The 57,671-nt window shown below is 67.3% G+C and carries 47 protein-coding genes (2 of these 47 only partly in view); 36 read left to right on the forward strand and 11 right to left on the reverse strand.

Annotation, left to right across the window (positions count from 1 at the left end):
* On the forward strand, positions 1-679 hold the 3' portion of the coding sequence (locus BMX32_RS13095; RefSeq protein WP_089979434.1) for a sodium:calcium antiporter. The gene continues 329 nt to the left of window position 1, outside the view; only the last 679 of its 1,008 coding nucleotides appear in the window; the start codon falls outside the window, past its left edge; the stop codon is at positions 677-679.
* A gap of 145 nt (positions 680-824) precedes the next feature.
* On the opposite strand, the gene BMX32_RS13100 is transcribed toward BMX32_RS13095, so the two are convergent.
* Positions 825-1,508 (reverse strand): 2OG-Fe(II) oxygenase family protein, encoded by a 684-nt coding sequence (locus tag BMX32_RS13100; RefSeq protein ID WP_170843650.1) that lies wholly within the window; start codon positions 1,506-1,508, stop codon positions 825-827.
* A gap of 218 nt (positions 1,509-1,726) precedes the next feature.
* Between BMX32_RS13100 and carA the strand changes: the two genes are divergently transcribed.
* From carA to greA, 3 genes are read left to right on the forward strand one after another with little or no spacing between them, the layout of a single operon-like run.
* The gene (carA, locus tag BMX32_RS13105; protein WP_089979437.1) at positions 1,727-2,869 is read left to right on the forward strand and encodes a glutamine-hydrolyzing carbamoyl-phosphate synthase small subunit; all 1,143 of its coding nucleotides are present in this window, start codon (positions 1,727-1,729) and stop codon (positions 2,867-2,869) included.
* Positions 2,870-2,918: 49 nt separating this feature from the next.
* Positions 2,919-6,146, forward strand: a complete 3,228-nt coding sequence (gene carB, locus BMX32_RS13110; protein ID WP_089979438.1) for a carbamoyl-phosphate synthase large subunit — start codon at positions 2,919-2,921, stop codon at positions 6,144-6,146.
* Positions 6,143-6,625, forward strand: coding sequence for a transcription elongation factor GreA (gene greA / locus BMX32_RS13115; RefSeq protein ID WP_049808644.1), 483 nt, complete (start codon positions 6,143-6,145; stop codon positions 6,623-6,625). The genes carB and greA overlap by 4 nt, the downstream gene beginning before the upstream one ends.
* A 116-nt stretch (positions 6,626-6,741) precedes the next feature.
* On the opposite strand, the gene BMX32_RS13120 is transcribed toward greA, so the two are convergent.
* From BMX32_RS13120 to BMX32_RS13130, 3 genes are all read right to left on the reverse strand, one after another.
* On the reverse strand, positions 6,742-7,653 hold the full coding sequence (locus BMX32_RS13120; protein ID WP_244511521.1) for an RNA polymerase sigma-70 factor: 912 nt from the start codon (positions 7,651-7,653) through the stop codon (positions 6,742-6,744).
* 127 nt (positions 7,654-7,780) lie between these two features.
* Entirely contained in the window at positions 7,781-8,239 is a 459-nt protein-coding gene (locus BMX32_RS13125; RefSeq protein ID WP_170843651.1) for a cupin domain-containing protein, read from the reverse strand.
* Positions 8,240-8,266: 27 nt separating this feature from the next.
* The gene (locus tag BMX32_RS13130; protein ID WP_089979440.1) at positions 8,267-8,794 is read right to left on the reverse strand and encodes a carboxymuconolactone decarboxylase family protein; all 528 of its coding nucleotides are present in this window, start codon (positions 8,792-8,794) and stop codon (positions 8,267-8,269) included.
* Between the two features lie 94 nt (positions 8,795-8,888).
* Between BMX32_RS13130 and BMX32_RS13135 the strand changes: the two genes are divergently transcribed.
* From BMX32_RS13135 to BMX32_RS13170, 8 genes are all read left to right on the forward strand, one after another.
* Complete coding sequence (locus BMX32_RS13135; RefSeq protein ID WP_139206733.1) at positions 8,889-9,224, forward strand: sigma factor-like helix-turn-helix DNA-binding protein; 336 nt, start codon at positions 8,889-8,891, stop codon at positions 9,222-9,224.
* Between the two features lie 4 nt (positions 9,225-9,228).
* A complete protein-coding gene (locus tag BMX32_RS13140) occupies positions 9,229-10,236 on the forward strand; it encodes a LysR family transcriptional regulator (RefSeq protein WP_089979441.1) in 1,008 nt (335 codons plus the stop codon).
* A gap of 75 nt (positions 10,237-10,311) precedes the next feature.
* Positions 10,312-11,070 (forward strand): SDR family oxidoreductase, encoded by a 759-nt coding sequence (locus tag BMX32_RS13145; RefSeq protein WP_029213514.1) that lies wholly within the window; start codon positions 10,312-10,314, stop codon positions 11,068-11,070.
* Between the two features lie 15 nt (positions 11,071-11,085).
* Positions 11,086-11,577 carry an Ohr family peroxiredoxin gene (locus tag BMX32_RS13150; RefSeq protein ID WP_089979443.1) on the forward strand — a complete coding sequence of 164 codons (492 nt, stop codon included), beginning with the start codon at positions 11,086-11,088 and terminating at the stop codon, positions 11,575-11,577.
* A gap of 166 nt (positions 11,578-11,743) precedes the next feature.
* Positions 11,744-12,046 (forward strand): hypothetical protein, encoded by a 303-nt coding sequence (locus BMX32_RS13155; RefSeq protein ID WP_049808641.1) that lies wholly within the window; start codon positions 11,744-11,746, stop codon positions 12,044-12,046.
* A gap of 4 nt (positions 12,047-12,050) precedes the next feature.
* Positions 12,051-13,850 carry a GGDEF domain-containing protein gene (locus tag BMX32_RS13160; protein WP_029213512.1) on the forward strand — a complete coding sequence of 600 codons (1,800 nt, stop codon included), beginning with the start codon at positions 12,051-12,053 and terminating at the stop codon, positions 13,848-13,850.
* 43 nt (positions 13,851-13,893) lie between these two features.
* Complete coding sequence (locus BMX32_RS13165) at positions 13,894-15,024, forward strand: saccharopine dehydrogenase family protein (protein ID WP_211664214.1); 1,131 nt, start codon at positions 13,894-13,896, stop codon at positions 15,022-15,024.
* Positions 15,021-15,563 carry a DUF4166 domain-containing protein gene (locus tag BMX32_RS13170; RefSeq protein WP_139206734.1) on the forward strand — a complete coding sequence of 181 codons (543 nt, stop codon included), beginning with the start codon at positions 15,021-15,023 and terminating at the stop codon, positions 15,561-15,563. The genes BMX32_RS13165 and BMX32_RS13170 overlap by 4 nt, the downstream gene beginning before the upstream one ends.
* 119 nt (positions 15,564-15,682) lie before the next feature.
* Here the strand turns inward: BMX32_RS13170 and ykgO are convergent, their stop codons facing one another.
* From ykgO to BMX32_RS13190, 4 genes are all read right to left on the reverse strand, one after another.
* Positions 15,683-15,808 carry a type B 50S ribosomal protein L36 gene (gene ykgO, locus BMX32_RS13175; protein WP_029213509.1) on the reverse strand — a complete coding sequence of 42 codons (126 nt, stop codon included), beginning with the start codon at positions 15,806-15,808 and terminating at the stop codon, positions 15,683-15,685.
* 88 nt (positions 15,809-15,896) lie between these two features.
* Positions 15,897-16,811, reverse strand: coding sequence for a LysR substrate-binding domain-containing protein (locus BMX32_RS13180; protein ID WP_089979446.1), 915 nt, complete (start codon positions 16,809-16,811; stop codon positions 15,897-15,899).
* A 301-nt stretch (positions 16,812-17,112) separates the two neighbouring features.
* Positions 17,113-17,748 carry a 3-oxoacid CoA-transferase subunit B gene (locus BMX32_RS13185; RefSeq protein WP_029213507.1) on the reverse strand — a complete coding sequence of 212 codons (636 nt, stop codon included), beginning with the start codon at positions 17,746-17,748 and terminating at the stop codon, positions 17,113-17,115.
* Between the two features lie 10 nt (positions 17,749-17,758).
* Positions 17,759-18,478, reverse strand: coding sequence for a CoA transferase subunit A (locus BMX32_RS13190; RefSeq protein WP_029213506.1), 720 nt, complete (start codon positions 18,476-18,478; stop codon positions 17,759-17,761).
* Positions 18,479-18,677: 199 nt separating this feature from the next.
* Between BMX32_RS13190 and gndA the strand changes: the two genes are divergently transcribed.
* Both gndA and gspD read left to right on the forward strand, forming a co-directional pair.
* A complete protein-coding gene (gene gndA, locus BMX32_RS13195; protein ID WP_089979448.1) occupies positions 18,678-20,090 on the forward strand; it encodes an NADP-dependent phosphogluconate dehydrogenase in 1,413 nt (470 codons plus the stop codon).
* 169 nt (positions 20,091-20,259) lie between these two features.
* Positions 20,260-22,593, forward strand: a complete 2,334-nt coding sequence (gene gspD, locus BMX32_RS13200) for a type II secretion system secretin GspD (protein ID WP_049808639.1) — start codon at positions 20,260-20,262, stop codon at positions 22,591-22,593.
* 77 nt (positions 22,594-22,670) lie between these two features.
* On the opposite strand, the gene BMX32_RS13205 is transcribed toward gspD, so the two are convergent.
* On the reverse strand, positions 22,671-23,018 hold the full coding sequence (locus tag BMX32_RS13205; protein WP_089979449.1) for a hypothetical protein: 348 nt from the start codon (positions 23,016-23,018) through the stop codon (positions 22,671-22,673).
* A 182-nt stretch (positions 23,019-23,200) separates the two neighbouring features.
* Between BMX32_RS13205 and BMX32_RS13210 the strand changes: the two genes are divergently transcribed.
* The 17 genes from BMX32_RS13210 (at position 23,201) to BMX32_RS13290 (ending at position 51,674) form a co-directional block, all read left to right on the forward strand.
* Positions 23,201-23,890 carry an STN domain-containing protein gene (locus tag BMX32_RS13210; RefSeq protein WP_089979451.1) on the forward strand — a complete coding sequence of 230 codons (690 nt, stop codon included), beginning with the start codon at positions 23,201-23,203 and terminating at the stop codon, positions 23,888-23,890.
* Positions 23,887-24,435 (forward strand): RNA polymerase sigma factor, encoded by a 549-nt coding sequence (locus BMX32_RS13215; RefSeq protein ID WP_244511522.1) that lies wholly within the window; start codon positions 23,887-23,889, stop codon positions 24,433-24,435. The genes BMX32_RS13210 and BMX32_RS13215 overlap by 4 nt, the downstream gene beginning before the upstream one ends.
* Before the next feature lie 5 nt (positions 24,436-24,440).
* Positions 24,441-25,412, forward strand: a complete 972-nt coding sequence (locus BMX32_RS13220; protein WP_089979452.1) for a FecR family protein — start codon at positions 24,441-24,443, stop codon at positions 25,410-25,412.
* Positions 25,413-25,568: 156 nt separating this feature from the next.
* Positions 25,569-27,179 (forward strand): ShlB/FhaC/HecB family hemolysin secretion/activation protein, encoded by a 1,611-nt coding sequence (locus BMX32_RS13225; protein ID WP_089979454.1) that lies wholly within the window; start codon positions 25,569-25,571, stop codon positions 27,177-27,179.
* 38 nt (positions 27,180-27,217) lie between these two features.
* Positions 27,218-28,993, forward strand: a complete 1,776-nt coding sequence (locus BMX32_RS13230) for a DUF2341 domain-containing protein (protein WP_089979456.1) — start codon at positions 27,218-27,220, stop codon at positions 28,991-28,993.
* Positions 28,994-29,006: 13 nt separating this feature from the next.
* Positions 29,007-29,414, forward strand: a complete 408-nt coding sequence (locus BMX32_RS13235; RefSeq protein WP_029213500.1) for an ExbD/TolR family protein — start codon at positions 29,007-29,009, stop codon at positions 29,412-29,414.
* A gap of 5 nt (positions 29,415-29,419) precedes the next feature.
* Positions 29,420-30,103: an energy transducer TonB family protein gene (locus BMX32_RS13240; RefSeq protein ID WP_211664216.1), complete on the forward strand. Its 684-nt coding sequence runs from the start codon at positions 29,420-29,422 to the stop codon at positions 30,101-30,103.
* A 50-nt stretch (positions 30,104-30,153) separates the two neighbouring features.
* Positions 30,154-31,860, forward strand: a complete 1,707-nt coding sequence (locus tag BMX32_RS13245; protein ID WP_089979459.1) for a putative porin — start codon at positions 30,154-30,156, stop codon at positions 31,858-31,860.
* A gap of 9 nt (positions 31,861-31,869) precedes the next feature.
* Entirely contained in the window at positions 31,870-32,496 is a 627-nt protein-coding gene (locus BMX32_RS13250) for a hypothetical protein (protein WP_089979460.1), read from the forward strand.
* 105 nt (positions 32,497-32,601) lie between these two features.
* Entirely contained in the window at positions 32,602-33,093 is a 492-nt protein-coding gene (locus tag BMX32_RS13255) for a hypothetical protein (RefSeq protein ID WP_029213497.1), read from the forward strand.
* Between the two features lie 58 nt (positions 33,094-33,151).
* Entirely contained in the window at positions 33,152-45,202 is a 12,051-nt protein-coding gene (locus BMX32_RS13260) for a filamentous haemagglutinin family protein (protein ID WP_170843652.1), read from the forward strand.
* Positions 45,203-45,409: 207 nt separating this feature from the next.
* Complete coding sequence (locus BMX32_RS13265; RefSeq protein ID WP_089979463.1) at positions 45,410-46,774, forward strand: PstS family phosphate ABC transporter substrate-binding protein; 1,365 nt, start codon at positions 45,410-45,412, stop codon at positions 46,772-46,774.
* Between the two features lie 110 nt (positions 46,775-46,884).
* The gene (locus tag BMX32_RS13270) at positions 46,885-47,862 is read left to right on the forward strand and encodes a YVTN family beta-propeller repeat protein (protein WP_089979464.1); all 978 of its coding nucleotides are present in this window, start codon (positions 46,885-46,887) and stop codon (positions 47,860-47,862) included.
* Between the two features lie 102 nt (positions 47,863-47,964).
* Positions 47,965-48,399, forward strand: a complete 435-nt coding sequence (locus BMX32_RS13275; RefSeq protein ID WP_089979466.1) for a type IV pilus modification PilV family protein — start codon at positions 47,965-47,967, stop codon at positions 48,397-48,399.
* Positions 48,399-49,058, forward strand: a complete 660-nt coding sequence (locus BMX32_RS13280) for a prepilin-type N-terminal cleavage/methylation domain-containing protein (RefSeq protein ID WP_089979467.1) — start codon at positions 48,399-48,401, stop codon at positions 49,056-49,058. Before BMX32_RS13275 ends, BMX32_RS13280 begins: the two co-directional genes overlap by 1 nt.
* The gene (locus BMX32_RS13285; protein WP_089979468.1) at positions 49,055-49,915 is read left to right on the forward strand and encodes a type II secretion system minor pseudopilin; all 861 of its coding nucleotides are present in this window, start codon (positions 49,055-49,057) and stop codon (positions 49,913-49,915) included. The genes BMX32_RS13280 and BMX32_RS13285 overlap by 4 nt, the downstream gene beginning before the upstream one ends.
* Positions 49,916-49,967: 52 nt before the next feature.
* Positions 49,968-51,674: a putative bifunctional diguanylate cyclase/phosphodiesterase gene (locus BMX32_RS13290; RefSeq protein ID WP_089979469.1), complete on the forward strand. Its 1,707-nt coding sequence runs from the start codon at positions 49,968-49,970 to the stop codon at positions 51,672-51,674.
* On the opposite strand, the gene BMX32_RS13295 is transcribed toward BMX32_RS13290, so the two are convergent.
* Complete coding sequence (locus BMX32_RS13295) at positions 51,659-52,291, reverse strand: hypothetical protein (RefSeq protein ID WP_089979471.1); 633 nt, start codon at positions 52,289-52,291, stop codon at positions 51,659-51,661. The two genes, BMX32_RS13290 and BMX32_RS13295, sit on opposite strands and share 16 nt — an antisense overlap.
* A 240-nt stretch (positions 52,292-52,531) precedes the next feature.
* On the opposite strand from BMX32_RS13295, the gene BMX32_RS13300 reads away from it, so the two are divergent.
* From BMX32_RS13300 to BMX32_RS13320, 5 genes are all read left to right on the forward strand, one after another.
* The gene (locus BMX32_RS13300) at positions 52,532-54,085 is read left to right on the forward strand and encodes a protein adenylyltransferase SelO (RefSeq protein WP_089979473.1); all 1,554 of its coding nucleotides are present in this window, start codon (positions 52,532-52,534) and stop codon (positions 54,083-54,085) included.
* 383 nt (positions 54,086-54,468) lie between these two features.
* Positions 54,469-55,527, forward strand: a complete 1,059-nt coding sequence (locus BMX32_RS13305; RefSeq protein ID WP_089979474.1) for a class I SAM-dependent methyltransferase — start codon at positions 54,469-54,471, stop codon at positions 55,525-55,527.
* Complete coding sequence (locus tag BMX32_RS13310; protein WP_089979476.1) at positions 55,524-56,231, forward strand: pseudouridine synthase; 708 nt, start codon at positions 55,524-55,526, stop codon at positions 56,229-56,231. The genes BMX32_RS13305 and BMX32_RS13310 overlap by 4 nt, the downstream gene beginning before the upstream one ends.
* A 112-nt stretch (positions 56,232-56,343) precedes the next feature.
* Positions 56,344-56,874, forward strand: coding sequence for a superoxide dismutase family protein (sodC, locus tag BMX32_RS13315; RefSeq protein WP_029214094.1), 531 nt, complete (start codon positions 56,344-56,346; stop codon positions 56,872-56,874).
* Positions 56,875-56,881: 7 nt separating this feature from the next.
* Positions 56,882-57,505: an alpha-ketoglutarate-dependent dioxygenase AlkB family protein gene (locus BMX32_RS13320; RefSeq protein WP_049808788.1), complete on the forward strand. Its 624-nt coding sequence runs from the start codon at positions 56,882-56,884 to the stop codon at positions 57,503-57,505.
* 45 nt (positions 57,506-57,550) lie between these two features.
* On the opposite strand, the gene BMX32_RS13325 is transcribed toward BMX32_RS13320, so the two are convergent.
* A protein-coding gene (locus tag BMX32_RS13325; protein ID WP_049808789.1) for a GGDEF domain-containing protein crosses the window boundary here: on the reverse strand, positions 57,551-57,671 show its end. The gene runs 938 nt beyond the window's last position; the window shows 121 of its 1,059 coding nt (coding positions 939-1,059); its start codon lies off the right edge, out of view; its stop codon occupies positions 57,551-57,553.

Consider the following 57,671-nt stretch of genomic DNA (forward strand, 5'->3'; position numbering starts at 1 on the left):
GCGCGTGGACAATCGGCGCCTCGCTCGCGACCAGTCCTGGTTCCTCGGCATCTTCGTGGTGAAGGTGGGGCTCGGTCTCGTCGCGTTCGCCTGGAAACCGTGGCTGGGCGTGCTGTTCCTCGCGGCCTACGCGTTCTACGTCTGGCGGGAAATGCGCGACGACACCAGCGGCCCGGACGACGAAGAGCTCGAGCCGCTCACCTTCCGTCGACACGAAGCCAATCCGGCGATGGGCTGGGTCGTCCTGCAGACGGGTCTCGCGTTGCTGGTCATCGCCATCGCTTCGCGCACCTTCGTCTGGCAGCTGGAAGCGCTCGGTACGCATTTCGCGATGTCGCCGCACCTTATCGCGCTGGTGCTCAGCCCGGTGGCCACGGAGCTGCCGGAGACGGTCAACGCGTTGATCTGGGTGCGACAAGGCAAGGAACGCCTCGCGCTGGCCAACATCTCGGGGGCCATGATGATCCAGGCCACCATCCCGAGCTCGCTGGCGCTGTTCGCCACGCCGTGGCTCTTCGATACGCCGCTGATCGTCGCCGGCCTGATCACGATGGTCGCCGTGGTGGCGCTCTGGGCGATGTTCCGCCGCGGTTCGGTCGAAGCCCGCTGGCTGATGCCGATCGGGCTGCTCTATGGCGTGTTCGCGGTGTTCGTGGGGTGGTATTTCGGCACTGCCTGAGCGCCGTCGCGGGCCCTTCGCCAGCAGGCTGGCTCCCACCCGAAGTCAGGCCCTTTCCCGAAGTCGGGTTGGCTCCCGGCAGGAGGCGGCCTGGTGGGAGCCAGCCTGCTGGCGAACCCGCGGGAGCGGGCCAGCCGCCGAAGCCTCAATCCGGATGCGAGGCGTTCCGGTCCCGGTCGGCGCCGACCTTGCGATCCAGCTTGCCGAAGATCTTCTTGAACACCCGCGAGAACTTGCCGCGCTTGGTCTTGCGGGCCTTCTCCTCCTCGGACGTGAGCCAGGCGACCTGGATCACGCGACGCTCGCCTTCGTATGGCAGGTGGCCGTGGAACGAATTCTCTGCGCGGCGGAACACGGCGAACTCGCCGTAGAGCGGCTTCAACTCGGGTGCGACGATGTCGTCGATGTCGTTGATCGACTTCAGGAAACGCAGGCAGCCGTCACTGGTGTCGGGCCACATCGGGTTGAGGTAGATCAACGCCGTGGCGATCTTGGACTTGCTGTCGGTGTGGATCGTGCCGTGGCGGCGATTGAGCAGGCGGCACAGCGTGACCAGCGTCGGGTAGTTCTCGAGGCCGGGAATGCCCAGGTGACGGCCGATGGCCGCGGAAAACTCCCGGGAAGTCATCTGTTCGACGAGTTCGTTGACCGACGGGCCGCAGTCGCTGGCGTCGTAGGGGAAGAACCCCGCGCTGCTGTACTGCGGGAAGTCCCGGTCCAGCTCGCCGCGGGCGTCGTCCGGCAGCTGGCCGTGGGCGATCATGAACGAAAACGGCTCGTGCCTGATGTCGGTATCGGGACGTTCCAGGCGGGCGGGGTCGAGCAGCATGCGGGCGGTTCTCGGATAGGTACCTCGGCGCGCATTGTATCGCGCCCGGCGACATTCCCCGCGTCCCATGAAAACGCGACCCGTTCATCGTTTTCCGGTGGACAGAACGCCTCTTCGCACCTATCATTCTTACCCGCCCTACGATTCCTTATCCCCAAGGCCCACGAGCCGCTTCACGCTGGCTTGCGGGCTTTGCTGCACCTGAAGGCGGCCATCCCATGCGTACTCCTGCTCTGCTTGCTCTCGAAGACGGCAGCGTTTTTCACGGCCACGCGGTCGGTGCCCGCGGTGAGACGGTTGGCGAGGTGGTGTTCAACACCGCCATGACCGGTTACCAGGAAATCCTGACAGACCCGTCGTATTCCCGCCAGATCGTCACCCTGACGTACCCCCACATCGGCAACACCGGCACCAACGACGTCGACGTCGAAGCCGACCGCGTCCACGCGGCCGGCCTGATCGTGCGCGACGTGCCGCGCCTGGCCAGCAACTGGCGCAGCGTCGAGCCGCTGCCGCAGTATCTCGAGCGCCACGGTGTCGTCGCGATCGCGGGCATCGACACGCGTCGCCTGACGCGCATCCTGCGCGAGAAGGGCGCCCTCAACGGCTGCATCGTCGCGGGCGACGCCATCGACGTCGACGCGGCGGTGGCAAAGGCGAAGGGCTTCCCGGGCCTCAACGGCATGGATCTGGCGAAGGTCGTCAGCACCACGAAGACCTACCAGTGGAGCGAGGGCGTCTACGACCTCGACAAGCAGGCGTTCTACAACGCGCCGAAGAAGTTCCGCGTGGTCGCGTACGACTACGGCGTGAAGCAGAACATCCTGCGCCTGCTCGCCGGCCGCGGCGTCGACATCACGGTGGTACCGGCACAGACGCTCGCCGCCGACGTGCTCGCGATGAATCCCGACGGCATCTTCCTCGCCAACGGCCCGGGCGACCCGGCAGCGTGCGACTACGCCATCGAGGCGACGAAGCAGATCCTCGACACGAAGATCCCCGTCTTCGGCATCTGCCTCGGGCACCAGATCATGGCGCTGGCCATCGGCGCGAAGACGCTGAAGATGAAGTTCGGCCACCACGGCGCGAACCACCCGGTGAAGGATCACGACACCGGCCGCGTGCTGATCAGTTCGCAGAACCACGGTTTCGCGGTCGATCCGGCCACGCTGCCGGGCAACGTGCGCGTGACGCATACCTCGCTGTTCGACGGCTCGCTGCAGGGCTTCGCCCTGACGGACCGCCCGGCCTTCTGCTTCCAGGGTCACCCGGAAGCGAGCCCGGGCCCCGAGGACGTCGGCTACCTGTTCGACCAGTTCATTGCCGCGATGGAAGAGGGCAAGGCGAAGAAAGCGTCCTGACGCCGACCGCCGCCCACCCACCATCCGCCAACGTTTAGCGAGAGAAACCATGCCAAAGCGCACCGACATCAAGACCATCCTCGTCATCGGCGCCGGCCCGATCGTCATCGGCCAGGCCTGCGAGTTCGATTACTCCGGCGCGCAGGCCTGCAAGGCGCTGAAGGAAGAGGGTTACCGCGTCGTCCTGGTCAATTCGAATCCGGCGACGATCATGACCGACCCCGAGACGGCCGACGCCGTCTACATCGAGCCGATCAACTGGCAGACGGTCGAACGCATCATCGCGAAGGAGCGCCCGGACGCCGTGCTGCCCACGATGGGCGGCCAGACCGGCCTCAACTGCGCGCTCGACCTCGCCGACCACGGCGTGCTCGAAACCTACGGCGTCGAACTGATCGGCGCGTCGCGCGAAGCCATCCGCATGGCGGAAGACCGCGACCTGTTCCGCAAGGCCATGGCCGACATCGGCCTGGAATGCCCGAAGGCCGCCGTGGCCCGCTCGATGGAGCAGGCGCTCGAGATCCAGACCACGGTCGGCTTCCCCACCATCATCCGCCCGAGCTTCACGCTGGGCGGTTCGGGTGGCGGCATCGCGTACAACAAGGAAGAATTCATCGAGATCGTCGGCCGCGGCCTCGAGCTCTCGCCCACGCACGAAGTGCTGGTCGAAGAGTCGGTGCTTGGCTGGAAGGAATTCGAAATGGAAGTGGTCCGCGACTCCGCGGACAACTGCATCATCGTCTGCTCGATCGAAAACTTCGATCCGATGGGCGTGCACACTGGCGATTCGATCACCGTCGCGCCGGCGCAGACGCTCACCGACAAGGAATACCAGCGCCTGCGTAACGCATCCATCGCGGTGCTGCGCAAGATCGGCGTCGACACCGGCGGTTCCAACGTGCAGTTCGGCATCAACGCCGAAGACGGTCGCGTGGTCGTCATCGAGATGAACCCGCGCGTGTCGCGTTCGTCGGCGCTGGCCTCCAAGGCCACCGGCTTCCCGATCGCGAAGGTCGCCGCCAAGCTCGCGGTGGGCTACACGCTCGACGAACTCAAGAACGACATCACCGGCGGCCTCACGCCGGCGTCCTTCGAGCCGTCGATCGACTACGTCGTCACCAAGATCCCGCGTTTCGCGTTCGAGAAGTTCCCGGCCGCCGACGCCCGCCTCACCACGCAGATGAAGTCGGTGGGCGAAGTGATGGCGATGGGTCGTACTTTCCACGAATCGATGCAGAAAGCCCTGCGCGGCCTCGAGATCGGCAAGACGGGCCTCAACCCGACCGGCCTCGACATCGGTAGCGAAGAAGGCTTCCTCACGCTCAAGCGCGAGCTGCGCGAGCCGCGCCCCGATCGCGTGTTCCATGTCGCCGACGCGTTCCGCGCCGGCCTCTCGCTGCAGGAAGTGCACGACCTCACGCGCATCGACCCGTGGTTCCTCGCCGCGTTCGAAGACATCGTGATGACCGAAGGCGAAGTGCAGCGCCAGGGCGTCACCGCGCTGGACGAGCCGCGCATCCGCGAGCTGAAGCGCATGGGCTTCTCCGACGCGCGTCTGGCCGAGCTCGTCGGTACCGACGAGGGCGCGATGCGTCACCTGCGTCGCACGCTCGGCGTGCGCCCGGTGTACAAGCGCGTCGACTCCTGCGCCGCCGAGTTCGCCACCACCACCGCGTACATGTACTCCACGTACGAGGAAGAGTGCGAGGCCAGCCCGACCAACCGCGACAAGATCATCGTGCTGGGCGGTGGCCCGAACCGCATCGGCCAGGGCATCGAGTTCGACTACTGCTGCGTGCACGCCGCGCTCGCCCTGCGCGAGGATGGTTTCGAAACCATCATGGTCAACTGCAACCCGGAAACCGTCTCGACCGATTACGACACCTCCGACCGCCTGTACTTCGAGCCGCTGACGCTGGAAGACGTGCTGGAGATCGTCGACCTCGAGAAGCCGAAGGGCGTGATCGTGCAGTACGGCGGCCAGACCCCGCTGAAGCTCGCGCGCGCGCTCGAGGCCGCCGGCGTGCCGGTGATCGGCACCAGCGCCGACTCGATCGACCTCGCAGAGGATCGCGAGCGCTTCCAGAAGATGATCCAGAAGCTCGACCTCAAGCAGCCGCCGAACCGCACGGCGCGCAACGCCGACGAAGCGCTGGCGCTGGCACGCGAGATCGGCTATCCGCTGGTCGTGCGCCCGAGCTACGTGCTCGGTGGCCGCGCCATGGAGATCGTTCACGCCGACTCCGACCTCTCGCGCTACATCCGCGAGGCGGTGCAGGTGTCCAACGAGTCGCCGGTGCTGCTCGACCGCTTCCTCGACCACGCGGTCGAAGTCGACGTCGACATCGTGGCCGACGCCGAGGGCAACGTGCTCATCGGCGGCATCATGGAGCACATCGAAGAAGCGGGCGTGCACTCGGGCGACAGCTCGTGCTCGCTGCCGCCGTATTCGCTCAGTCAGGAAGTGCAGGACGAAATGCGTCGCCAGGTGAAAATGATGGCGCGCGAGCTGAAGGTCGTCGGCCTGATGAACACCCAGTTCGCGATCCAGGGCGACGACGTCTTCATCCTCGAGGTGAACCCGCGCGCATCGCGTACCGTGCCGTTCGTGTGCAAGGCCACGGGCATGTCGCTGGCGAAGATCGCCGCGCGCGCCATGGCCGGCCGCACGCTGGTGGAGCAGGGCGCGACGAAGGAAATCATCCCGTCGTACTACTCGGTGAAGGAAGCCATCTTCCCGTTCCTGAAGTTCCAGAACGTCGATCCGATCCTCGGCCCCGAGATGCGTTCGACCGGCGAGGTGATGGGCGTCGGCCGCACCTTCGGTGCCGCCTTCGCGCGTGGTCACGAGGCCGCCGGTATCAAGGCGCCGCCGAAGGGCAAGGTGTTCATGTCGGTGCGCGATGCCGACAAGGACCGCCTGCTGCCGATCGCCCGCGACGTCGCCGCCCGCGGCTACGTGGTGGTCGCCACCTCGGGTACCGCGACGTTCCTGCAGAACAACGGCGTGCCGTGCGAGCGCATCAACAAGGTGCTCGAAGGCCGTCCGCACATCGTCGACCTGATCAAGAACGGCGAGGTGGTCTACATCGTCAACACGACGGAGGGCAAGCAGGCCATTTCCGATTCGTTCTCGATCCGTCGCGAGGCCCTGCAGCAGCGCGTGACGTATTCCACCACCGTCGCAGGTGCGCGTGCCCTGGTGCACTCGCTCGATTTCCACGCGGACCCGGAAGTGAACAGCCTGCAGGACCTCCACAAGGAGCTGAACGCATGAGCGCAACCCGTCCTCCGATGACCCAGAAGGGTGCCGATCGCCTGCGCGACGAACTCGAGTACCTGAAGCGCGTGAAGCGTCCGGAGATCGTGGCGGCCGTGGCGGAAGCCCGGGCGCATGGCGATCTGAAGGAAAACGCCGAGTACCACGCGGCGCGCGAGATGCACGGCTTCAACGAGGGTCGCATCAACGAGCTCGAAGCGGCGTTGTCGAACTCCGAGGTGATCGACACCGAGCGCCTGACGGTCGGTTCGCGTATCGTCTTCGGCGCGATCGTCGAGCTGGTGGACCTCGATAGCGAAGCCGAGGTCACCTATCAGATCGTGGGCGACCTCGAGGCCGACATCAAGCAGAACCTCATCGCCGTCTCCTCGCCGATCGCGCGCGCGCTGATCGGCAAGAACGAAGGCGACGAGTTCGATTTCACGGCCCCCAATGGCGTGAAGACGTACGAGATCAAGAGCGTGCGCTACCGTTGATCGCAAGCCGGTGGGAGCCAGCAGGCTGGCTCCCACCCGTTAGCTGCAGCCTGGCTCTTGTGGGAGCCGGCTTGCCGGCGAACCCGCGGCAGCGGGCAATCTCGCCACACTGTCTATCACGAAACCCGGTCGAACCCCTGCACGCCCTGCACGATGCGCTCCAGCTTGTCCGGATTGCGCTGCACGTGGATGTGGTGGATCTTCTCCCCATCCGTGACATAGGTCTGCGCCGACTCGAGCTCGCCGTCGATGAAGCGCAGCAACGACCACTCGCCGTTGATCCGCACGACGCGCACGTCGACACCTTCGCCATAACGCAGGTGCGCCGCATAGAAGAGCTGCGCGATGCGCTGCCCGCCGAGCAGCGGTTTCGGGAAACTCGTGACCTTGCCGCCACCGTCGCCCGACAGGTCGGCGTCCACGGCGAGCATGGAACGGATCGCGTAGAAATCGCCCTTGGCCATGGCGTCGGCGAATCGCCGCATCAGGGCGAGGTGCTGCTCGCACGGTACGCGCTGACGCGCGCGCTCGTTCCGTAGCTGATCCTTCGCGCGGTGCACCAGCTGCCGGCAGGCGGCCTCGCTCTTGCCGATGGTCTCGGCGATCTCGGGATAGTCGACATCGAAGACCTCGCGAAGCAGGAACGCCGCGCGCGCCTCCGGCGACAGCCGCTCGAGCAACAGCAGGAATGCCACGGACACGTCGTCCGCCAGCTCCTGGATGTCCTCGGGGGAGGCACCTTCATCGGTCAGCACCGGCTCGGGGAGCCAGATGCCGACGTAGTCCTCGCGGCGCGCCTTCGCGGCGCGCAGCCGGTCGATCGACCGCCGCGTGGTCGCGGCGACGAGCCACGCCTCGGCATTGTCGATGGCGTCCTGGCAGGCGCCGTTCCAGCTCAGCCAGATATCCTGCACCACGTCTTCCGCTTCGGCGACGGAGCCGAGCATGCGATAGGCGATGCCGTGCAGACGGGGCCGCAGGGCGGAGAACGTGGTCGTGGCGTCGGTCATTCCCATCAAGACGATCATGACGGGCGTTTTGTGACGGGTCTTGTGGAAAAACGGCAAGACAGGCCGATCGTCCTGTCGCAGCGACCCCGCTCATGCAGGAGCCGCCATAGCGGCTCCTGCAGAAAGCAACGGGCGGCAACCGGAGTCAGTGACCCGGCATCGCGACCGGTGCGCCCTTGTCGTCCGTCGGCGTCAGGATCGGTGCGCCCTTGTCCTTCAGCAGGAACACCACGAACTTCGCCGGCTTCGTCTTGCTGGCGTTGCGGCCGACCGTGTGCACGTCGTCGGGGCCTTCGTAGTACGTGTCGCCCGGGTTGAGCGTCTTGTCGGGCTGGCCCTTCACGCCCATGACGATCTGGCCCGAGATCACGTAGACCACGGTCTGGGCGTAGTGCTTGTGCACGGGATCCACGGCACCGGGCGGGTAGTCGACGGTGATCAGCGTGATCTCTTTGTTCGGGTTATCGGCAACGGCTTTCGTGAAAAGCTCGTTGACCTTGGCCATCGGGGCGCCGCCGTTGCCGCCGTGGTCGGCACCATGGGCGAAGGCCGCCGGAGCCATTGCCAGGCCAAGGATCGCAGCCAGTGTCGTCATCTTCTTCATGGTCGATTCTCCAGTCAGGGCGGGCGGTTACGAAAGGTTAGCCTTGTCGAGGTGCCATTCCTTGTCGAAAGCGCCCGGCACGGGGCGGAACGCGACGTTCACGCGGTTCCAGGCGTTGATGATCATGATCGACCAGGTCAGCTCGGCGATTTCCTTCTCCGACAGCTGGCCGCGCACGCGCTGGTAGATGTCGTCCGGCACGCCGGCCGCCGGGATGTGCGTGAGTACTTCCGTCCATGCGAGGGCGGCGCGTTCCTTCGGCACGAACATGTTGGACTCCCGCCACGTCGCGATGTGGTGGAGGCGCAGGGCGCGCTCGCCGTGGATGGTCGCCTGCTTCACGTGCATGTCGACGCAGAAGCTGCAGCCGTTCAGCTGCGAGGCGCGGATCTTCACGAGGTCGTGGATGGTCTCGCCGAGCGAGGTCTTCGCATCGAGCATGCTGAGTTCCATGAGCTTCTTCGTGAGCTCCGGCGTCTCTTTCATGTAGTCGATGCGGGTGACCGGAGCGACGGGTTGCTGCGCGGCGTCGGCCGGGGCGGTCTGCGTATTCATGGCGGGGATCCTCTCGTGGGCGATGCGTGGTCCGCCGTGTGGCGGGACGTCCACAAGCTAGGTCGCCGGCCACGACGGCGGTAGGTCCGCGAGCGTGATCACGGTGTTGCGCAACGCGCACCAATGCCACGCGTCACAAACGGACAGGCTGGCGCGTCTGTTGGATATGGAGCCGATGCATTCCACCTACGAGCGACTGCGCAGTCGATGGGCCGCCGAGCGGCAGCCGGATCAGGCCGTCTGGCTCGGGCTCCTCGACGCGCTCGACCAGCTGCCGGCGGACGCGCGCCTGGCGGTGCTGCTCAGCGATGTCTTCGAAACCAGTATCGACGTCGTCGCGTCCCTGCTCAACCGCGATACGGAAGCCTGCCGTCGGCTGGTCGACGACGCGCACGCACGTATCCACGCGCACGCTGCGATGAGGAAGTAACCCCATGTCCATCCATTCCCTCCATCCGTCGCCGGCACCCGCGCCGGACGCCCTGGCCACGTCGTTCTCGGCGAGTTACGCGGGCGTCATCGCCTTCATCGCCGTCGTGACCGAAGGCAGCTTCGCGCGTGCCGCCGACCGCCTCGGCATCGGCCGTTCCGCCGTCAGCCGCAGTGTGCAGAAGCTCGAACTGCAGGTCGGTGCGCGCCTCTTCTCGCGAACCACCCGAAGCACGTCGCTCACCGCCGAAGGCGAGATCTTCTTCGAGAACTGCCATCCCGGTGTCGAGCGCATCGCGCAGGCGCTCGACGACATGCGCGAGCTTCGCGACGGACCGCCGCGCGGCCAGCTGCGCATCGGTACGCCCGTCGGATTCGGCCGGCAGGTCGTGGCGCCCCTGCTGCGTCGGTTCCGCGACGCGTACCCGGAGATCGCGCTCGATCTGGTGCTGGACGATCGCGCCGTCGATTTCACCGGCGATCGCATCGACGTCGCGTTCCGCAACGGCCGCATGGAAGACAGCCAGGTGATCGCGCGCCAGATCATTCCCATGCAGATGTTCGTCGTCGCGACGCCGGCGTTCCTGCGCGAGCACGGCGACATCGAACAGGTGGACGACCTGCTTGCCCGCCGCGCCGTGCATTACCGACTCGCGTCGGGCCGCGTGGCGGACTGGGAGTTCAAGGTGGAGGGGCGCCTGCGCAAGCTGCTGCCGCCCTCCATGGAGGCCTTCAACGACGCCGATCTGGTACTCCAGGCGGTGCTCGACGGCCGCGGCGTGGCGCAACTGCCGGGCTACCAGGTCTGCGAGCACCTGCGCTCCGGCGCGCTGGAGGCCTGCCTGCCCGAATTCGCGCCCGACGATCGCGGCCACTACATCTGCTACCAGAGCCGGCAGCAGCTGCCATCCCGCATCCGCGTCTTCATCGATTTCATGATCGCCGCCATCCGCGACATGGACCTCGAATGCGGCTCCGATCTTCCCATTGTTGCCTCTTCGGCAACACGGTGAGCCCGGCTGCGCGGCTACCGGCCGCGCGGCCAGGCGCCTACGCTTTTCCATACGCACGAACAGAGGACACACGTCATGAAATTTCTCGTCATCGGGGCCACGGGCCTCATCGGTTCGCGGGTCGTCCAGCGGCTTGCCGCGAAGGGTTACGAGGTGGTCGGCGCGTCGCCGTCCAGCGGCGTGGACACGCTCACGGGCGCCGGCCTCGACGAGGCGATGAAGGGCGTGGACACGGTCATCGACCTCTCCAACTTCCTGGTGTTCGTGAGGGCCGAGGTCGAGGACAAGTTCGCCCGCGCCGGTGCGAACATCGCCGCGGCGGAAAAGAAGGCGGGCGTGAAGCATCACGTGGCCCTTTCGGTCGTGGGTACCCAGGAGCTGGCCGAGCTGGGCAGCGACTATTTCTGGGGCAAGGTCGCGCAGGAGAAGGCCATCAAGGCGTCCGGCGTGCCGTACACCATCGTCCATTCGACGCAGTTCATGGAGTTCCTGGCGGGCATCGTGCAGTCCGGCGAGAAGGCCGACGGCATCCACGTGACCACGCAGAACATCCAGCCCATCGCGTCGGACGACGTCGCCGAGCTGGTCGCCGAGATCGCCATCGAGCCGCCGACCAACGGCATCGTGGAAATCGGTGGGCCGCGACGGATCGGCATGGCTGCGCTGGTGTCGGACTTCCTGCGGAAGAAGGGTGATCCCCGGAAGGTGGTGGGCGACGCGAACACGCTGTACTTCGGCGCGAAGCTCGGCGAGAACACGCTCGTGCCGAAGGGCACCGCGCGCCTGGGCAAGATCGACTTCGATGCCTGGTTCGCCAGTCAGCCCACGACCTGAGGAAAGGATCGCGCGGTGAAACCCACACGTCCGCCGCTTTCCTTCCTCGACAGGTACAGCGGCGAGGACTTCCAGCCGCTGTATACCGCCACCGTCGCCGTTACCGGCGGCGAGGCGAAGCACGGGCGGGCCTCGGGCGTCGCCCGGTCGCACGACGGCGAGCTGGAGCTGGCGCTGCGCCTGCCGACGGAGCTCGGCGGGCCGGGCGGCGGCACCAATCCCGAGCAACTGTTCGCGGCCGGGTTCGCCGCCTGCTTCCATGGTGCGCTGAGCCTTCTGGCCGCACGCGAACGAATCGAGATCCCCGACGCCGAAGTCACCGCGCAAGTGACCTTCGGGCGCGATCCGATGGATGGCCTGTTCACCCTGACGGCCACGGTACGCATCGCGCTGCCGGGCGTGGAACGCCGCCTGGCCGCCACGCTGGTACGCCATACGGAACGTCTCTGCCCGTACGCGAAGATGGCCCGGCAGGGCATTGAGTGCATCGTCTATCTCGACGACTGAATTGGCTGTCATGCCAGCTAAGGCCGGCGGCGCATCGTCCGTTCGACCCAGCCGAGTGGCCTACTACTCCGAAGGGACGGGGAGGGCTATGATCCGCACGCAGGCGGCCTCGAGGGGAGGCTGGCGGGACGGGTCCGGGCGCATCCGCCGGCCCAGGGGCAGGGTCATGGGCAAGGTCATCGAATTTCTCGAGCGCGTCGGTAGCGACGCGACGCTGCGTCATGCCGACGCGGAGACGCTCGCGGCCGCCCTTGCCGATACCGATATCGACGATGCGACGCGAGCCGCCCTGATGGACGGCGATCGCGAGACGCTGCATCGCCTCCTGGGCGAACGCCCGTTCATCGTCGCGCAGATGCAGATCGGACCCGACGAGGTCGAGGTCCCCGGCGACGACAAGGAAGAAAACGACAAGGAAGACGATGGCCCTGCGATTTCGCGTACCCCGGTTTCGGACGAGTCGCGCTGACGCCGTGACGCGACTCGCGCGCCACGCGCTCCGTCTGTGGGCTGCCGCGATGCTCGCGGGGGCGGCGACGGCGGCGCAGGCGGACGAAGCCGCGGCCAATCCGTCGTCGCCTGCGGCGATCCTCTCCCGTGCCGATGCGATCAAGGGTTCCGATCCCGCGACCGCCGGCCGGCTCATCGACCAGTTGTTGCCCATCGAGGCGAAGCTCGCGCCGGAGGATCGGTGGCGCCTGCATTACATCCAGGGGTGGCGCGCCACCTGGCTGGGCGACTACGAGCTGGGCAGGAAGGCGCTCGAAGATGTCGCCGACAATGCGACCAACAACGTGCTGCGGTTTCGTGCGACGGCCACGCTCGTCAATCTCCTCGGCGTCGCGCATCGCTATGAAGAAGCGTTCAAGCGACTGAACCAGCTGCAGGAAATGATGCCCTCGATACGCGACCGCAAGGCGCGCTTCATGGGGCTCGGCGAAGCGTCGCAATTGTTGAGTTCGGCAGGACAGTTCGAGCAGGCGGAAGCGTACGCGCAGGAAATGGTCGACAACCCGCCACCCGGGGACACCATCTGCAAGGGCGCCGAACATCTCCTGCGTGCGCGACGCGAGGCCAACCGGCTGCAGGCGATCGATCCGATGTTCCAGCGCGCCATCGAAGTCTGCATGAACGTGGGCGACGACGTGTTCGGGCAGACCATGCGCGCCGACATCGCGGCGTTCTACGTCGACAAGGGACGCCCCGCCGAGGCCGTGGCGTTGCTGACGGCGAATCGCGAGGCGATGCGGTCGCTGAGCTACCCCGTGCTGCTCGCCGAGTTCGATGCGACGCTCGCGAAGGCGTACCTCCAGCTTGGCGACCTCCCCAACGCACGACGTTACGGTCTTTCCGCGGTCGCCAACGCGAGCCGCGAAGAGTTCATGGATTCGCGACGCATCGGCTACGAGGTGCTTTACGAAACGGAACAGCGCCTGGGCAACACGGCGGCGGCGCTGGCGTACCACAAGCAGTACATGGCGGCGGACAAGGCCCACCTGGACGACGTCAGCGCCCGGAGCCTCGCCTATCAGATCGTCGACCAGCAACTGACCGCGCGAAAAGCGGAAGTCGATGCGCTCAACCGGCAGAACGAGATCCTGCGTCTGACCGGGGCGCTCGATCGCAAGGAGGCGGAAACCGGCCGGCTTTACATCGTCGTGTTGCTCGCGAGCCTGGCGGCCATCGCGTGGCTCGTGTTGTGGCTGCGCCGGTCGCAGCTGCGCTTCATGAAGCTGGCGCGGCGCGACGGCCTGACCGGCATCTGCAATCGCGAACACTTCGTGGAGCAGGCCGAGCGCGTGCTTGCGTACGGCGCACGTTCGGATCGCGGCGTGTGCCTCATCCTGTTCGACCTCGACCATTTCAAGAACGTCAACGATACGCACGGCCACGCGGTGGGCGACGAGGTGCTCAAGCGCGCCGTCGACGTCTGCCGGCGGGCATTGCACGCGTGCGACGTCTTCGGGCGGCTCGGTGGCGAGGAGTTCGCGGTACTGCTGCCCGATTGCAGTCCGCCGCAGGCGAGGGCGCGCGCGGAGCAGCTGCGTCTGTCGATCGCGGCCACCTCGGCCACGCAGACGCATCCCGATCTGGTGGTGACCGCCAGTTTCGGCATCGCCAGCAGTACACCGTGCGGGTTCGAGCTGCACCGTTTGCTGGTCGTGGCCGACGCGGCGCTGTATCGCGCCAAGCGCGCGGGCCGCAACTGCGTGTTCATGGGCGACACGGGCGACATCCCCGATTCACCCTACCTGACCGAAGCACGCGGCTGAGCGACACACTACAATCCGCCGGACATCATCCGAAAGGGACATCATGGCGGACGGCATGGAGCGGTTTCGCGTACTCGTCATCGGCGGCTACGGTTTCTTCGGCCGGCGGCTCGCCAACCGGCTGGCACGGATCGCAGGCATCCACGTTATCGTCGCGGGCCGCGACGCGGCGAAAGCACAGGCCATGGCCGCCAGCCTGCTATCGCCCGGGGGCGACATCACGTCCGAAGGCATCGCGCTCGACATCGACGCGGCCGACGTCGTCACGCGATTGCGAGCGATCGCACCGGCGGTGATCGCGCATACCGGCGGACCCTTCCAGTCGCAGGATTACCGCGTGGCCGAGGCCGCGATCGCGATCGGTGCCCACTACGTCGACCTCGCCGATGGCCGCCGCTTCGTCTGCGACATCGGTCGCCTCGACGCCGCCGCGAGCGCCGCCGGCGTACTCGTCGTCAGCGGCGCCAGTTCCGTGCCGGCCCTCTCGGGCGCGGCGGTGGAGCGCATCGCCGCGGACCTCGATCACGTGGACGCGATCGACATCGGCATCAATCCGGGCAATCGCACCGAGCGGGGCCTCGCCACGGTCAGGGCGATCCTCGGGTATTGCGGCTCCACGTTCGACGTGCGGCGCGATGCGCGTGTTCAGCACACCACGGGCTGGCTGCGACCGCGGCGCGTGACGTATCCGGCACCGGTCGGGCCGCGCTATGTCTCCGACTGCGACGTACCGGACCTGGAGCTGCTGCCGTCGCGTTACCCGTCGGCTCGCGACGTCTCGTTCGGCGGCGGACTGGAACTGACGGTGCTCCACTGGGGCATGAGCGTCCTCGCATGGCTGCGGCACGTCGGTGTAGTACGCGACTGGCGTCGGCACGCCGGATGGCTGAAACGGGCGAGCGACCTTTTTCTTCCGCTTGGCACCGCCGGCGGAGCGATGCACGTCGTGGTAAGGGGGCGCACGGGCGGCATGGCCGTGGAGCGACGCTGGTTCCTCGTCGCCCTCGATGGCGACGGCCCCTACGTGCCGACGCTCGCGGCGGCGGCGATGGTGCGTGCGATGAAAGAAGGCCGGCTTGCCCGGCGTGGTGCCATGCCGTGCCTCGGCATGCTCTCGCTGGACGACATCCTGGCCGAATCGCACGGACTCGCCATCGACACGGTGGGCCTGTGAGGCACGAGCGCTCGTTGTACGCACAGGCGATGGGTGCCGAGTTCGATCGCCTCGACGACGTGGTGCGCCGGTTCCATTCGCTGCGCGGGCGCGTGCGCCTCGCGGGACGCTGCACGGTCGACGGTCCGACGTCATGGGTCGGGCGGTGCTTCGGGCGGATCGTCGGGGTGCCGGTCACGCGCGTGGAGGACGATTTCGTCTTCGAGCTGGACGCCGACGCAACGCAGGAACGCTGGACGCGGCGGTTTCCGCACATGACGATGCGTTCCCGCATGCGTCTGGCCGACGGTCAGCTCGTCGAACGACTCGGCCCGGTCGCGTTCCGTTTCCGGCTGCATGTCGTGGACGGTGGGCTCGACATGGCGCTGGTCCGCATGACGGTGCTCGGCCTGCCATGGCCGCGGTGGCTCGCACCTTCGATCACGGCGCGGGAGACCGGGCGGGAAGGGCACTTCCATTTCGAAGTAGCGGCCTCGCTGCCGATACTGGGTCGTGTGACGGCTTACGAAGGCTATCTGGTGCTGCCAACCGCGCCATAAGCGGCTCGGTGGAAGCCAGCCTGCTGGCGGCAAGCACCCATCGCCAGCAGGCCGGCTTCCACCGACGCAAAAAAAAAGGCCGCTTTCGCGGCCTTTTCTTCAGACACGTCGCGGCTGGATCAGCGCTGACGAGCCTTGAAACGCGGGTTGCTCTTGCAGATCACGAACACCTTGCCGCGACGGCGAACGACTTTGCAGTCACGGTGACGCGACTTCGCGGACTTCAAAGAGGAAAGCACCTTCACGGCCAGCTCCTGATACTTTACGAACGGGGAAAAACGGGATTGTAACGATCCGGCCGGGGTAACGCAAGCGCCCGACGCCGTTCGTCTTTCAGGTGAGTCCGAGCTTCGCCCGGGCTTCGCGGACGGTGCGAAGGAAACTCTCCAGCACCGGCGACGTATTGTCCACGCGGGACGCCACCGCGAGCAACAGGTGGGCGTCCGGATCGTCCACGGGCACGAAGGCGACCCCGTCCAGATGCACGGCCCGCAGCGAGGCTGGAACCAGCGCCACGCCCAGCCCGGCGGCCACGAGCGGCAGCAGCGACGGGATCTGCTGCGCTTCCTGCCGGAGGTTCGGCCGGAACCCTGCCTTGTCGGCCAGGAGCGCGAGGCGGTCCGTGAGGGTTACCGCGTGGGCGCGCGGCGGCGCGACGAAGCGCTCGGTGGCGAGCTCGGTCATGCGAACCGACGGACGCTTCGCGAGCCGGTGCGTGGCGGGCAGGGCGATCACGAGCGGCTCTTGGTCGATGACCTCCACGTTCAGCTGCCGCGCGTTGGCCACGCCTTCCGGGTGGGCACGCAGCAGGCCGACGTCGATCTGGCCGGAAAGGATGGCGTCGTACTGGTTGCCCGTGAGCATCTCGCTCAGATGCAGGCTCACGCCGGGTGCCGCATGTGAGAACCGGAGCAACGTTTCCGGCAGCGCGCGATGGAATGATACGGACACCGCATAGGCCAGTCTCAGCTGGCCGGTGAAACCCGCGGCCGCCTCGGCGACCACGGTCCGCGCGCTTTCCGCCCGCGCCAGGATCGCCCTGGCCTCGGCCAGGAACAGCCGGCCGGGCTCCGTGAGCGCGACGCGGCGGCGGTTGCGGTCCAGCAGGCGCACGCCGAGGTCGGCTTCGAGCGACTGGATCTGCTGGGACAACGGCGGCTGCGAGATATGCAGACGCTGCGCCGCCTGGGTGAAGCTCAGGGTTTCCGCTACTTCCACGAAGTAGCGCAGTTGGCGCAGGTCGAACATAGTCGTTTTTCGTATAAGTGGCCGCTGAAAGATATATTGGCCGGAAATTCCTAGGAATTCTATGATTCGTCTCGACCTACCACCAACCCCTCCCCCTGGGTCGGTAGGTCCCTCGCCCCGCATCGACGCTAACTACCGGCATCTGGCCTACCTCCCCCCCCGAGGCCCATGCTGAGGCGTCCTCTGCGGGGCGACTTTATTCCGAAGCCCCGGTCGTGAGACCGGGGCTTTTCGTTTTCGGTGGCAAGCCAGCCTGCCGGCTTCTCTGGTGGGAGCCAGCAGGCTGGCTCCCACCGAGCGCTCAGACGCGCGACGTGTAACCGCAGCCCGTCCGCTCGCGCACCGTCGCCTCGTCGACGTCGGGTGCCAGCTCGATCAGCACAAGCCCTTCCGCCGTCACGTCGAACACCGCCAGCTCGGTGATGATGCGGTTGACCACGCCCTTGCCCGTGAGCGGCAGGGTGCACTGCTCCAGGATCTTGGGCGAGCCGTCCTTCGCGGCGTGTTCCATCACGACCACCACGCGCTTCACGCCGGCCACGAGGTCCATCGCGCCGCCCATGCCCTTCACCATCTTGCCGGGCACCATCCAGTTGGCGATGTCGCCTTCGCAGGTGACCTGCATGGCGCCGAGGATGGAGATGTCGATGTGCCCGCCGCGAATCATCGCGAACGAGTCGGCGCTCGAAAAGAACGACGCGCCCGCGCGGGCGGTGACGGTCTGCTTGCCGGCGTTGATGAGATCGGCGTCGACTTCGTCCTCGGTGGGAAAGGGGCCGATGCCGAGCAGGCCGTTTTCGGACTGCAGCCATACGTCGACCCCGTCGGGAAGGTGGTTGGCCACCAGCGTGGGCAGGCCGATGCCGAGGTTCACGTAATCGCCGTCGGAGAGTTCCAGGGCGGCGCGTTGCGCCATCTGATCGCGGGTCCAGGCCATGGTGGTCTCCTTAAGCGCGCACGGTGCGCTGTTCGATGCGCTTGGACGGCGCGGGGTTGTGCACGATGCGGTCGACGTAGATGCCGGGCGTGTGGATCTGGTCGGGATCGAGTTCGCCGATCTCCACCATGATCTCGACCTCGGCGATGCAGACCTTGCCGGCCGTGGCGGCCATCGGGTTGAAGTTGCGCGCGGTCTTGCGATAGACGAGGTTGCCCGACGGATCGGCCTTCCATGCCTTGACCAGCGCCACGTCGGCGACGATCGAGCGTTCCATCACGTACATGTGCCCGTCGAACTCGCGGGTCTCCTTGCCCTCGGCCACCTGCGTGCCGTACCCGGTGCGCGTAAAGAAGGCGGGGATGCCGGCGCCGCCGGCGCGCAGCTTCTCGGCCAGCGTACCCTGCGGAGTGAACTCCACCTCGAGTTCGCCGGCGAGATACTGGCGTTCGAATTCCTTGTTCTCGCCGACGTACGACGACACCATCTTGCGGATCTGCCGCGTCGCCAGCAGCTGGCCGAGGCCCACGCCATCGATGCCGGCGTTGTTGGACACGGCGGTGAGCCCCTTGACGCCGGAATCGCGGAGCGCTTCGATCAGCAGCTCGGGGATGCCGCAGAGGCCGAAGCCGCCGACGGCGATCGTCTGTCCGTCGGCCACGAGGCCGGCCAGTGCTTCGTGAGCGGAGGCGACACGTTTGTCGCGGGAGTGCGACTTCACCTGGTTCATGCGTCATCGATCCTTCCGGACGGTCCGGCCGCCGGTTCGCCGGCCATCATAGCGGAGCGCGGCCGGGGCCGAGGCTGCCCTTTGGTCCAATCGCAGGCGGGAGCCCGCCGGTGTGGTTTCCTGCAATCACTGGCTCGTGGACGGCGTTTTGATGGGCGGACTTTCATCCTTGTCCCATCGCCCCCCGGAGAGCCCCCACGTGAGCAAGCAGAAGATCGGTGTGATCGGCATGGCCGTCATGGGCCGCAACCTCGCCTGGAATATCGAGAGCCGCGGCCACGCGGTGTCGATCTACAATCGCAGCAGGGAGAAGACCGACGAGGTCATGGCCGAAAGCGGCGGCAAGAAGCTCGTGCCGTCGTACAGCCTGGAGGACTTCGTCGATTCGCTCGAAAAGCCGCGCCGTATCCTGCTGATGGTGCAGGCGGGCGCCGGCACCGACGCCGTGATCGAGCAACTGCGGCCGTTGCTGGACAAGGGCGATATCCTGATCGATGGCGGCAACACCTATTACAAGGACACGGTGCGCCGCGGCGACGAGCTCGCGGCGGCGGGCCTGCACTTCATCGGCACCGGCGTCTCCGGCGGCGAGGAGGGCGCGCTCAAGGGGCCCTCGATCATGCCGGGCGGTCCGCGCGATGCGTACGACCTCGTGGCGCCCATCCTCACGGAAATCGCCGCGCGCGCCCCGGACGGCGAGCCCTGCGTCACCTATATCGGCCCGGGTGGCTCGGGCCACTACGTGAAGATGGTGCACAACGGCATCGAGTATGGCGACATGCAGCTCATCGCCGAGAGCTACGCCGTGCTGAAACACGTGCTCGGCCTCTCCAACGAGGAGCTGGCCGACGTCTATCGCGAGTGGAACGAGGGCGAGCTCGACAGTTTCCTGATCGAGATCACCTCGAAGATCTTCCGCCGCAAGGACGAGAAGACCGGCAAGATGCTCGTCGACGTGATCCTGGACCGGGCGGCGCAGAAGGGCACCGGCAAGTGGACCAGCCAGAGCGCGCTCGATCTCGGCGTGCCTCTCACGCTGATCACCGAGTCCGTTTTCGCGCGCGTGCTCTCGTCGATGAAGGACGAGCGCGTCGTGGCGAGCAAGGCGCTCGCCGGACCGGAGACGGGCGCGTTCTCCGGAGACCGCAAGGCTTTTATCGAATCCGTGCGTCGCGCGCTTTACATGAGCAAGATCATTTCTTACGCCCAGGGCTTCGCCCAGTTGCGTGCCGCGTCCGACGAAAACAAGTGGGATCTCCAGTACGGCGCCATCGCGAAGATCTTTCGGGCGGGCTGCATCATCCGCGCTCGATTCCTCCAGAAGATCACCGAGGCTTACGAGCACGACGCCGCCCTGAAGAACCTGCTGCTCGATCCCTACTTCCGCGACATCGCCCAGAACTACCAGGCGGCGCTGCGCGAGGTAGTGACGGCCGCCATCGGCAAGGGCGTTCCCGTGCCGGGCTTCTCGGCCGCCGTCGCGTACTACGACAGTTACCGTGCCGAGACCCTGCCCGCGAACCTGATCCAGGCGCAGCGCGATTTCTTCGGCGCCCACACCTTCGAACGCGTGGACGAGAAGGGCAGCTTCCACGCTGAATGGGCGTCGTAAGAACCTGAACAGGGCACCCGGCGGGTGGGCCGCCGGGTCTTCCATGCGATCTGTCGCACATCGTCTTCACGCGACGCTGGCGCTGTAACAACCCTCCCTTTAGAGTTGGCGCATTCGGCGGCACCCCACGGTGTGCCGGGCCGAGTCCAACGAGGGAGTACGTTGTTTCATGTTCAGAAGTTCGCTGATCGGCGCCACGGCGCTCGCGGTCGCTCTTGCCGGATGCTCGACGCTGCCGCAGCCCCGCGACGATGGTGCTCTGCAGCGCGAGGCGCTGGCCGGCACCGAAAAACCCGTCCCCCGACCCATCGTGGTCGGCACGACGAACCCGCCGGTGCAGCCGTCCCCCCAGCCCGACATCACCACGGGCACGGGTGAATTCGTCAAGGCGGTGGGCCTGCCGAAGCCGAAGCCGGTCGAGGCCGGCGCGGGTACGGTCACCTTCAATTTCGAGAACCAGCCGGTCGAATCGGTCGTGAAGGCCATCCTGGGCGATCTGCTGCACGAGAACTACTCGATCGTGCCCGGCGTGCAGGGCAACGTGTCCTTCTCCACGTCGCAGCCGGTGACCGCCGAGCAGGCGCTGCCGATCCTCGAGACCCTGCTCTCTTGGACGGGAAATGCGCTGGTCCGCTCGGGCGACCGCTACGTGGTGCTGCCGTCCAAGGACGCCGTCGCCGGCAACCTCGTACCGAGCATCGGGGCGTCGGCGCCTCCGGGGGGCCTGCAGGCACGTCTGTTCCCGCTGCACTTCATCTCGGCCACCGAGATGCAGAAGCTCATCAAGCCTTTCGCGCGTCCCGACGCCACGCTGCTCGCCGATCCCACGCGCAACGTGCTGGTCATGGCCGGCACGCCCAGCGAACTGGAGAATTACCAGCGCACGATCGCCACGTTCGACGTCGACTGGCTCCGCGGCATGTCGGTGGGCGTGTTCAGCCTCCAGCGCGCCGAGGTCAAGGACCTCACTCCGACGCTCGACAAGCTGTTCGGCGACAAGGGCAATACGCCGATGGCGGGCCTTCTGCGCTTCATTCCGATCGAGCGCACCAATTCGCTGGTGGTGATCAGCCCGCAGCCGGCTTACCTCGAAGAGGTGAAGAGCTGGATCGACCGCATCGATCGCGGCGGCGGCAACGAGCCGCAGCTCTACGTGTACGACGCCCGCAACGTGCAGGCGGCCGATCTCGCCAAGTACCTCTCCGACATCTACGGCGGCGGTTCCGGCAGCAACGGCGGCTCTGGCGACCGCGGCGGTCGCGTGGGCCCGGGTCTCACCTCCGGCACGCTCGGCGGCGACAACGACCTCGGCAATCGCGGCGGCTCCGGCCTCGGCAGCACCACGGGCGCCTTCGGTAACAGCTCGTCGAATTCGCAGGGCCTGCTGAACACCACGAACAACACCAACGGCGGCCTCGGTAGCAACTCCTACGGCTCGAACAGCGGTTCGTCGTTCGGCGGCGGTGGCGGGTTCGCCGGCAGCGGCTTCAACGACGACGACAATAATTCGAGCAATCGCAACAGCGGTCCGGTCACCACCGACGAAGGCGTGCGCATCACGTCCGTCGACGCCAACAACCAGCTGATGGTGCGCTGCCGTCCGTCACAGTGGAGCGAGATCGAGCAGGCCATCAAGCGCCTCGACGCGGTGCCGCTGCAGGTGCAGATCGAGACGCGCATCCTCGAAGTCGCCCTCACGGGCAGCTTCGAATTCGGTGTGCAATGGTACCTCGAGGGCCTTGTGGGTGGTACGAACGGTACCGTCGGCCAGCCCGGCAACAAGCAGCAGTGGGCATTGGGCGACGGCGGCAACGTGTTCCAGCAGGGCAAGGACGCGTTCTTCTATTCGTTCGTGAACAACAATCTCGCGGTCGCGCTGCGTGCCATCGAGAAGAGCGGCAACACCAAGACGCTGTCCGCCCCGTCGCTGGTGGTGCTCAACAACCAGAAGGCGCACATCCAGGTCGGCGACCAGATTCCGATCACGCAGACGTTCGTCAACACGAACGCCAACTCGGACAACACGATCGGCCAGGTGGAATACAAGGACACCGGCGTGATCCTGAACGTGCGTCCGCGCGTCAATCCCGGCGGTCTCGTGTACCTCAACATCAACCAGGTGGTGAGCGCGCCGGGCCTGCGCGATACGGCCACCGGCAATTTCCCGATCCAGCAGCGCGAGGTCGCCACGCAGGTGGCGGTGCAGAGCGGGCAGACGGTGTTGCTGGGCGGCCTCATCAAGCAGCAGGAAGGCATCAGCGACACGGGCATCCCGGGCCTGAACCGCCTGCCGGTCGTCGGCCGCCTCTTCGGCTCCACCGCGCGCAATCGCGATCGCACGGAACTGATCGTGCTGATCACGCCGCGTGTCATCAGCAATGGCGAAGAGGCGAAGCAGGTGACGGACGAATATCAGCGAAAGTTCGAATCGCTGCGCCCGTACCGCGCCGAAGCCGCACCCGCCCCGCGCCCGACGACGGTAACGGCGCCGCTGAAGCCGTAACCGGTGGGAGCCAGCCTGCTGGCGAAGGGTGCTTGCCGCGTGCACCCTTCGCCAGCAGGCTGGCTCCCACCAGTGCCTTAGCGAACCGGTGTGGCCATAGGGGTAGGGTAGGTGACCACCGGCCGATACGGCTGCACCGATCGCCTCAGATTCGTCCCCATCCGATTCCGCAATCCACTCGCGTTATAAAGCCCGAGACGATTCGTCGGGCTCTTCGTCACATCCCCATCGAGCACCGGCATCGGCGTCATGTCGCCCGTCATGCGCTGACTCAGGCACGCATACGACAAACCGACCGACGCCGCACCTGCCGGCTCGACGCATCCTGCGGTCGCGTGCACGCCTGGCAGGTCGACGGCGGCCTGCGCGATCGCCCCTTGCGACACGCAAACGCCCACCATCATCACAGCTTGCCGAATACGCATAGCTCTCTCCCTGCGTGCATGACGCATGGAATATCACGCACGCCAAGGGCTGTGAAGCGTCGGGCGCGTCGTGTCACGGAGCGGTCATTAATGCTGTCACGGTCATGGCGTCCGGCTGTCATCTGCCGAACCTAGCCTTCCGCGCAGGGCGCCACCCGTACCGCCACGCACGAGGAACGACCGTGACGCGCAGCGTGCTCATCGCGTGCATGGTGCTCTCGGCGGTGGTCGCGCCGATCGTGCACGCACAGGGAACGGACGTCAGGCCACAGGGGATGGAGCAGACGCATGCGCCGACGCGCTTCGACATCGATGCACAGCCTGTCGCCACCGCGCTGCGCGCATACAGCGAAGCGACGGGCATCGCGGTGCTCTTCGACGACGACCTCGTCGCAACCCGGCAGACCGACGGCCTGCACGGCATCGCCGATCCGCGCGATGCGCTGCGCATCCTGCTCGTCGGCACCGGCCTCGATGCGCATTTCTCCTCCATGAACGCATTCACCGTCACCGCGGCAGGAAACGTGCCGACAGGCGACGCGGTCGCGGCGACCGCATCCGTCGACGATGCGCGGTCGCTCGACGAGGCGTCCGCGCATCGCCTGCAGGCCGCCGTCATGCGCGCGCTGTGCGCCCGCCCGGACACACGCCCAGGCTCGTTCCGCCTCGCCCTCCAGATGTGGATCGACGAGGCCGGCGACATCAGCGACATTGCCGCCCTCGCGCCGTCCGACGACCCGGTCCGCGACACGCGCGTGCTGACCACCCTCCGTGCGATGCGGGTATCCCCGGCGCTGCATGCCGCCAGCCCCGTCACCCTCCTGCTGCGGCCGTCGGCCGCGACGGCCGCGTGCCGGGAGGCATCGACGTGACCGCCGGCACGGACACGTCGATGCTCGGCCTGTTCCTCGCCAACTACGAGGACTTCCGGCGTCGGCTCCGTCGTCGACTTCGCTCCGACGATCTCGTCGACGACGTGCTCCAGGAGACCTACCTCCGCGTCGAACGCCTCGACCCGGCGGTGGAGTGCGCCACGCATCCCACGGGATATCTGTTCCGCATGGCACTGAACATGGCCGTCGACCAGCGGCGCGCGGCAAGCTGGCTGCTCGGTGCCGAAGAGATCGACGACCTCATCAACGGCGTGGACGACACGCTCGACCCGCCGACCGTCCTCGCGTCGCGGCAGGACCTCGAGGCTCTCGGCGAGGCGCTGGACGCGCTGACGCGTCGCCAGCGCGACATCCTGATCGCGGCACGCGTCGACGAAGAATCGCAGGCGGCGATCGCCGCGCGCCACGGTATCTCGGTGCGCATGGTCGGCAAGGAACTGAAGAAGGCTCTGGAGACGTGCGCCACAAAAACAGGGCGTCGCTCGTTCCAGCGGTTCGGTCCGGGTGCGGGAGCTTCGTCTTGACTGACATGGCATCGACGCGCATCCACGAGAGCGACCGCCAGGCGCATGCCTGGCTCGTCCACCTGAAGTCGGGAACCGCCACGCGCGAGGACGCCGAGGCGTTCCGTCGCTGGTGCGACGCGAGCCCCGATCATGCCGAGGCGTTCATCCGCGCCCGGCGTCTGTGGGACGATCTCGGTCCCGCCGTCCGGACGCGCGCGGAGCGCAGGGAGCGCGAGCAGGCCGTGCCCCGTCGTCATGGCGTGCGGTCGGGCCGGCGCGCCTTTCTCGCGACCGCGATCGGTGCCGCGGTCGCCGCCGTCGTGCTGCTGCGGCACGGGCCCGCGCTCGGTCTGACCGGCGGGGGCGATGCGACACGGCTGCGTACCGCCGTGGGCGAACAGCGCCGCGTCAGGATCGCCCCGGATATCGAGCTCGAACTCAACACCGCGACGGAGGTGTCGCTGCGCACGCGCGACGGCGTCGTGACCGGCATGCGCCTGCGCAACGGCGAGGCGCTCGTGCACATCGCGCCATCGCACGCGGGCCCCTTCGACGTCGAGCTCGGCGACGGCACGCTGCTGGCGTCGCCCGGCGCCTCGTTCGCCGTGCGGTGCCTCGACGCCGCGGCGAGCGTCACCTGCCTCGATGGGGAGGCCGTCCTCGCGCGGTCCGGCGAAAAGACCGCCGTGAAGCCGTCGCAGCAGGTCGCCTTCGACAACGGCGGCACGGCGACCACGGTCGCGGTGAATCCCGCCACGGCGCTCGCATGGCGCGATCGTGTGCTGATCTACGACAACACGCCGCTCGACGACGTCGTCGCGGACATCAACCGCTACCGCCCCGGCCGCCTCGTCATCACCGATCGCGCGCTCGGCGAGCGCCGGGTGCATGCGCGCTTCACCCTCGACCAGATGGCCGAGGTGGCGTCGCTGATCCAGGATGCCTACGGCGCGCACGCTACCCATCTTCCGGGTGGCTGGGTGTTGCTCAGCTGATACGCCCCTGGTGTGGGAGCGGCCGAGGCCGCTCCCACACGGTTCGATGAATTTTTCGTGACATCGGTTCAGTGCGGTCCCTGTCGAGCCGTCTTGTGGGCAAACGGAACATCAGGGGACAGTCCGCGTGGCTACACGAGCAGTACGGGTGAACGCATGAGGCGTGCCGCGGCTTATCGCAGGGTGCATGCGCTCGCGCTCGCCATGTCGTTGAGCCTGCCGGCATGCGTCGCCGCGCAGGACGCGCCGTCGACGTTCGACGTGAACGAATACGTCGTCGATGGCAACACGACGCTTCCGGCGCTCGACATCGAGACGGCCGTCTATCCGTTTCTCGGTCCCGGCCGCACGATGAACGACGTCGGCGCCGCGCGGGAGGCCTTGCAGAAGGCGTATCAGGCCCGCGGTTACCAGTCCGTGGTGGTCGAGCTTCCGCAGCAACAGGTCAAGGGCGGCGTCATCCGCTTCCAGGTGACGGAGAACGCGATCGGTCGCGTGCGAGTCGAAGGGGCGACCTACCGGTCGCCGCGCGATATCCGCGACGCGGTGCCGGCGCTGTGCGAGGGCGAGGTGCCGGATTTCGCGAAGGCGCAGCAGCAGCTGACCGACGTGAATCGCCGCGGCGGCGCGCAGGTCGTCCCGGTGATCACCCCGGGCAGGTTGCCCCAGACGATGGATGTGACGCTGAAGGTCACCGACACGTCGCCGTTGCACGCGAGTCTGGAGGTCAACAACGACCACAGCGTCAACACGCCCGAGCTGCGCACCGTGGCCAGCGTGCGTGACGACAACCTGTTCCAGAAAGGGCACGCGGCGTCGTTCACTTACATCGTGGCCCCGCAGCACCGCGACGCGGCGGAAGTCTTCGCCGGCTCCTACCTCGTGCCGATCGATAGCGAATGGAGCGTCCTCGCTTCCGCCTACAAGTCGAACAGCAACGCCAACGCCGTGGGCGGCACGACGGTGCTGGGCAAGGGCAACGCGGTCGGCTTCAGCGTCATCCGCAACCTGCCGACGCACGGCGAGTACTCGCAATCGCTTTCGATGGGGCTCACGCGCAAGCACTTCGACCAGAACATCAGCCTCGCCGACCAGACCTCGAAGTCGCCGATCACGTATATCCCGCTCAACGTCGCTTACCAGGGCCAGTCGATCGGCGACACCACGGTCAGTACGCTCGCCATCGGCGGAACGCTCGGTTTCCGCGCCGGCGGCAGCAACGCCGCGGAGTTCGACAACCAGCGCTACAAGGCGCGCGCCAACTTCTTCTACCTGAAGCTCGACGGCGGCCACACGCGCACCTTCGAAAGCGGCTACGCACTCGCCGGCCGGCTCGGCGCGCAGCTGTCGAACTCGTCGCTGATCTCCAGCGAGCAGTACGCCGCGGGCGGCCAGAGCACGGTGCGCGGTTACCTCGAAGCCGAGCAGACCGCCGACCACGGCGTGATCGCCTCGGTGGAGCTGCGCACGCCGTCGATCGCCGCGCACCTCGGTACCTGGGTGAACGACTGGCGCTTCCATGCGTTCGTCGACGCCGCGCACCTCGTCTTGATGAACGCGCTGCCCCAGCTGGTGGACCCCGCCCACCCGGCCGCGGGTAGCACGCGCGTGACGAGCTACGACCTGTCGAGTGTCGGCCTCGGTACCCGTTTCCAGATCTTCAATGTCGCCACGGGCGCGTTCGAAATGGCCTATCCGTTCAAGGACGGTCAGGCCACGCGCGCGCACGACACACGCATCCATTTCTCACTCAAAGCGGACCTCTGACCTCCGGGTCGGACGACGTGCATCCAGAGGCTATCGCCGTGCTACGACGTATTCTCCTGACCAGTTTCTTCCTCCTCGGTGCGATCCCCGCCGCGCACGCCGACGCCTCGTGGTGGAACCAGGACTTCGCCTTCCGCAAGGCCATCACCGTCGACACGACGGCCAAGGGCGGCAACGTGACGGGGCAGGCCGGCCGCGTGCCGCTGCTGGTCCGCCTGCACTCGGGCAACTTCACGTTCGACGGCGTGTCCGAGACGGGTGCCGACGTGCGCTTCGTCGCGGGCGACGACAAGACGCCGCTGAACTACCAGATCGAGAGCTTCGACCCGGTGCTCGGTGTCGCGCTGGTCTGGGTGGACGTGCCGCAGCTCGCACCGGACGCGCAGCAGCAGGTGTGGATGTACTACGGCAACCCGAAGGCGCAGGGTGGCGAGAAGGCCGGTGCCGTGTTCGACGCCGATTACGCGGCGGTCTACCACTTCGAGGAAGCCGCCGGCACGCCCCCGCAGGACGCGACGGCCTATGCGAACAACGCGGTCGGTAACGACATCCTCACCGCCGACGGCATCGTCGGCAAGGCCGCCCGCTTCGACGGTTCGAAGATCGTGACGCTGCCCGGCAGCGTGTCCATGAACGTGGCCGAGGGCGGCAGCTTCACGTTCAGCGCCTGGGTGAAGCCGGACGCGGTCGCGCCCGGTCGCGCGCTGCTCTACGCGCGCCGCCAGGGCGAGCACCAGCTGCTGGTCGGCCTCGACGGCGGGGTACCGTTCGTGCAGGTCGACGGCAACACCAGCGCGCCGGGCGAACCGCTGAAGTCGGCCGCATGGGCGCACGTCGCGGTCGCCGCGAGCGGCAACGACGTCGCACTCTACGTCGACGGTCGTCCTTACGCGAAGCTCGAGACGAAGCTGCCCGCGATGACCAGTCCGGCGACCCTCGGTGGCGACGTGGCGGGGCAGGCGGAAACCTTCGTGCCGTTTGCCGGCATGATGGACGAGGTGCGCCTGTCGCGTGTGGCCCGTCCGGCCACGCTGATCGCGGTGGACGCGCAGACGCAGGGTGCCGAGTCGAAGCTCCTGACCTACGGCGCCGACGAAAAGCAGTCCGGCGTCGGCTTCGGTTATTTCGGTGTCATCGTGAAGTCGGTGACGATCGACGCATGGGTCGTGATCGGCATCCTGCTGATCATGGCGGCGATCTCGTGGCTCGTGATGTGGCAGCGCGCGGCCTACGTCAACAAGGTGACCCGCGCCAACGAAGATTTCCTGGACGCGTTCCGTGGTCAGGGCCGCAACATCCTCGCGCTCTCGCGCGATCCGACGGCGTCGCGCCTCCAGGACGCTTCGCTCTATCGCCTCTACAAGGTCGGCGCCGCCGAAGTGTGGAGCCGCCGCGACGAAGACGGCGTGGAGCACATCGCGTCGGAGTCGATCGAGGCGATCCGCGCCACCATGGATTCGGTGCTGGTCCGCGAGAACCAGGCGCTGGCGAAATCCATGGTGATGCTCACCATCGCGATTTCCGGCGGCCCGTTCCTCGGCCTGCTCGGTACGGTGGTCGGCGTGATGATCACCTTCGCGGCCATCGCCGCGGCCGGCGACGTGAACGTCAACGCCATCGCGCCGGGTATCGCCGCCGCTTTGCTGGCCACCGTGGCCGGCCTGTTCGTCGCGATCCCTGCGCTGTTCGGCTACAACTACCTACTGATCCGCAACAAGAACGTCACCGCGAACATGCAGGTGTTCGTGGACGAGTTCGTGACCCGCCTCGCCGAGCAGCAGCGCGTGGTCCGTCCCACGGCCGTCGCGGCGTAAGGGGCGCTGAGTCATGCGCGCACAGGACGACGACAAGCCGTACGACGACATCAACATCACGCCGATGCTCGACCTGGCGTACGTGTTGCTCGTCATCTTCATCATCATGACCACCGCGTCGGTGCAGGGCATCAAGGTGAACCTGCCCAAGGCCAGCGCGGCCGTGAGCATGGCCAAGCCGCAGACCAAGGCGATCACCATCGCCGACTCGGGCCAGATCTTCCTCGACGCCTATCCCGTCACCATCGCGGAGCTGGAGCAGCGCCTGCGCTCGCTCAAGGCGCTGAACCCGGATTTCCCGGTGGTGGTGAAGGGCGACAGCACGGTGCAGTACCAGAAGGTGATGGACATCCTCGATCTGCTGCGCCGTGTCGACCTGCCGCAGGTCGGCCTGGTCACCGGTAAGTCGCCGAAGGGATGACACGCGTGACCACGCCTCCCTCCCGTCGTCGCAAGCCGCGCTGGCTCGGTCCCGTCATCGGCGCGCTGGCGGTCGCGCTGCTTGGCGCGCTGGTCTGGCACTTCGCCTCCAGCAGCGTCGGCGTGCGCCGCGAAGCGCCACGCATCGCCACGATCACACCGTTGCCGCCTCCGCCTCCGCCTCCGCCGCCGAAAGAGAAGCCGCCGGAGCCGAAGAAGGTCGACGACGACATCAAGCCGATCGACAAGCCGCAGGACATCCCGCAAAAGCCGCTCGACGCGCCGAAGCCCAGCAACGATGTGGCGAAGAACGTCACGATCAACGGCGACGCCCAGGCCGGCACCGACGCCTTCAACATCGGCTCCGGCGACGGCGGCGGGATGGTGGGTTCCGGCGGTGGCAGCGGCACGGGCACGGGCAGTTACGACCAGTACCTCGGCTATGCCATCCAGCAGGCCGTGCAACGCGACGACCGGGTCAACCGGCTGGTGTTCGAGGTGCGCGCCGATGTCTGGCTCGACCCGGACGGCCGGCTCACCCGCGCGGAACTCGTCGGATCCAGCGGCAACCCGAAAACCGACGATGCGCTGATCGCCGCGCTGCGCGCCATGCCGCGCATCGACGTCGCGCCGCCGCCCTCCCTGCGCTTCCCCTTGCGCGTGGCCATTCGCGGGAAGCGACCCGCATGAGCCCGATCGCCTCACCCCTCACGCCCCATACGGAATCCCGGAGAGTTCGCATGACCATCGGAAAGGCCCGCCATCGACCCACGCGAGCCATGCTGGCCGTCGCCATCGGCCTGGCGATCTGCACCGGCACCGTGAACGCGCAGACCGCGCCGTCGGACAACGCCACCATCAACCTCGTTCGCCTGCTCGTGAAGCGTGGCGTGCTCACGCAGTCCGACGCCGATGGCCTGATCGCGCAGGCCAACGACGAAGCGGCACGGGCCCAGAAGCTCGCCGGCACGGCCAACGCCACGCCGGCCACGCCGGGCCAGGTGCGCGTGACCTACGTACCCGAAGTAGTGCGCAACCAGATCAAGGACGAGCTGCGCCAGGAAGTGGTGGCGCAGGCGAAGTCGGAACACTGGGCCGAGCCGGGCAAGCTGCCGGAATGGCTCGACCGCATCAGCTGGTCCGGCGACATGCGCGTGCGCGACGAATTCCATTACTACGACAAGGGCAACGCGTATCCGGTGGTCGACTTCGCGCAGCTCAACCGCACGGGACCGTACGACCTCAATGGCGTGAACCCGCCGCCGCTGCTGAACACGTTGGAGAATCGCACCAACTCGCTGCGTATCCGCGCGCGCCTCGGTGTGAACGTCGATCTCGGCAACGGTGTCACCGCCGGCATCCGCATCGGCACCGGCAACGACAACAACCCGGTCTCCACCACGCAGAACCTCGGCGGCGGCCTGTCGAAGAAGGATCTCTGGCTCGATCAGGCGTGGCTCGCGTGGAAGCCCACGGAGTGGTCGCAGTTCATCGGCGGCCGCATGCCGAACCCGTTTCTCAGTACGGACCTGATCTATTCCAACGACCTGAACTTCGACGGCATCGCGGGCAAGTTCAACGTGCCCGTCAGCGACGAGCTCGGCACGTTCGCGACGGTCGGCATGTTCCCGATCGAGTACCAGGCGGACGACTTCCCGTCGCAGGGCCAGATCAAGAAGGCCAGCCGCGACAAGTGGATGACCGGCGCGCAGGTCGGCGGCACGTGGGAATTCAACGAAGACACGCGCTGGAAGCTGGCGCTCGCTTACTACCGCTTCGACCACATGCAGGGTGAGTTGTCGTCGCCGTGCTCGATCTACCTTGGCGTGAACTACTGCGACACGGATACCACGCGCTCGGCGTTCATGCAGAAGGGCAATTCGCTGTTCCTGATCCGCGACATCGTGCCGGATCCGAACTCGCCGACGAACTATGCGCAGCCGCAGTACGTCGGCCTGGTGTACGACTACCACGTCGCCAACGCCACCACGCAGTTCGATACGAAGGTGGCCGACACGCCGCTGCGCATCGAGGCCGACTACGCCCGCAACCTTGCCTACCACCGCGCCGACGCGTTCCGTCAGGACGTCGGTCTGAATCGTCTCGTCAACAACTTCGGCGCCGGCGACTTCAGCGAGAACACCTACAAGAGCGGCCCGGTGGGCTGGATGCTGCGCGCCACGCTCGGCGCCGTGAATCCGCACGCGGCCGGCGACTGGAACGTGAGCCTCGCCTACAAGTACCTGCAGCCGGATGCGGTGCTCGACGGCCTCAACGACACCGACTTCCATCTCGGCGGTACGAACGCCAAGGGCTTCGTGCTGGGCGGCAGCTATGGCATCGCTCCGTACGCGTGGCTGAGCCTGCGCTACTTCAATGCGAAGGAAGTGTTCGGCCCGCCGCTGTCGATCGACGTCTTCCAGCTCGAAATGAATGCCCGGTTCTGAGGAGGCGACATGAAACGCACGCTCACCGCCACCGCCCTGCTTGCCCTGATGCCATGCGCGTTCGCGCAGACGGCCAGCCTGGAAAGCCGCCTGCGCGATCAGCTGCGCGAAACGCGCGGCCAGTTGCAGAGCCTGCAGGCGCAACAGGCGCAGTGGCAGGCCGAGAAAGCCGCGCTCGAGAAAGAGCGAGACGAGGCACGGAAGGACGCAGAGGCGGCACGCGCCGCCCCGAAACCCGCGCAGGGCCTGTCGCCGGAAGCGACGCGGGCCCTGGCCGAGGAACGGCAGCGGCGCGAGGCATCGGACGCGGCCCTGCAACGGGGCAAGGCGGACATGGACGCGTCGGTACTGGCGCTGCGCACGGCGGAGTCCGAGCGCGCGCGACTGGCGAAGGAGCTCGACGTCAGCATGGGGCAGGTGGACGCCTGCACCGCACGCAACGTGCAGATGTACCGCGTGGGTCAGGACGTGATAGCCGCTTACGAGAACATCGACGTGACCGACATCGTCGCGTCGCGACAGCCGTTCGCGGCGAAGGCACGGGTAAAGCTGGAGACGGCGGCGCAGTCGTTTGGCGACCGCCTCTACGACCAGCGCTTCGATCCGCGGGCCGGCCAGGCGTCCACAACGCCATGAGGACGGCGCCGCTTGCCCGGTGGTGGGGCGACAAGGACTTCAAGGGACACCGCACCGGACAGGGACGTCCCTCGAATGCTTACCGCGCGTCGTGCGAGGCGATTCATGTATCCCGATCATGAAACCACGCTGCTGCCGGAGTACCGCGCGCCCCGTCCGCGCGCGTCGCGGGCGCGCGCCGAGGCCGACGTGCGGGTGCGGGGCATGAGCTGCCTGCACGCGCTCTCCGAGATGCTTCGCCAGCTCTACGCGGCACGTCAGTCCCGGGCGGCCGACGTGCTGATGGACCGCTGCTCGCGCGAGGCGCTGGAGCAGCTGCTTGGCGAGTCGTCGGCGTTCCTGGGTTCGCGCGTGCGTTACGCGGTGGTGGATCGGTTGCGCCACCGCAAGCCGCACCTGGACGACAGCGCGCTGCCGACGATCCGCGCGATCGCGAGCGTGCTCAACGCATGGCTGCACGACGGTCGCCGTCTGGCGATTCGCGCCGTGCTGCGCGAGATGGGCGACGACGAGCTGAAGGAGCTCGCCGCGCTGCCCGAACTGAACGATGAAGTGGCGACGATGACCGGTGATTTCGCGGGCGGGAATGCACCGTGACCGTCGCCCAACGAACCCACGGCGCGACCACGCCGTCATCCGCTTTCCGAGGCCTGCCATGATCGTACGCACCCACACTCCCGCCGCCCCCCGCGCGAACGCCGCGAAGCCCAGGCCGACCCTGCGTCGCCGGGCGATGTGCCAGCTGATCGCCCTCGCACTGTTTGGCGGTGCGGCACACGCGGCCACGCCGCAGGCCTTCAGCCCCGGATGGATGGCGACCAAGCAGCCCGGTGCCACGCGCCCGGTCACGCCGACGCCGGGATCGGGGCAGGGTAATAACGGCGGCAACGTCTACACGCCGGGCAACGTCATGCTGCAGCAGCGCGTGCAGCAGTCCATCGCGAATCTCGACGCGGCGGCGCAGGCCGTCGCCGCGCAGATGTCGGCGCAGAAGAGCGCGCAGGCCGCCGCGCAGGCACTGGCCTCGAACGTGCCGGACGGCCTCGGTGCCGGCGGCCTCAAGGTCGACACGCGCCTCGGCACCGACCCGTCGCTATGGCAGAACGCCAACGCGCCGACGCAGTCGGTCGCGGGCGGGCAGACCACCGTCGAGATCAAGCAGACGAAATCCAAGGCCATCATGACCTGGGAGTCGTTCAACGTCGGCCGCCACACCACGGTGCACTTCGACCAGACCGCCGGCAACCAGTCCGACGGCAGCAACCAATGGATCGCGCTGAACCGCATCAACGATCCATCCGGCAAGCCGAGCGAGATCCTCGGCCAGATCAAGGCGGAGGGTACCGTCTATCTGCTCAATCGTAACGGCATGCTGTTCGGCGCCGGGTCGCAGGTGAACACGCATTCGCTGATCGCGAGCTCGCTGGATCTCTTCACCCTGGATGTGGCGAAGAGCAATGCGTTCTTCCTGAAGTACGGCATCGGCGCGACGACCGATAGCGAGAACATCCTCGGCAATTTCGGCAACGTCAGAGGTTTCCTCGTCAGCGGTGCCGACGTCGATGACGAAGTGCCCCGCGGCGAGATCGCCATCGAGAAGGGGGCGTCTGTCGATGCGACGAAGGACGGATTTCTCATCGTCGCCGCGCCCGTGGTGCGACAGGCCGGTCGCCTGACTGCCGACGACGGCCAGATCGTTCTGGCTGCCGCGCCGGGTCTCGTGCAGGGCGTTGATTCAGCCAACGGTGCGATATCGGTGCAGCCGATGGCCGCCAACGTCTTCGTCGACCCGCGCAGTGCCGTCTCGAACACCGGTCTGATTCAGGCCCGTCGAGGTCGGATCCAGTGGATCGGCGACGAGATGCAGCAGGACGGGGTTCTGGTCAGTTCGACGAGCCTTAGCCACCCTGGGCGCGTGACGTTCGATTTCGCGCGTGACGTGTCGAAGCGTCTCGTCTTCGGCGCCGGATCGGTGACCGCGATCCTGCCGGAAAAGGACGGTGAGTCGACGACGTCGTCGAGCGCCGCCGACGACGCCTTCGTCACGAGTCGGGTGGACATCGGCATCAATGCAGTCATGCGAAATGGCGCGTTGATGGAGGTGCCGGCAGGTAATGTGACCTCCGCGCGCGACGCCTATATCGACACCGGTGCGACTGTGGACGTATCGGGTCTTGCGAACGTCACGCTGCCGATGTCCGCGTTGCTCGTGACCATTCCGCGTATCGGCCTCAATGAACTGGCCAATTCACCGTTGCTTCGCAACAGCATCCTCTACACGGCGAAGGATGTCGCCGTCGATTCCTCGCGCAACGGTACGCGGCCCGATGGCCTGGATTGGGTAGGCAGTCCGGTGCTCAACGTCGCGGGTTACGTGAGCAACGTTCCCCGCGACATCCGGCAGCTGATGATCGATTCGGGCAGCATCGCGTTCAGGCAGAACGCCATCATCCGGACGGGAGCGCAGCTTCGCCTCGAAGGTGGCTTCATCAATTATCTGCCGGGCTACCTCCAGACGCCGCGCCTGCAGGGTGTGAATGGTCTGCTCTACGACCTGGCTTCCGCGGATCCCGATGTCGCCTATTCCGGCTTCGCGGGCGTCTACGATCGCGACCATGCACGCTGGGGCGTCACCGAGACATTCGTGGCAAGCCCGTTGCTCGCCAATATGAAGCGGTGGGACCCCGGATTCATCAAAGGCGGCGACGCCGGCACGCTCGCGTTTGGTGTGTCCGATCCCAATGCCACTCCGTTCCAGTTTGTGATCGATGGCGACATCAGTGCCCACGCCTACGCGGGGCGCGAGCAGGTGCGTAGCGATGCCCGGCCGTTGGGAGGTTCGCTGGAAATCCTCTCGGTCGATCTGTCCGCCGCCATCGACACCACTGATGTCAACCTCGGGCGCTCGATCAATTACCTGATCGAGGACCGCCATAGCCCCATCGAGACGTTCCTGCCCGACTTCGATGCGGACAGCAAGCTCCCCAAGCGTGACGGAGATCCCGACGATCCCGACAACCCGTCGTACTGGCGCCGGTTATCGACGGCCATGATCGACAATGCCGGGTTCCGGCGCTTCAGGCTGAGCACGCCGGGAGCGGTCGTGCTCGGCGAGGGCAGCACGCTTCGCGTGGCCGACGGCGGAGAGGTGGATATCTCCGGCACGAGCGTCGACATCGGCGGAACGATTGTCGCCCACGGCGGATCGATCGCCCTCGGTACGCGAGGGCAGGGTTCCATCCAGGAGGACAACCTCCCGACGTTCCTGCGTCTCGCGCCGACGGGGCGCCTGGACGCGAGCGGCCTTTGGGTGAACGACAATGGCCGTTCGGCGGACTCCCTGCAGGGCCGTTCGTTCATCGATGGCGGATCGGTGACGCTTTCTTCATGGAAGGGTGCCGAGCGAACGACGGATAACACGCCCGACATCGCCATGGCGGCCGGAAGCGTGGTCGACGTCTCGGGTGGCGGTTACGTGGACGCGGGTGGGCACCTCGCCATGCAGGGCAATCTGCCGGCAGGGCGGGGCGGCGACGTCACGATCGCCACGCATACCGACGATGGCGCCACTCGCTACAGCGGAAATACCTCCGGCCCGGGAGACTTGTTGGGTGGCAGGATCTATCTGGACGGCACGTTTCTCGCCGAGGGCTTCGCCGGTGGCGGCATATTCTCGCTGCACGCGCCGCGGATACAGATCGGCGGGGAGCCGGAACAGACGGATTCGGTCTGGACACTGGCTGTCGACCCGGCTTTCTTTGCAGACAAGGGATTCTCGGGTTATCGCCTCGTCGGCGATACGGACGTGTTGTTCGCCCCGGGCGCGACGCTGAACGTTCGTCCCACCTACCTGCTCGCCGATCGCAACGCCCTGCTGACGCTGGGCAGTCGCGAATCGCTGCTCACCTCGGGTGCGGAAGCCGACGTGCACGCAGGCGACGTGGCATCGTACGACCGCTACCGCAGCCGGCGAGATGGCGGTGGCCTCTCCGTGGAAGCGGGCTTGTTCGTTCGCTGGGGATTTTCGGCCGGCATCGAGCGGAAATATGGCGATAGTGGATCCATCGACGTCGGCCGTGGGGTGCATATCGGTGTCGGTGCCGGTGAAACCATCGCGCTCAGCTCGGCGAACCATGTCCGCATCGATGGCGAGCTCAGCGCGCCGGGTGGCAGCCTGCTCGTACGGAACCTCGCCAGCGGCGCGAGCCCCCTCCCCGCAGCACGCGGTGTCTGGCTCGGCAGCCAGAGCGTTCTCGATGCGAGCGGAACGACCCTTCTCGACCCGTCGAGCCCCGTCCTTCGAGGAAGTGGCGCCGCTCCTGTCCTTCAGCGCACGGGCGTGGTCCTCGACGGCGGTCATATCGATGTGCAGTCGGATGGGTATGTCGTCGCCGGTCGAGGGTCCGTCTTCGATGTCTCGGGTGCCAGCGACGTGTTCGACATTCCGCTGGATGGGCGTCGTGTCGGCCTGGGGACGCTCGCTTATCGGGCCGTGCCAGTCTGGAGCGACGCGGGAACGTTCAATCTTCAGGCAAGCTCGGGGCTGTTCTTCGACGGGCGGATCGACGGCCACGGCGGCGCACCCGAAGCCCGCGGGGGGCGGTTCCTTCTCGCGATCAAGCGTCCTCCTCAAGGTACGAGCTTCAACGAAGCACCGCTGTTCATTCAGCAGAGTGGCTGGATGGCGCCGGTAGGCTTCGATCCATTCGCGGAAAAGGCGCCCGGCGCGGGCGATGGCGGCGACATGCGCTTCGCCGTCGATCGGTTGAAGGACACGGGTCTCGACGACATTCTCATCGGTCGCTCCGAGGCTTCGGAGGACGACACGATCATGCCAGCCAACATCGTGTTCGCTGGCGATGTGGACCTTCGTGCGAATCGCAGCATCCAGATCCAGGCCAACGCGTTGTCGACGAGTGGCCTGGTTGCTCGCTTGGTGCCGTCGAGCCAGTCCATCCCGGACGGTGGCAACGTGACCATCGTTGCCCCGTACGTGTCGCTGTTGTCGCGGGAAACCCGAAAGCCGCCCGTGCAGGTCGCCGGTGAAGGCAGCCTCTCCGTCGATGCCGACTTCATCGACATCGGTGGTCAGCTTTCTCTTGCCGGAATACGGAGCACGTCGTTCCGGTCCAGCGGGGACATTCGCTTTACCGCGCCGTTCTCCGGCTCTACCGGCTGGCTCTACAGCACGGGCGACATCGATTTCACCGGCACGCGCGTCTACCCCGCGACGAGCTATCGCTTCCTCATCGACGCGACGAATCCCGATACGCCGACGACCGTGTCGTTCCATCAGGCGGCCACGCGCGACGACACGACGCCGCTCTCGGCGGGCGGCGTGCTGGCGGTGGGCGCGGATACGATCGAGCAGGGGGGCACGGTCTGGGTACCCTCCGGCGCGCTCGCTCTCGGCACGGACGACCCCGCGGCGACACTCAAGGCGCTTGGCCTCGACGCATCGATGCCACTGGGCGTGACGGGTCGCGTGCACCTCGCGCCAGGTAGCGTCACCTCGGTCTCGCTGGGCGATGCCATCGTGCCCTATGGCGTGACGGTGGATGGCAAGGACTGGCATTACGACGTCGGTCTCTCCACCGTCGACAGTTCGGTCAGCGCACCGCCGGAGAAAGCCATCTCGATATCGGGCGCGAACGTCGCGGTGGACGGCGGCGCGCGTGTGGACCTGTCGGGCGGCGGTCACCTCCAGGCGAGCGAGTGGGTGCCGGGCACCGGCGGATCGCGCGATGTCCTTTCGCAGTACCAGACCGATTACAGCCGGTCGACCAAGGGCGAGCAGGTGCCGCTCTATGCGGACGGCCGTTCGATCTACGCGATCGTTCCGGGCTACAACGCGCCGATCGCAGCGCGCGATCTCGCACTGGAGCATGGCATCGGCGCCGGCCCAGCGGTGGGACAAGGCGTGTATCTGTCCGGCGTGCCCGGTCTGCCCGATGGCGTCTACACGCTGCTGCCGGCGCGTTACGCGACACTCCCGGGCGCCTTCCGCGTGGTCCAGAACACCGGTGTCGTCGACACCGTGCCGGGCCGCGTGTCGACCGCACCGGACGGCACCGTGGTGGCGTCGGGCTATTTCACGGACACGCTGACGGGCGCGCGCGACGCACGCAGCAGCAGCTTCCTCGTGCAGTCGGCGAAGGTGTGGGGTCAATACTCCGAGTATTCGCTCACGTCGGCCGACACCTTCTTCGGTGCCGCGGCAGCACGGGCGGGCAACGTCGCGCCGCAGCTCGGCGCCGACGCCGGGCGCCTGACGCTGGCGGCGACGTCGTCGCTGACGCTCGGCGCGACGCTCGATGCCGCGCCCGGCGAGAACGGTCGTGGGTCGCAGGTCGATATCGCCGGCGATGCCATCCAGATCGTGGGTGGCGCGGGCACGAAGCGCGAAGGGTATCTGCAGATCGACGCGGACGGACTGTCGAAGCTCGGCGCGGGCAGCGTCCTGATCGGTGGCAAGCGCACGCGCGAGAGCGGTGGCGATCGCGTGGACGTGATCGCCGGCGACGTCGTGTTGTCCAACGATGCCGCGCATGCGCTCGAAGGCGCTGAGGTCATCCTCGCCGCGACCGACAACGTGACGCTCGACGCGGGCAGTTCGCTGCGCGCTACCGCGTCGACCGCCGCGCCGTCGCCGTCGCTGCTCATCGGCAGGCTGGCGGCCGACGGTATCGACGCGACAAGTGGCGATGGTGCGCTGCTGCGTGTGTCCGGTACCGATGCCGCGCCCGTGGTCCGCCACAACGTGACGGGCCTCGACGGCATCGCCGGCGCCCCTGGCGGCCAGTTGACCATCGGTAGCGGCGCGTCGCTGGTGTCCGGCGCATCGATCAGCTTCGACGCGACGGGCCTTACGACCATCGCGGACAATGCGACGGTCCGTGCGAAGGATGTCGACGTGACCGCGGGACGCATCGCGTTGACCGGCAGCGATCCGGCGGCGCAGGAACAGGCGGGTCGTCTGCTGATAGGCCCGCATCTGCTCGCGCAGCTGGCCGGCACCGATATGACGGTGCTGCGCGGACGCTCGGGCATCGACCTGGTCGGCGACGTCGGTCTGGCGACGTCGCGCTCGCTGACACTGAGCGCACCGGAGATCGTGAGCGATGGCGGCAACGCATCGATCGCGGCGGACACCGTGCTGCTCCAGAACGACACGGGTGTCGCGCCGGCCATGGCCTCCGCGGGAACCGGCCAGTTGCGCATCGACGCGCGCGAATTCCGCACCGGCAACGGCAATCTCGTGCTCGGCGGCCTGAGCGGCGTGAACGTTCGCGCCACGGGTGGCATGTTCGCGTCGGGCACCGGGTCGCTCGACATCGGCTCGGCGAACTTCTTCGCCGTGACGCCGGTGGTGGCGGTCGACAATGGCGCGAATGCGAGCTGGAAGGGGCAGGGTGCGTTCCGCTTCGACCGCGACACCCTCGCACCGGTCACCGTGCCTTCCGACGCGTCGGCGGGTCGGCTGGCGATCGACGGTTCCGCCATCGACGTCGGCACGGCGTTCGTCGCGCGCGGTGGCAAGCTCACGCTACAGGCGGACACGGGTGATGTCGTTCTCAACGACGGCGCGTCCGTCGACGTATCGGGCCTGTCGCTGCCGTTCAACGACACGACGGTGAACGTGCCGGGCGGCACCCTGGCGCTTCGCGCCGATCGGGGCGACATCCGCATGGCGGCCGGGGCGTCCGTCGACCTTCGCGGCGGCGCGCGCGGCGGCAACGGTGGCCGGCTCGACGCACGCGCCGGTGCCGGCGATGTGGATCTCGCGGGTCGCCTGACCGGTTCGGCGCAGTCCGGATACCTCGGCGCGACGTTGTACATCGACTCGGCCGGTGCGCTGAATCTCGGCGCGCTCGCCGCGGTGGCCGCGGCCGGTGGCCTCGACGGCGGCGTCTCCGTGCACACGCGTGCCGGCGACCTGGCACTCGCTGCCGGGCAGACGCTCCGCGCGCACGCCGTCAACCTCACGGCCGATGGCGGCGCGGTCGACATCCGCGGTACGGTCGACGCCTCGGGCACGTTCGGTGGATCCATCGATCTGTTCGGTGTGCGAGGCGTCGATATCGATGGCGTGCTCGATACCCATGCTTCCGCCACGGGCCGTCATGGCGGCGATATCCATATCGGCACGTCCGGTACGGGTAACGGCACGCTCAACGCCGCGTACGGTTACCAGAACGTCGACGCCGCCGACGCGGGGCACATTCGTATCGGTCAGGCCGCGCGCATCGAACAGGGCGGCGATACACGCGACGGCCGTCTGTACCTGCGCGCGCCGCTGCTGTCGAACGGCGATACGCCGATCGACGTAGCCAGCGGTGCGACCTTCGCCCATACGCGCGACACGACGCTCGAAGCGTATGCGACGTGGGACACGCGCGATGCGGTCGGCGACGCCACGAAGCATTTCGACGGCGTGGTCGATCCGGCGGGCCTCTTTACCGTCGATGCATCGACAGGTAAGCCGGTGCTGGTGGATGGTACGTTCACCGACGCCAATGGCGATCCGGTAACCGCTCCCGATCCGAGCGACCTCACGCGGGTCATGGATTTCCTGTCGCGCTACACGTTCACGCCGAATGGCATTAACACCGACCATGCGACGTTCTACGGCTACGTTGGTGGCGACGACGCGCAAGGCGCCGGCACGCTAATGGGCTTCGTGCAGTCGCCGGGCTTCGCGTTCGAATCGCGCATGGCGTCGTTGCCGGGCTTGCAGGTGCGCCCGGGCATCGAGCTGCGTGCGGGTGAGGGCGACGCCAGCGCGGGCGCCATCAAGGTGCTGACCACTTGGAACCTGGGCGCGGGCCAGCGCGATGCGAACGGCAATCTCGATCTCCTCTACCGCTACAACGGTCAGGCACCGGTGCTGAACCTGCGCGCGTCGGGCGATCTCGATGTGTATGCCAGCATCACCGACGGGTTCTTCCAGGATGGCAACGCGGGTGGCGGCAGCGGTGCCGCGCCGCCGCTCGGCGACTGGGCGGCCGCGAGCGCCGCATGGAACGATCTGCTCGCATTGGGCACGGGTGTCGAGAGCACACCGAGCGTCATCGATGGCAGCCCTCTCGTCACCCCGCCCATCGAGTTCACGTCGGGCGATCCGTTGGCGATTTCCGAGTACTACGGTCAGTACGTCGCCTATGCGAGCTATCTCGCGGCGCCGCTCCCCGGATACGACCCGTTCCATCCGGCCGAAGTCCTTTTGACGGGCCTCGGTTTCGGGATCCTTCTTCCGGTCGCGAACGCTCCCACGCCGCCGCCCCTCCCGACGAATCTCAACGATTACATCGGATATCTGGCAGCCTGGAAGGCCTATGTTCCGAAAGCACTCGATCCGGTCACCGGATCGGATTACCTGGGTACGCTTGGCGTGCCAGACAATTTCCAGGCTCTCGTCGCGCCGCCGACGACGCTGGACATCATCGACACCAGCGCACCGGTCGACAACAGCCCGTCCCCCCGTGCGGTCGCGACGAACCCGCTGCCGCTGCTGAGCGCGAGCCTGACGGGTGGGTCGAGCAGTTCGTACCGGCTCGTCGCCGGGGCGGACCTCGGGTCCGCGGATCCGCTCGCCACACTGTCCGGGGCGGTGGCGGACCTGCATCTGGGCGGACATACCGAATATGCCGATGCGCTGACGGAGCGCGTGCTGGCCGCGCCGACGCTCGTCCGCACGGGCACGGGCGACATCGACATCGTCGCAGCCGGCGACCTGCGCTGGGACGACGCGAAGGCGCCGGCCGCCGTCTACACCGGTGGCGAAGCGGCCGAGGGCACGACGACGGAGACGGGTGCGGACATTCTGCGACCCGCGAACAACGGCGGCCTCGTCGACTCCGCGACACGCGAGCTCGTTCTATCCGGTGCGGTGAATCCCATCAACGCGGGTCGTATCGGCCTGCATGTCGGCGGCGACATCGTCGGTCTGCAGAACACCACGGATGTCGACGGCTCGCTCACCGGGACCGCCGGCACACCCACGGGTCAGTACTGGTGGCCGTGGATGCAGACGACGAACTCGGAAACCCGTTCGTCGATCAACTTCGGCGGGTTCGCTCAGGGCGTACTGAGTGCCGGCGGCGATGTCGATGTATCGGCAGATGGCGACATTCGTCAGCTCTCGGTGTCGTTGCCGACCACGTGGACGATCGACACCGCGCCCGACGGCACACGCGCACTGAGCACGCATGGCGGCGGCGACCTGGCGGTCCATGCCGGTGGCGACATCCTGAGCGGCAGCTTTTTCGTCGCGCGAGGGCAGGGCACGGTGCGGGCCGACGGAAATATCGGCGCCGACTTCTCGATGCCGTACGTCGGACAGAATGGCGTCGGCGGCACGATGCCGGTAGCGACGCTGCTCGCGTTGCAGGATAGCCAGCTGGATGTACAGGCAGGTGGTCCGGTCAGTCTCGGCGGTATCTTCAACCCGTCATGGCTCGATTCGTCGGCCGTCAACGCGTTATTGCCGACCCAGCACGCCGATGGCCAGACCTACTCAGCGTCGTCGCGCATCGACGTCAACGCATTCGGTGGGGATCTCACGTACGGCACGGTGGCGGATCCGATCCGTCTGATGGCGGCGGGGATCGGCGCATTGAGCAATTCGGTCGACGACACCGCGGGCGATATCCTCCCGGCGACCGTGAACCTGATTTCCGCCAGCGGAAATCTGGCGATCGAAACGACGGGCGAGCTGTTCCCCTCCGCTTCCGGCAACCTCGGTCTGCTTGCGGGAAACTCGATTCGAATCGACCTGCCGCAGAAGGACACGGGCTGGCGACTCGGCTGGGGCATCATCGATGCGCCGCTATCGTCCATGGCCTCGCCTCTGAACACGCTTCCCTTGACGGATGCGACCGACTCGCTGGCACATGGCGTGAGGACGAAGGGGTACCTCGATCCGGGCTTCCTGTCATCGCCCGAGCGGCGGAGCTATGTTCACGCGGCCACGCCCTGGCACGCCGACGACACGCAGCCCGTGCGCATTTATGCGCTCGAAGGCGACATCGTCAACGGATCGGGTGGCGGACTGGGTGCGGCGTTGCTCTCGACACCGAAGGTGACAAAGATCGAGGCTGGGCGGGACATCGTTGACCTTGCCTATCTCGGTCAGCAACTGGATGGCTCGGACGTGTCCACCATCGTCGCGGGTCGCGACATCTACGACACCCCGTTACTCACCGCCGATGCGTCCTTCCGGTTCTCCCCGGTCAAGGTGCTGCCCTCGCTGGCTCAGGCAGGCCCGGGCTATCTGTACGTCAGGGCGGGTCGCGATCTCGGTCGCTTCGCATCCCAGACCGAGTTCTTCGGTCTCGGTGCTTCGATGCAGCTCAGCTACAGGAGTCTGCCGGTGCTCGGGCCGAACGGCATCGTGACAGGCATCGACAGCATCGGAAATCTGTACAACGCCAGTCTCCCGACCGAGGGTGCGTCGATCGTGGCGTCGTATGGCGTCGCACATGGCGCGGATCAGGCGGCCTTCATCTCGAAATACGTCGATCCGGGGACCGTGAAGCCCGAGGGCCTCGATGATGGATCGACCTCGCTGGTTGGCTTCGTTACGCACTACGACGGCATGGCGACCGACGGCTACTCCATCGATCAGGCGTGGCAGCGGTTCAGGCAGCTACCCGAAGAGGCGCAGGACATCTTCGTGCAGCAGACGCTCTTCCGCGTGCTGAATCAGGTCGGTAAGGACTATGCCGACGAGGGCAGCGCGTTCGCCGGGCGTTACGCTCGCGGCTACGATGCGCTGAACACCCTGTTCCCCGCGTCACTCGGCTACACCGCCAACGGTACCGACGGCGGCGAGAACGGCGCGGCGAATGCCGTGTCGACAGGCGATCTCGACATTCGCGGAAGCACGATACAGACGCAGCGTGGCGGCGACATTTCCATCGTGGCTCCGGGCGGGCAGGCGCTGCTTGGTGGTGTGTCGGCGCCACCGGTGATCACGGATCCCAACGGAAGGATTCTCGCCGGCCCGAACACGCAGGGTATCCTGACGCTTCAGCAGGGGGACATCTCGATGTTCACCGATCGCAGCACGCTGCTCGCACAAAGCCGCATCTTCACCGAGCAGGGAGGCGACGTCGTGATGTGGAGTTCGAACGGCGACATCAACGCGGGCAAGGGCGCGAAGACCAACACGGAAATTCCTCCGGTTCGTTACCTGTGCTCGGTCGACGCGTGGTGCCTGCAGGATCCCTCCGGCCAGGTCTCCGGTGCGGGCATCGCCACGTTGCAGACGATCGAAGGCGCACCGGAAGGCAACGTCTACCTGATGGCGCCTCGCGGTACCGTCGATGCGGGCGACGCGGGCATTCGTGTCTCGGGCAACCTCGTGATCGCCGCGGCACACGTGGCCAACGCGGACAACGTGCAGGTCAAGGGCGATGCCATCGGTCTGCCTGTCGTGCAGGCGGTGAACGTCGGTGCGCTGAATGCGGCGAGCTCGGCGGCCAACGCGGCGTCGAAGGCGGCGGAGGACGTCGCACGTCAGCAGCAGTCGGATTCGCGCGACCGCATGCCGTCGATCATCTCCGTGCAGGTGATCGGTGCGGACAGCGGTGCGAGCGTGTCACCGAGAAGCAATGGTTACGACGTGGACAGTCCTGTGCAGGTCGTTCGCCGCGCGGGTCACGGTGATGGACTGACCGACAGCGAACGCGCACGACTTCGCTGAATGCGGTGACAAAGACGCCCGGATGACGATGCATCGTCATCCGGGCGTCTTTGTCATTGTCACTGTCATTTGCGGTGCATCGACGACGACACCGTTGTCATCGAGTTGGCACGAAACGCGACATCGCCGCGTCACTACAGGGAAAACTCGCGCGAACAGAATCGATATGCCTCCATAAAGGAGGTTCATCGACTAAGGGGTAATGCCATGTTCAAGCGCAATGCTATGGGGAACACCCGCACCAAGCTTGTTGCCGGTGCCGTCATGCTGGTTCTCGGCCTTTCGGTCGCTGGCTCGGCCCTCGCCACGGATACGTTCGGCGGTGGCGCGACGCTGCCGGCGGGTGGTTATGTCGGTTTCAACTTTCTCACCGGTTCGCTGAAGCAGTCCGCCAACACCGCGTCTCCGACGTCGGGTGTTGCCCCCGTTCTCGGGACGTCGCTGTTCGGCGCCTGGGCCACCGCCTCCGGCAACAAGGTGTCGTACTGCCAGACCGGCAGTGGCAACGGCAAGAAGATCTTCGACAACTGGGATGGTGCCGCGTCTGTCAGCGCTATCGGCGCATGCGGTGGTGGCCTCACCGGCTTCGGCGCGCCGTCGAGCATCCTCGTTAACCCGCACTTCGCCGGCAGCGATGCACCGATGTCGGCAACGGAATACGGCTCGTTCACCTCGGGTGGCAAGGTGGCGCAGTACGGTGAGCCGGTTCAGTTCCCGGCTGTCGCCGGTTCGATCGCGGTCATCTATCACAAGAGCGGCCTTTCGACGCAGCTGAACCTCACGTCGGCGCAGGTCTGCGGCGTGTTCAACGGTACGATCACGCAGTGGTCGACGCTGACCGGCAACGCGTCCGATACGTCCGCCATCAAGGTGGCGTTCCGTTCGGATGGCAGCGGCACCAGCTTCTCGCTGGCCAACCACATGAACGCGGCTTGCGCCGGTACCTCGTCGCAGCACTTCATCGTCGACCAGTCATTCGCCACCGCCATCAGCCAGTACAAGCCGACGATCCCGTCCACCTGGGTCGGCGCCAGCGGCAACCAGGGCGTCGTGCAGGCTGTGCAGGACAATGACAACACGATCGGCTATGCGGAATCGGCGAACCTGAAGGCCTCGGCTCTCGCTGGCGGCGCGACGGACGTCAAGTACGCGACGATCGGTGGCAAGGATCCGTACGCCGACTTCCCGACCGCCGTGGCCGTGCTGCCGACGAACGACTTCGTCCTTGGTGCGGTCGATGCCTCGACCGGTCGTCCGGCCGTGACCGCGCTCACGCCGATCGGCCAGAAGACCTGCATGGTGCTCGTCAATCCGCTCGGCTACGCGAACATCACCTCGCGCTATCCGATCATGGCCGTCTCGTATCTGATCGCCAACAACAAGGGCAACACCGCGACCGACGTCGCCGCCGTTCGCGGCCTGGTCGGCGCAGCGTACGACACGTCGCTCCGTAGCAGCATCACGACGATCGGCGCGATCGATCCGGTCACGGGCAAGCCGAACACCGGTTACGCCTTCCTGACCGCCTCGACCCTGACCCAGGCCAAGGTCGACTCCTGCATCGCCCAGTAAGTACGTAAGTAAAGGCATTCACGGAAGAATCGGGAAGGGGTCGCAAGACCCCTTCCTTTCTCACGCCGAAAACCCGCCCATCGCTAACGGAAAGACACAGGGACACGATCATGAAGAACGAAAAGCCGACGCTCGGAAGCCGCGCGCTTCGTTGCGCCATCCCGCTGCTGATCGCTGGCGTGGCACTGCCCGCCGTCGCGGCACAGAACAAGAACGCCTACGTGGCGAACCAGTTCGACAATACCGTGTCGGTGATCGACACGACGACCAACGCCGTCACGGCCACGGTGCCGGTGGGTAACTATCCGCTCGGCATCGCCGTCAGCCCCAATGGCAATAACGTCTACGTCGCCAACGCGCTCGACAATACCGTCAGCGTGATCGACGCCGCGACCAATGGCGTGAAAGCGCTGGTGACGGTTGCGAACACACCGGTGGCCGTGACGGTCAGCCCGGACGGCACCGACGTCTACGTCGCCAACGCCAACGAGAACACCGTGTCGGTGATCGACGTGGCGACCAACACCGTCGTGGGTTCGCTGCCGGTCGGCAACGCGCCCTTCAGCGTCGCCGTCAGCCCGGATGGCAAGCGCGTGTACACGAGCAATACCGGCGACAACACCGTGTCGGTGATCAATACGCGTACCAACGCCGTCTCCAGCATCGCCGTCGGCAGCGCGCCGGCTGGCCTGGGCATTGGCCCGCTCGGCGCCCGCGTCTACGTAGCGAACGCCGGCTCGAACACGGTGTCGGTCATCGACGCGTTCACCAACAAGGTGGCCGCCACGCTCCCGGCCGGCATCGGTGCGGCCGGTGTCGCCACCAGCCCGATCGGTATCCCGGTGTACGTGGCGAACGGCGTCGACAACACCGTGTCGGTGATCGAGCCGTTCGGCAAGAAGGTGCTGGCCACTGTGCCGGTGCAGAGCTCCCCGGGTGCGATGGCGGTGAGCGCGAAGACCGCCCGCGTGTACGTCGCGAATGCCGGCTCCAACTCGGTGTCCGTGATCGATCCGTTCAAGAACAAGGTCGTCGCGACCGTCACCGTCGGCAACTATCCTGCCGCCGTGGCGACGCAGCCGGAGTAAGCGTTTCGCAGGGACGCACCAGATGACGGCCATGCTTCGCGGCATGGCCGTCATCGCTTCGCAATCGGGCGATTGCATGCTTGGTCCGTCAAGGAGGGGGGCATGCGCATCAGGCGACACGGTGGATTCAGTCTGCTGGAAACGTTGGCGGCGATGGTGCTGCTGTTCCTGTGTTTCGGCGCGCTGATGCACGCGGCGGGTGCCTCCGTCGCACTGAACACGCGCGCGTCGCAGTATACGCAGGCCTCGCTCTGGGCGAGTGGATTGCTCGACCGCACGTTCGTTGCCGAATTTCCGTCCGAGGGTACGCATACCGGGCGTTTCGACGATACCTATCGCTGGACGATGAAGGTCAGTACGCCGCCAGAGGCGATGGCCACGACGACGCTCGTGCCAATGCACCTCTACCGCATCGAACTGACCGTGCAGTGGGATGTGGGCGGCAAGACGCTTTCGTCGCGCTTCGAGACCTTGCGCTCGGTCGCGGAGAAACCGCGCGAGGCGACCGTGCCGCTCTACGCCACGGGTGACTCGTGATGCGTCAGTCCGGTTTCAGCCTGCTGGAAACGCTCGCGGCGCTGGCGCTGCTGGCCATGCTGTTGCTGGGTGTGACGGCGGCGGTGCAGACGATGACGCACTCGACGCACGCGACCGTGGCGGCTACCGAGCGGCTCGATCAGATCCGCGCCGCGCAGCAGTACGTGCGCCGGGCGTTGTCCGGCTCGCTCGCGTATCCCTGGGCGTTGCGCGCCGACAAGCATCCGATAGTGCTGCGGGGGACCGCCGACGACGTCACCTTCGTGGCGCCCGGCCCGGGCTATCTGGCGAAGAGCGGTTTGCAGTTGCAACGGCTGGCGTTGGTCGGGGAGGGCAAGGAGAAACGCCTCGAAGCAGCGTTCGCGCCGCTGGCGGCGCGCGAGGCGGCTCAGGTGGTACCGTCCGCGCCCGAGGTGCTGGTCGACCGTGTGATCTCGGGCCACTTCGTCTACAGCGGTATCGATGGCGATGGCAAACCCGTGGCGTGGCAACCCACCTGGCCTTATGAAGATCACCTGCCGACGATGATCGGTCTGGAACTCACGCTGGCCGGTGGCACGGGCTGGCCGACGATCGCGGTGCCGCTGCGCATGGATCCCACGGCGGTGAACGGGCGCGAAGCGATGGCGCGGCTCACCATGATGGATGCGCGGCCATGAAGCGCATGGCGCGACAGGGCGGCGTCGCGCTGCTGGTGGTGCTCTGGGGCTGCACGCTGGCCGCGATCACGTTGGGCGCGCTGGCAAGCACGGCGCGCGTGGAGAGCACGCAGGCACGCGGACAGGTGTCACGCACGCAGGCGCTCTACGCGGCGCAGGCCGGTATCGACCGGGCCGTCTACATGCTCAACGCGCGCGACGACAGCCAGCGCTGGATGGCGGACGGCCGGCGGTACGCGATGAGCGTGGGGAAGGCGGAGGTGCAACTCGAGATCGCCGACGAGGACGGCAAGGTCAATCTGAACTCCGCGTCGCCGGAGCTCGTCGAGCGTCTGTTGCTCGTTTCGGGCGTGCCGCCGTCCTCGGTCGCGGGAATACGGGGCGCGATCCTGGGGTGGGGGAGGCGCGGGAACATGGCGGCGTCGCTGCTCCTGGCCAAGGGCGGCTTCGCCAGCCTCGACGAGCTCTACCGCGTGCCCGGCGTCGACGCCGACACGGTCGACCGCGTGCTGCCGTTCCTTACCCTGTGGAACGCGGGTGAGCCGAATCTCGCCCACGCCCCGCCGACGGTGGTCGCGGCCGTCACCGGGGCGTCGCTGGAACGTGCGCAGCACTATGTCGAGGGCGTCCGCCGTCTGCCTTCGGCGGACGCCGCGCTGCCGCTGCTCCCCGGCACCGGCTCGGGCAGTGCGGCGAAGGGCTTCAGCGGCGTGGTCAGCATCGTTTCGCGCGCCCGGCTGGCCGATGGCATGACACTCGTGCTCGATACCACCGTCGTATTGCACAACGCGCCCGGCGACCCGCGGGCGTATCGGGTGCTGCGCTGGCGCGAGCGGGCCTTCGATAGCGGGTCCTGAGCCATGCGCGTTTTCGGCCGGAACACGTGCCGATCACGGATTGCGTCGCAGATTGAACCGGTACGAAGACGGGGAGACGCCGGTGATCCACGACCTCGCGGGCTGGTCGAAAGTGCTGGAACTGATGCCGACGGCGATGTTCGTCCGCGACACGGTGCACCGTTGGGTGCTCGTCAACCGCATCGCGTGCGAGTACTTCGGCATCCGGGCCGACGAAGTCGTTGGCCGGAAGGACAGCGAGCTCTTCCCGCCTGATCAGGCGGCCCGCTTCGCCGCCGGCGACGACGCGGTACTGCGCAGCCACGAAGTGGTCGAAACCGAAGAGGCCGTGACCGATCTGCAGGGCCGCGTGCGTACGCTGCTCACGCGCAAGACGTGCATCGAACTCAACGGGTCGCCGCACGTGCTTGCCTCCGTCACCGACATCACCGAGCTCCGCGAGTCGGAGGCCCATGTGCGCTGGCTGGCCTGCCACGACGCCCTGACGGGTCTTTCGAATCGCACGGCCCTGTTCAGCCGCCTGGATGCCGCGATCGCGCGCGCGGCGGGCGGCGGCGCCAGGGCCGCGCTGTTCTATCTGGACCTCGATGGCTTCAAGCGGGTCAACGACACGTACGGCCATCTCGCGGGCGACGAGTTGCTGGTGCAGTTCGGTACGCGGCTGCGCAACCTGGTGGGCACCGGCGACACCGTGGCCCGCATCGGTGGCGACGAGTTCGCGTTGCTGGTGGAGGATGGCGGCAGCCTCGATGTCGAAGCCCTCGCCGAGAAGATCCTCGTGCTGGCGAACATGCCTTTCGACGTACCGGCGAATACCGCGTTCATCGGCACGTCGGTGGGCGTGGTGCCGATCGACGGCGATTCGGTGGCGGCGGGCGAGATGGCGCGCAAGGCGGACAGCGCCCTGTACGAGGCAAAGCGGGCGAGGAACCGCCACGTGATCTACACCGACGAACTGGACAACGCGCTCGCGCATCGTCGCGAGGTCGAGGCCGCCTTGCGCGACGCGCTGCGTACCGGCGACGGGCTCGACTGCTACTACCAGCCGTTGATTCGCGTGAGCGACGGCAAGGTGATCGGGTTCGAAGCGCTGGCGCGCTGGCGTCATGCGCGGCTGGGCGTGGTGCCCCCCGTGCAGTTCATCGGCGTGGCGGAAGAGACGGGCCTGATCGGCAAGCTGGGCGAGTTCATCCTGCGCACGGCATGCATGCGCCTGGCGCCGATGCCCGACGTGTTCGTCGCCGTCAACGTGAGCGCGGTGCAGCTCCGCGACGACCGGTTCGCCACCACCGTGCTCAACGCGCTGACCGATTCGGGCCTGCCGCCGCACCGGCTGGAGCTGGAGATCACCGAAACGGCGATCGTCAACGCCGATAGTGCGACCGTGCGCCTGCTCAGGAATCTGCGGCGAACGGGCGTGCGTATATCGCTCGACGATTTCGGCACCGGCTATTCGAGCCTCACGCTGCTGAAGGATCTCGACGTCGACAAGGTGAAGATCGATCGCTCGTTCGTCCAGATGGCGCCGATCGCGGACGACTCCGCCGCGATCGTCCGGGCGGTATCCAACCTCGGCGCTGCGCTCGGTCTGTGCGTGGTGGCCGAAGGCGTCGAGACCGAACAGCAGCGCGTGTTCCTGCGCGAGGCCGGGTGCGACGAACTGCAGGGCTATCTTTTTTCGCCGGCGGTTCCGGAGGAGGGCATCGAGCGGGTGCTCGGGTATTTCCCCGAAGCCGAACGCGTCTACTCGGCCGGATAGGCTTCCGCGGGCATCGGCCAGGTGCGCCGGAGATCGGGCATGCCCGGCACCGTGGTCGCCTGCGGCAGCGGCAACGGCATGCGCATCCCGAGCACGCCGCCGGTGGCGTCGCCGACGATGGCGATCACGCAGGAGCCGCTGTCCTGCGACGTGCCGAAGGAAAGCCGGCCCCAGGACATCTGCAACACCTGGTAGCGGTTGGGAAGCATCGAGGGCGCGGCAGGCAGGGACCGCTCGGAGGACGGGGCGTGGAAGCTCTCGTCGATGTCGGCGCGGGGAAAGCAGGGGCGCTGCTCGAGCTGGATGGACGTGAAGCGCACCATCGGCACGTCGCCGCCTTCGTCGAAACCGCGCGCCTCGAAGGCCGTCACGCGATAGCCGTCCCGGGTGACGAAGGGCTGGCTGCGCACGATCTGCGGCGGGGCGTCGGCCGTGGCGTGCAGGCCGCCGGGCAGCTTGTTCGACAGGGCGTCCATGGCGTTGGGCAGCGTGCCCATGGTTCCGTTGATGATCTCCACCAGCGTCTTGTCGCTACGCGGCACGCTCATGGACACCGGGGCGGCAAGAGCCGCCAGCGGCGCGACGAGTAGCGGCAGCAGGAGGTGGAGGGGGCGCATGGAGACCGGGGCGGCGGGTTCGGGGTCGCTAGTGTGCACGAACTGGGTGTGTCTTACGCGGGGCAATTGGCATGATTCCGGGAATGCCGAAACCCACTGTGGGAGCGCGCTCGCGCGCGAAGGGTGCTCGCGGCAAGCACCCATTCGCGCGCGAGCGCGCTCCCACACGAGATCCAGACGAGACCTTGTACCCGAGAGGAATGCCCGGATATTCCTCATAACGTCCCGACCCCATCCCCGATGACCGACCTTCGCTTCGACAACACCTTCGTGCGCGAGTTGCCGGCCGACCTCGACACGTCCAACGTGCAGCGTCAGGTGCTCGGCGCCGCTTATTCGTTCGTCGACCCGACCCCGGTGTCCGCGCCGCGGACGATCGCGGTCGCGACGGACGTGGCCGCCATGCTCGGCATCGATCCGGACGCCGGCGACTTCGCCGAGGTCTTCGCGGGCAACGCGCGCCGCCCGGGCATGACCGGCTACGCCATGGCGTACGGCGGCCATCAGTTCGGGCACTGGGCCGGACAGCTCGGCGACGGGCGGGCGATCTCTCTCGGGGAGGTGCTCACGGCGGCCGATGGCCGCCAGGAGCTGCAGCTGAAGGGCGCCGGCCGCACGCCGTATTCCCGCGGCGCGGACGGACGCGCCGTGCTGCGGTCGTCCATTCGCGAGTTCCTCTGCAGCGAAGCCATGCATCATCTCGGCGTGCCGACGACGCGCGCGCTGTCGCTCGTGGCGACCGGCGACGCCGTGGTCCGCGACGTGATGTACGACGGCCACCCGGCGCCGGAGCCCGGCGCGATCGTCTGCCGCGTGGCGCCTTCGTTCCTGCGCTTCGGCTCGTACGAACTGCCTTCGGCACGCGGCGACGTCGCGCTGCTGCGGCGGCTGGTCGATTTCACCCTGGAACGGCACTACCCGGCATACGCCGGTCTGCCAGGCGAGGAAGGCTACGCCGCGTTCTTCGCCGACGTCTGCGAGCGCACGGCGCGCCTGATGGCGCACTGGATGCGCGTGGGCTTCGTGCATGGTGTGATGAACACGGACAACATGTCGATCCTGGGCCTCACCATCGATTACGGCCCCTATGGCTGGATCGACGACTTCGACCCCGACTGGACGCCCAACACCACGGATCGCGCGCACCGGCGCTATCGCTTCGGCCAGCAGCCGCACGTCGGCTACTGGAACCTCCAGCGACTGGCGCAGGCGCTTTCGCCGCTGTTCGGCGGCGTCGAGGCGCTGCACGCGGGGCTGGCGCGTTACGTCGAGGTCTTCGAGGCATCGGATGCCGCGTTTTCGGCCGCGAAGCTCGGTCTCGCCCAGCCCGACGCGGGCGACGAGGCACTGATCGCCGACCTGCGCGGACTGCTGCTGGCCGGCGGCATGGACATGACGATCTTCTATCGCGATCTTGCGACGGTCGATCTCGACGCGCCGCGCGCGGCGAGCCTCGACGAGGCCTTCTACGACGAGACCGGCCGCGCCGCGGTGGGCGAGGCGCTGCAGGCGTGGCTGCTTCGTTATGCGGCGCGCGTTCGCGCGGACGGCTCACCCGACGCCGGGCGAATCGCCCTGATGCACGCGGCCAATCCCCGCTACGTGCTGCGCAACTACCTCGCGCAGCAGGCCATCGACCGTGCGGAGCAGGGCGACGAAGCGGGTGTCCACGAACTTCTCGACGTGCTGCGGCATCCGTACGACGAGCAGCCAGGCAAGGCGCGCCTGGCGGCCCGCCGCCCCGACTGGGCACGCGAGCGCGTCGGCTGCTCGATGCTGTCGTGTAGCAGCTGACTTCGCGAAAACCGATCGCACCGCCGTGGGCCCCGGCGTACGCCGGGGCGACGGTGAGGCATGGTGCGGCACCTTCGCTACCCGCAGCCCGCTACCGTCCACCCTCGCCGCACGACCCGTCAGCCCGTCGCCGCGCAAGCCACACGCACGACCCGTCGCCCCGGCGCACGCCGGGGCCCACGTCCCCGGTCCTCGCGCAGGCGACACCGCACGACCCGTCGCCCCGGCGCACGCCGGGGCCCACGTCCCCGGTCCTCGTGCAGGCCACACCGCATAACACGTCGCCCCGGCGCACGCCGGGGTCCACGTTCCCGGTCCTCGTGCAGGCGACGGCACGTGCCCGTAGACTATCCGGCTACCCTTTCCCGACGAGGTCGCCCGCGTTGTCCGCCGGTTCTGCTTCCGATGATGCGCTCGAGGCCTTGTTCGTGCCGTTCGCCGCGGGCGATCTGTCATGGCCCAACGACGGCAGCGTGCTGATGCTGCGCGCCCGCGACGGCTTCGCGCTGCGCGAATCGCGGCGGCCGGGCTGGACGGTGCAGCAGTCCTTCCTGCCGGCCGCGGACGCGCTCGCGCGCTCCGGTTTCGAGCCCGTGGTGGATCTGCCCGCGGGGCGTTTCCGCGTCGTGACGGTGTTGCCGACGCGGCAGCGCGAGGAATCGCGCGCGTTGTTCGCGCAGGCCATGGCACGTGTCGCCGCTGACGGGATCGTGGTGGCGAGCGTGCCGAACGCGGAGGGTGCGAAGACGGCCGAGGGCGATCTCGCCTTGCTGGCCGGTGGCGTCGCCACGCTCTCGAAGCACAAATGCCGCGTCTTCTGGACACGCCCCGGCGCGACGCCGGCCCCGGCCCTGATGGACGCATGGCTCGCGCTCGACGCGCCGCTGCCCATCGACGATGGCCGCTTCGTCAGCCGCCGTGGATTGTTCGCGTGGGATCGTGTCGACCGCGCTTCCGCGCTGCTGACCGGCGTCATGCCGGCCGATCTCGCCGGCCGGGCCGCCGATCTCGGTGCCGGCTTCGGCTACCTTGCCTGCACGCTGATCGATCGCTGCCCCGGTATCGCTGCCGTCGACCTCTACGAGGCCGAGGCCCGCGCGCTCGAGCCGGCACGCATCAACGTGGCGGCCGCCGTGTCGCGGGCAGGCCGCGACATCGCGACCACCGTTCGCTGGCAGGATGTGACGCGCGGGATCGACGGCGGCTACGACGTCATCGTGTCCAATCCACCGTTCCATCAGGGGCGCGCCGACGACCCGTCGCTCGGCCGCGCGTTCATCGCCGCCGCCGCGAAAGGGCTGAACGCCCGCGGCCGTTTCTGGATGGTCGCCAATCGCCATCTCGCGTACGAGGCGACGCTCGACGCGTGCTTCGCCACCGTGCGCACCGTGATCGAAAAAGACGGCTTCAAGGTCGTCGAAGCAAAGGATCCCCGTCGATGAAACTCGTGCGCCTGTTGGCGAACCTCGGTTATGGCAGCCGCAAGCAGGTCGCCGACATGTTCCGCGAAGGCCTCGTCACCGATGCCGCCGGCGATGTGCTCTACGCCGACGACAAGGTCGACCACGCCGACGTGCGATTCGATGGCAAACCCCTCGATCCGCCGCAGGGCATGCTGCTGATGCTCCACAAGCCCGTGGGCTACACGTGCTCGCGCAAGGACGTCGGTCGGCTCGTTTACGAGTTGCTGCCGCCGCGTTTCGGCGCACGCAATCCGGTGCTGTCCACGGTGGGCCGCCTGGATCGCGACACGTCGGGCCTGCTGCTGTTCACCGACGACGGCCAGCTCCTGCACCGGATCATCTCGCCCAAGGCGAACGTGGCGAAGGTGTACGAGGCGACGCTCGCTAGCGACCTGCGTGGCGACGAAGCCGCGATCTTCGCGTCGGGCACGCTGATGCTGGAAGGCGAAAAGGATCCCCTCGAGCCGGCGACCATGGACGTGCTCGGGCCGCGCCGTGCGCGCCTGACGCTGACGGAGGGTCGCTATCACCAGGTGCGGCGCATGTTCGCGGCGGTGGGCAACCACGTGGCGGCGCTGGAGCGCGTCGCGTTGGGCGGTCTGTCGCTGGACGGACTGCCGACGGGCGAGTGGCGATTGCTGGATGCGCGCGACATCGCTCGCCTGTTCGGCACGACGACCTGATCTCGCCTTCGGTGGTGGGTGGGAGCCGGGCGACATGCCCGTTTCGTTATGGACGCTCCATGCACGTCCGTTGCAGTATCCGGGGAGTCCGTTCACCCATGGAGTGTGCAAGATGAAGAGAATCGCCGTCGCCATCGCTGGATTGTTCGTCTGCGTGGCCGCCCAGGCCGCCGACAAGAGCGTCACCGTTCCCATGACCCTGGTCACGGCCGACGGCGTGGGTGCCTCGGTCGGCAAGGTCGTCATCACCGAGGGTAAGGGCGGGCTGGTGTTCACGCCCGACCTGAAGGGTCTGCCCGCCGGCGAGCACGGCTTCCATCTGCACGAGAAGCCCAGCTGCGATCCGGGCGAGAAGGATGGCAAGAAGGGCGCCGCACTTGCGGCCGGCGGTCATTTCGACCCGGCGAAGACCGGCAAGCACGAAGGTCCGGACGCGGCCGGCGGCCACGACGGCGACCTGCCGAAGATCGTCGTCGGCGCCGACGGTACCGATACAACGGCGGTCACCGCGCCGAAGCTGGAATCGCTTTCGGTGCTCAAGGGCCACGCCCTGATGATCCACGCCGGCGGCGACAACTACGCCGACGAGCCGGCGCCCCTCGGCGGCGGCGGTGCCCGCATCGCCTGCGGCGTGGTCAAGTAAGGAACGCATGTCGCAAGGCGGTCTTTTCGGCCCCGAACCGCTCGTGATCGTCGACGACGAGCACGGGCGGTTCGCGTATGAGCCCGACGTGATCTCCGAAGCGCAGGCGGCGGCCTGGTTCGACGCGTTGCTCGCGGGCATTCCCTGGGAAGCCCAGAAACGGAGCATGTACGGTCGCGAGGTCGACGTGCCGCGTCTGGTACAGCACTACCGGCTGGCCGAGCCCGGCCTGCCCGCGGTGATCGGCGAGGCGGGGCGCGTCGTCATCGCGCGCACCGGCATACCGTTCACGTCGGTGGGCCTGAACCTCTATCGCGATGGCCAGGATAGCGTCGCGCCGCATAACGACCACATCGAGGAACTGGCGGAGGGCGCGTCGATCGCGTTGCTGTCATTGGGCGCCACGCGGCGCATGACGTTGCGCGAGCGCGAGGCGCCGAAGCGCCGTTTCGACGTCGACATGGTGCCGGGCAGCCTTCTGACGATGAGTTATGCCACGCAGTTCCACTACGACCACGGCATCCCGAAGACGAAGACCCCGGTCGGCCCGCGCATCAGCCTCGCCTTCCGGGTGCGACCCGATGGCAAGGCCGGCGGCCGGCGTTACGTCTCGCAAAGGCGGCCGGTCTGATCGGTGGGCGCCGGCAGACGGGCTCCCACCACGTCCGGCCAGGCGTCAGAACAGATCGATGCTGCCCAGCGCCACCGGCGCCGCGAGCTCCCCGCGAGCGGCCAGGGCCTCGTAGCCGTGAACGCTGTCGCGACCGTGCTGCTTGGCGAAATAGAGCGCCTTGTCC

This window comes from Luteibacter sp. UNCMF331Sha3.1 (assembly GCF_900109915.1).
GTDB lineage: Bacteria > Pseudomonadota > Gammaproteobacteria > Xanthomonadales > Rhodanobacteraceae > Luteibacter.

Excerpts from the sequence above, each read along its gene's own strand:
- BMX32_RS13245 (WP_089979459.1), top strand. The coding sequence starts at position 30,154 with ATGACCATCGGAAAGGCCCGCCATCGACCCACGCGAGCCATGCTGGCC.
- BMX32_RS13130 (WP_089979440.1), bottom strand. The coding sequence starts at position 8,794 with ATGAATACGCAGACCGCCCCGGCCGACGCCGCGCAGCAACCCGTCGCT.
- BMX32_RS13120 (WP_244511521.1), bottom strand. The coding sequence starts at position 7,653 with ATGATCGTCTTGATGGGAATGACCGACGCCACGACCACGTTCTCCGCC.
- BMX32_RS13260 (WP_170843652.1), top strand. The coding sequence starts at position 33,152 with ATGATCGTACGCACCCACACTCCCGCCGCCCCCCGCGCGAACGCCGCG.
- carB (WP_089979438.1), top strand. The coding sequence starts at position 2,919 with ATGCCAAAGCGCACCGACATCAAGACCATCCTCGTCATCGGCGCCGGC.
- carA (WP_089979437.1), top strand. The coding sequence starts at position 1,727 with ATGCGTACTCCTGCTCTGCTTGCTCTCGAAGACGGCAGCGTTTTTCAC.
- BMX32_RS13275 (WP_089979466.1), top strand. The coding sequence starts at position 47,965 with ATGCGCATCAGGCGACACGGTGGATTCAGTCTGCTGGAAACGTTGGCG.
- BMX32_RS13185 (WP_029213507.1), bottom strand. The coding sequence starts at position 17,748 with ATGGCCTGGACCCGCGATCAGATGGCGCAACGCGCCGCCCTGGAACTC.
- BMX32_RS13320 (WP_049808788.1), top strand. The coding sequence starts at position 56,882 with ATGTCGCAAGGCGGTCTTTTCGGCCCCGAACCGCTCGTGATCGTCGAC.
- BMX32_RS13205 (WP_089979449.1), bottom strand. The coding sequence starts at position 23,018 with ATGCGTATTCGGCAAGCTGTGATGATGGTGGGCGTTTGCGTGTCGCAA.
- BMX32_RS13220 (WP_089979452.1), top strand. The coding sequence starts at position 24,441 with ATGGCATCGACGCGCATCCACGAGAGCGACCGCCAGGCGCATGCCTGG.
- BMX32_RS13285 (WP_089979468.1), top strand. The coding sequence starts at position 49,055 with ATGAAGCGCATGGCGCGACAGGGCGGCGTCGCGCTGCTGGTGGTGCTC.
- BMX32_RS13140 (WP_089979441.1), top strand. The coding sequence starts at position 9,229 with ATGTCCATCCATTCCCTCCATCCGTCGCCGGCACCCGCGCCGGACGCC.
- BMX32_RS13225 (WP_089979454.1), top strand. The coding sequence starts at position 25,569 with ATGAGGCGTGCCGCGGCTTATCGCAGGGTGCATGCGCTCGCGCTCGCC.
- BMX32_RS13265 (WP_089979463.1), top strand. The coding sequence starts at position 45,410 with ATGTTCAAGCGCAATGCTATGGGGAACACCCGCACCAAGCTTGTTGCC.
- BMX32_RS13155 (WP_049808641.1), top strand. The coding sequence starts at position 11,744 with ATGGGCAAGGTCATCGAATTTCTCGAGCGCGTCGGTAGCGACGCGACG.
- BMX32_RS13295 (WP_089979471.1), bottom strand. The coding sequence starts at position 52,291 with ATGCGCCCCCTCCACCTCCTGCTGCCGCTACTCGTCGCGCCGCTGGCG.
- BMX32_RS13255 (WP_029213497.1), top strand. The coding sequence starts at position 32,602 with ATGTATCCCGATCATGAAACCACGCTGCTGCCGGAGTACCGCGCGCCC.
- BMX32_RS13300 (WP_089979473.1), top strand. The coding sequence starts at position 52,532 with ATGACCGACCTTCGCTTCGACAACACCTTCGTGCGCGAGTTGCCGGCC.
- BMX32_RS13165 (WP_211664214.1), top strand. The coding sequence starts at position 13,894 with ATGGCGGACGGCATGGAGCGGTTTCGCGTACTCGTCATCGGCGGCTAC.
- greA (WP_049808644.1), top strand. The coding sequence starts at position 6,143 with ATGAGCGCAACCCGTCCTCCGATGACCCAGAAGGGTGCCGATCGCCTG.
- sodC (WP_029214094.1), top strand. The coding sequence starts at position 56,344 with ATGAAGAGAATCGCCGTCGCCATCGCTGGATTGTTCGTCTGCGTGGCC.
- BMX32_RS13250 (WP_089979460.1), top strand. The coding sequence starts at position 31,870 with ATGAAACGCACGCTCACCGCCACCGCCCTGCTTGCCCTGATGCCATGC.
- BMX32_RS13310 (WP_089979476.1), top strand. The coding sequence starts at position 55,524 with ATGAAACTCGTGCGCCTGTTGGCGAACCTCGGTTATGGCAGCCGCAAG.
- BMX32_RS13190 (WP_029213506.1), bottom strand. The coding sequence starts at position 18,478 with ATGAACCAGGTGAAGTCGCACTCCCGCGACAAACGTGTCGCCTCCGCT.
- gspD (WP_049808639.1), top strand. The coding sequence starts at position 20,260 with ATGTTCAGAAGTTCGCTGATCGGCGCCACGGCGCTCGCGGTCGCTCTT.
- BMX32_RS13270 (WP_089979464.1), top strand. The coding sequence starts at position 46,885 with ATGAAGAACGAAAAGCCGACGCTCGGAAGCCGCGCGCTTCGTTGCGCC.
- BMX32_RS13145 (WP_029213514.1), top strand. The coding sequence starts at position 10,312 with ATGAAATTTCTCGTCATCGGGGCCACGGGCCTCATCGGTTCGCGGGTC.
- BMX32_RS13235 (WP_029213500.1), top strand. The coding sequence starts at position 29,007 with ATGCGCGCACAGGACGACGACAAGCCGTACGACGACATCAACATCACG.
- BMX32_RS13100 (WP_170843650.1), bottom strand. The coding sequence starts at position 1,508 with ATGCTGCTCGACCCCGCCCGCCTGGAACGTCCCGATACCGACATCAGG.
- BMX32_RS13280 (WP_089979467.1), top strand. The coding sequence starts at position 48,399 with ATGCGTCAGTCCGGTTTCAGCCTGCTGGAAACGCTCGCGGCGCTGGCG.
- BMX32_RS13125 (WP_170843651.1), bottom strand. The coding sequence starts at position 8,239 with ATGAAGAAGATGACGACACTGGCTGCGATCCTTGGCCTGGCAATGGCT.
- BMX32_RS13180 (WP_089979446.1), bottom strand. The coding sequence starts at position 16,811 with ATGTTCGACCTGCGCCAACTGCGCTACTTCGTGGAAGTAGCGGAAACC.